The sequence below is a fragment of the Brevibacterium iodinum ATCC 49514 genome, from assembly GCF_900169265.1.
Taxonomy (GTDB): domain Bacteria; phylum Actinomycetota; class Actinomycetes; order Actinomycetales; family Brevibacteriaceae; genus Brevibacterium; species Brevibacterium iodinum.
The window spans coordinates 1-56,814 of record NZ_FXYX01000006.1 but is presented as its reverse complement, the minus strand read 5'-3'; the positions used below and the strand labels follow the sequence as shown (position 1 = coordinate 56,814).

Here is a 56,814-nt window from a genome sequence, read left to right as displayed (position 1 = left end):
GGCACGCTCGAGACCGCTGTTGCCCGGATCCTGAGGATCCTTCATCGGTCTCGCCGCCTTTCACGTCGATGTGAATGCCTTGACTCAATTTTACTCCCGAGGAGAATAAATGAATGTCACAATTCGATTACAAAGAGGATCTCCATAAGTTTTAATGCTGTTTGATGTATTTTGATGGCGCAATTTTGTTCCGGCCGAGGTGCAGACACTCAGCAGTTCAGTCATCTGCTCAATCGGCGGACCAGGCACCTACTCAGTCAGCAGGCCAGGCAGCTGATCCATCGCGCTGAAAGTCTCGGCCGCACCTGCAGCCAACAGCGTTTCCGCGCTCTGATGAACCGGAGAATCCGGACAGAACCCGAGCACATGGGATCCGGCCGCAGCACCGGCGATCACGCCGGTGGGGGAATCTTCGATCACGGCCGACTCGGCGGGGTCGACCTGTAAGGATTCGGCTGCTGCCAAATAGACGTCGGGTGCAGGCTTTGAGTTCGGCTGCTCCATGCCGGAGAAGATCCGACCCTCGAAAGCATCGAACAGGCCGATCTTGCGCAGCTGCAGCTCGATCTTCGGACGATCCGCTCCCGAAGCGCAGGCGATCCTGCCCGGGTAGATCTCGGCGATGCGGTCAACGGCATCGACGACCCCAGGAATCGCTTGGAGGGAGGCCTCGAGCTGAGCATTGCGCCGCCGTCGGAACTCCTGCATCCACTCCTCGTCGATGCGGAATCCGGTGTGATCCTCGATGACATCAGCCTCATCGCGGAGCATCTTGCCGACGAATCGCGCAATGGATTCCTCGGCGCTCAGCTGCCAGCCGAGCTCCTGCAGCATCTGGTGGAGCACGCCGTTCGTGATGCTTTCGGAGTCGACGAGGACTCCGTCACAGTCGAAGAGGACGGCGGAGAATTTCGGAAGTGGGGCCATACTCCGATTCTGCCACCAGGCACTGACGCGGAATCACGGCCAGCCGAGTCGCCGGCGCGTCCCACAGCTGGCACGGCCCGTCGGGTCGCTGGCACGGCCCTCAGCAAGCCCGCCCCGCCCGAAACCCGCCGCATTCACACCGCGCCGACCGACACCGCCGTATACAGCACCCGTGCGGTGGCGAGCGCGCAGCCGATGATGACCAGCGCAAACAGCGTCAGCCAGGCACCGGCGGGCAAGGCCGAGCCCTGCGCGAGGATATAGGCATCGGACTGCTGCACGTGGCGCCGGCGCGTATGGACGCGGATGACCTTGATGAGGTCCTTGAGCGACCCGATCGTCAGCGCCGTGCCGAGCGCGGCGACGAAGACCGAGATCCACTCCAGCGGCAGGAAGACGACGACGAGCTGCGCCGCGATCGCCGTGATCACGGCGATGACCGCGCCCGCGAAGTTCCGGATGAAGATGAGCGCGACCAACAGGATCAGCGCGCCCACTGACAGTGCCAAGGGGGCCCAACCGAAGACCGCCGAGGTGGCCAGGACGAGTCCGAGCACGCCCGGTGCCGGATATCCCCAGAAACCCGCCCATGTGGCTGAGAAGCCGACTCGGCCGAAGGAGTTCATCTGCCCCGAATGATCGAAGTTCAGCGAGATCCCTTTGACCACGCGCCCCGTCATCAGGGCGGCGAATGCGTGGCCGAGCTCGTGGATGAAGGTCACGAACAGTCCGAAGAACCTCCAGATCCCCGGAGCCAGGGTCACGACCAGGGGCACTCCGATGACGAGCACGAGCCCGAGGACGTCGAGCTCGAGCCCGTCCTGCCGCCCGAAGCCCGAGGTGATGGCATCCCACCACGTCGCCGTTGCCTGCTTGAAGTCCATAGCGGCCCAGTGTACGAACCGCTCCTGAGCGGGACCCTCAGGACCTCCTCAGCGATTCGGAAGGTCGGGGCTCCGACGACTCGGGAGGTCACGGTGCCCATGGTTCGGGCAGTCCGGGTGCCCATGGTGCCGGAGGTCACGGTGCCTAGACGGCAAGCGAATCGACATCGACCCAAGAACGTTCGTGTACCGACCGCAGCACGGCCTCCGTCACGAGCACGGCTCGCACCCCGTCTCGCAGAGTCGGCAGCCCCTCCGGTCGCTCGCCGCCGAAGTAGGCATAGGAATCGGCGACGAAGCCATTGAACGCATCCTGGTATCCCTGCGGATGGCCGGCCGGGACCATACACAGACGCGCGGCATCGGCGGACAGGGAGTCGGGATCGCGGACGAGGAGGCGGCTGTCGGCGCGCTTGCCGAACCACAGCTGCTCGGGCTGCTCCTGCTCGAAGCGCATGCTCGCCTCGGTGCCGGCGATCTCCACGGTCAGTCCGTTCTTGCGTCCGGGAGCCAGCTGGGACACCAGCAGCGAACCGATGGCGCCGCCGGAGAACTCGATCGTCACGGCCACGGTGTCCTCCGTGCTCACCGCGGTGCCGCCTCGGCGAGGATGAACCGTTCTTGTGGTCGCCACCAGGGACGATATCCGGTCGTCGACGATGAACTCGATGAGGTCGACGAGGTGGGAGCCGATATCGGCGAAGGCCCGCGAGGGGCCGCCGCGCTCGGTGTCGACCCGCCAGTTCTCGTCGCCGGAGCCGAGCAGCCAGTCCTGGAGGTATCCGGCGTCGACGGTCAGCAGAGTCCCGGCCTGGCCCTCGCGGAATCGGGCGCGGGCTTCACGCACCATCGGGTGGTAGCGGTAGACGAATGGAACGGTCCCAAGCAGACCAGCTTCGTCGGCGCGGGCCAACACGGCACGCGCGGCCGTCGAATCAGTGGCCAAGGGCTTCTCGCAGATGATGTTCGATCCCACGTCCAGCGCTTGCAGGGACTGCGCGGCGTGGACGTCATTGGGAGTGCAGATGTGGATTGCGTCGAAGGTGCTGCCGAGCAGTTCGTCGGGCGCAGTCGAATTCTCGAAGCCGAGATTCGCCGCCGCTTGTGCCGATCTCTCCGGCCGCGACGATGCGACCGAGTCGAGCACGGCTCCGGCCGACCGTGCGGCTCGACTGTGGACGCGGCCCATGAACCCGCCGCCGAGCATTCCGATGCGAGGACCTCGTCCCCGCGCAGTGTCACCTGAGTGCATGCCTCATTATGCAATCACCGGTCGCACCGAGTCGACCGCATCCATCCGCACCGAGTCGACCGAACCGCCGCCCTCCGCCACTGACACCCCCGCGCCACCGGGGGCCAATCCACCGACGCTCCGGCCTGGGCCTCTACACTGTGAGAAGCGCCCGCGCAATCCCCCGCTCGCAGCGTGGTCCGCAACTCGCGAAGGAGTGTCATTGTCACAGCACCGCCGATTCGCCCAGGTCGATGTCTTCTCTGCCGTGCCCTTCCACGGCAACCCCGTCGCGGTCATCGTCGACGCCGATGACCTCGATGAGGAGCAGATGGCCCGCATCGCGAACTGGACTAACCTGTCCGAAACCACCTTCATTCTCCCGCCCGACGACCCCGCAGCCGACTACCGTCTGCGCATCTTCACCCCGCATCGAGAACTGCCCTTCGCCGGCCACCCCACGCTCGGTTCGGCCGCGGCCTGGCTCGACGCCGGCGGCGCCCCGAAGCACGCGGACCGCATCGTCCAGGAGTGCGGTGCCGGTCTCGTCGACATCCGCAGATCCCCTCGCCGAGGCGGCCCGACCGACCCGACCGACGGATCCTCCGAAACCCTCGCCTTCGCCGCCCCCGATCGCCTGCGCTCGGGACCGCTCGACGACGCCTACCTCGACCAGATCGCGGCCGCCCTCGGCGTCGATCGTGCCGAGATCCTCGGGCACCAGTGGGCCGACAACGGCCCCGGCTGGGCGGCCGTGAGACTGTCCAGCGCCGACCAGGTGCTCGCACTCACCCCCGACTTCTCGGCGATCCCCGATGCCAAGCTCGGGGTCCTCGGCGCTCACCCGGACGGGGCAGACCACGAGTACGAGATCCGCGCCTTCGTGCCGGGAGTCGGAGTCGCCGAGGACCCGGTGACGGGCAGCCTCAACGCCTCCGTCGCCCAATGGCTCATCGGTGAGAACCTGGCCCCGACCAGCTATACTGCGACCCAGGGAACCGCGCTCGGCCGTTCCGGAGTCGTCTCCATCACGGCCGAGGACGACGAGATCTGGGTGGGCGGCGCCACGTCCGTCTGCATCCGCGGGACGGTGCACACATGAATCGACATCTCACCGAAGTGAACAAACCGAAGAAGCGACTGCGCATCTTCCACGGCCGCATGTACTTCGCCCTCCAGGCCCTCGCCGGAGCGGCATGGTGGCTGGGCACCGCGATGATTCCGGGGGTGGCGGACGCGACTCTCGGCAGCATCGACCCGCTGCTCATCGCGATCGTCGACATTCCGCTGTTCGTCATCGGTTCTGCCTTGGCCGCGCTGAACTTCCGCTGGGCGGTGTGGATCGCCACCGGGTGGACCGTGCTCGTGGCGCTGGGCATGGTCATCTACGCCACCGCCACCACCGAGGCGGGACTCGGCGCCGTCCTCATGATCCTCGCCGCACTCGGCAGCCTCCTTGCCGGTGTGCTCATGATCGTCGGCCGCATCCCGTCCGAGAAGCTCCTCATCGGGCCCTTCGCGTTCCACAGTTCGCATACCCGCATCCGGTCCCGCCTGCTGGTGCGGACCACCATCCAGATCGTCGTGTTCTGGGGCGTGTTCCTCATCATCATCCCGGTCATCATCAAAGCCTTCGAAGACCGCTGGAACCTCGCCTACAAATTCCCGATCCTCCTGGTCGTCGTCGGCTTCGCCCTGCTCGCCGTCTCCAGCGTCATCGGCGTGTGGTCGGCCCGAGCGATCGCGAACTTCGGCTCCGGCACCCCGCTGCCCTCGCAGACGGCCCACCACCTCGTCGTCCGCGGCCCCTACGCCTTCGTCCGCAATCCGATGGCCATCTCCGGCGTCGTCCAAGGCATGGCGATGGGTCTGCTCATCGGCTCGTGGCTCGTCATCGTGTACGCGCTCATCGGCTTCCTGCTGTGGAACTGGCTCATCCGCCCCCACGAGGAGACCGACCTGATCGAGCGCTTCGGCGACGAATACCGCGACTACGCCGAGCGGGTGCGCTGCTGGTGGCCGACCTTCTCGACCGCCGAATCGTCGCCCGACCTTGTCGACGAGGACTGATCGGCCTACGCTCGGTCTAGGCCAACCACTCACCGAGGAGGCCGCAAGGTCACGTTCACCACTGAACTCCTGGAACTCGGCAACAACGTCGGCATCGAGGTTCCCGAGGACATCGTGCTCGGCTTCGGCGTCGGCAAGCGGGTCCCGGTCATCGTGACGATCGAAGGCTATTCGTATCCCTCCACGACCGCGGTGATGGGTGGGAAGTACCTGCTCCCGCTCGCCAAGGAACACCGGGAGAAGATCGGCGTCGCCGGCGGTGAGACCCGCGACCGCCGGATCAGGAAGATCGTCGACTCGCTCGGCTGATCACCCTGCGTCGTGAGTACAACTGCCTCGAGCAGCTGCGCCGGAGGCCGGGCGCGTCGAATTCCGAGCTCGCGCGCGGCGCCTTCGTCACCCGGCAGACGATGAATACGCTGTTGCGCGGACTCCAGGAACGGGGGCTGATCACGAGGCCGGCCACGGCCGAATCCGGTCGCATCCTGCCCACACGCCTCACCTCGGCGGGCGTTGAAGTGCTCGACCAGGCCGTCTCCCGCGTCGAGGCGGTCTCCGCTCGCATGGTCTCACCGCTCGACGATGAGACTCGAACGATGGTCACCGAGGCGCTCGGCCGGTGCATCGCGGCCCTCGAAGAAGCCGAGGACGGCTGAGGGCCGGGAGATCGGGGCCCCGGACTGACCTGATCGGACCTACACCGGCGCGAGCTCCTTGTCCGATTCCCGCCTCGTCGACCCCTTCGGCCATGCCACCAGGCAGCACAAGCCGAGGAGCGCGCCGATGCCGGCGCCGAGAGTGTTCGTGACGAGGTCGCTGAGCGTGGCGAAGCGGGACTGAGTGAGCACGGTGCCCTGGAAGATCTCGATGGCGGCGCTGAATCCCGCACCGAAGAGGAATCCGAGCCACCAGCGACGCCGTCCGAAGTGCAGGGCCGCGAGGAAGCCGAAGGGAATGAACATCACCACATTGCCGAGCTTCTCGACCCGTTCATAGGTCAGCCAGGCGGTTTCCCGGTGAGCGGCGAGGAGGTCGAGTGCGTGCCCGATGAGAGTGTCCGGGCCGGTGCCCATCTGCTGCGGGGTCAGCGTGATGGCGGCGATGAAGAGTGTGTAGAGGACGAGAAGGGCCAGCGGCGCACCGACTGTGCGCTGATCACGATCGGTCATCACCGACCAACTTACGACCGATTCCTGGGCACATCCTCAGATGCGGATATGACCCGGCTCTCACCGGACCTCACGATCTGTCACCGGACCTCATGGTCGACGGGGACTCTGTCCATCCTCGGTGGCCAGATCTTCATGACGATGAGTCCGGCCACCGCTCCGATGCCGGCACCGAGGCTGTTCGTGACGAGATCGCTGATCGTGGCGAAGCGCGTGGGTGAGAGCAGGGTCGCCTGAGTGCCCTCGATGAGGCACGTGAACGCGATGCCTGCGACCCAGCCGACCCACCAGCGGCTGCGGCCGCACTGGAGGGCCACAAGCAGGCCGAAGGGAATGAACATTCCGACATTCGCGAGCTTCTCGAGGATGTCAAAGCTGATCCATGCGGTCACCCGGTGGGAGGCGAGGAACTCGAGCAGTCCTGCGATGAACGACCCGGGGCCCGTGTCCATCTGGTTGGGTGTGAGCGTGACGAGGCCGATGAAGACCGTGTAGAGGATGAGCAGCGCCAGGGGCACCGTCCGCAGCTGTCGCCTCGTGCCGGTCATCGTTCCCCTGTCCCTCGGCCTCCAGTCGCTCGGCCCGGTCTCATTGTGCCCGTCTGCGGCACGAGGGTCGAGGGATTCCCGCATCGATTGCGGGAATCACCCCGACCATTGCGGTCTCACGCCCGGGATTCAGACGAGGTGGATCCAGGCGAGCTGAATCAGGCGACTGCCTCGACGTCATCGAAGCTCGCGGTGTCGATGACGACGCGGAACTGCACGTCTCCGGCCACGACTCGGTCGTAGGCGGCGTCCGCCTCGGTGACGGGGATCGTCTCGATCTTCGCGGCGATGCCGTGTTCGGCGCAGAAGTCGAGCATCTCCTGGGTCTCGGCGATGCCGCCGATGTTCGAACCGGCGATCGCCTTGGCCCCGCCGATGACGGCACCGAAGGAGAACTCCTGCTTCTCCGGCGGCAGCCCGACGACGGCCATGACCCCGCGCGGCTTGAGCAGACGCAGGTAGCGGTTGACGGGGATGTCGGCGCTGATGGTGTTGAGGATGAGGTCGAACTCGCCGGCGTGGTCGGAGAAGAAGTTCTCGTCGGTGGTGGCGAGCATCCGCTGCGCACCGAGTTCCAGTGCCGCGGCTTCCTTCTTCAGCGTGCGCGAGAGCACGGTGACTTGCGCGCCCATGGCCGCGGCGATCTGGACACCCATGTGGCCGAGTCCGCCGAGTCCGAGCACGGCGACCTGCTTGGGAGCACCGTTCTTCAACTCAGCGGCACCCCAGCGGTTCAGCGGTGCATAGGTGGTGATGCCCGCGCACAGCAGCGGGGCGGCGACGTCGAAGTCGAGCGCATCGGGGATCCGGCAGACGAAGCGTTCGTTGACGACGACCTTCTGCGCGTATCCGCCCTGGGTGATCGTGCCGTCGACGTCTTCGACGTTGTACGTGCCGACGCTGCCGTTCAGGCAGTTCTGCTCCTGACCGGCCCGGCATTCCTCACATTCGCCGCACGAGTTGACCATGCAGCCCACGCCCACGCGGTCGCCGACCTTCCAATCAGTGACATCGGAACCGACTGCCTCGACGACGCCGGCGATCTCGTGGCCGACGGTGAGCGGGAAGTGCGCCTCGCCCCATTCGTTGCGGATGGTGTGGATGTCGCTGTGGCAGATGCCTGCGGCCTTGATGTCGATGACGATGTCATCGGGTCGGGGATCCCGGCGTTCGATCGTGGCCACGCGGAACGGCTGATCCGCTCTCGTCTTCTGCAGTGCCTTGACGCTGATGCTCATGTGATCTCCTTGGACTTGCGTATCCGTTGCTGGGCCACATCGTCCAGCGCTTGCGGCTCGCAGTCTATTCCATGCACATGGACTTATTCTTCGACAATCCGCTCAGTCCCTCATTCGGCCCCATCGAACGGCTCAGTCCTTGATCGCGCGCTCACCGATGCTCAGATCGAGGGGGAAATCGACGGGGGCAGCTCCGAACAGCAGTCGACCCGCCGAGGCGGCGGCCGCCCTGATCGCCTCCGCCGCCTCCTCGGCCTGCTCGGTCGGGGCATGGACGATGACCTCATCGTGAAGGAAGAACACCAGGTGAGCACGGCGAGAGAACACCGGCCCCGAGGCGGCCGCCTCTGATGTCTCCTCGACCTCCGGCAGCCGCGCCAGGCGCAGCCGCAGGTCGGCCAGCCAGGCCAGCGCCCATTCGGCCGCTGTGCCCTGAACGACGAAATTGCGGGTGAATCGTCCCTGGTCACCGGCGGCCCGCCGGGCCCGCTGCTCATCGGCACCGGTGGCATCGAAGCGGTTCGCGGCCCTCTGCAGTCTCTGCCACCCTTCGCCGGGCGGCGGAGAGGTCCGACCCAGCCAGGTGGACACGACTCCTCCCTGTCGTCCCGCCTCGGCGGCGGAATCGACGAGGTGCATGGCGGCGGGGAAATTCTGCCGCAGACGCGGCACCAGGGCTCCGGCCTCCCCGGTCGTCGATCCGTACATCGCCCCGAGCACCGCGATCTTCGCCTCCTGCCGGGTGGCCACGACACCGGCGTCGACGAGCCCGGAGTAGAGATCGCGGCCGAATCCGGCCGCGGCCATCGCCCGGTCTCCGGACATGGCGGCGAGCGCACGAGGTTCGAGCTGGGCGACATCGGCGGAGACGAGCCGCCATCCCTCGTCGGCACGCAGGGCCGGACGCAGCTGCCGCGGGATCTGCAGGGCCCCTCCCCCGCTGGCCGCCCACCGTCCGGTGACGACTCCGCCAGGCACATAGACCGGACGGTAGCGGCCGTCATCGACCCATTCATCGAGCCAATGCCACCCGTTGGCACTCAGCAGCCGCGCCATCTTCTTGTACTCGAGTAGGGGCGCGATCGCCGGATGTTCGCTCGTCTGCAGCTCCCATTTCGAGGTCGAGGCGACATTGATGCCGGCATTGCGCAGCGACGCGAGCAGCCGGTTCGGCGAATCGAGGTTGACCCGCGGATCCTCAAGGGCCGCGCGGACTTCCTCGGCCTTGGACAGCATCTTCTGAGGCTTCCCGTCCCGGATCGGCCGAGGACCGAGCAGTTCGGTCAGTATCCGATCGTGTTCGGCTTCGTCCCAGGGCACCCCTGCCGCACGCATCTCTGCGGCGACGAGTCCTCCCGCCGATTCCGCGGCCAGCAGCAGTCTCAGGCGTCCCGGATCGCTCGCGGTCTCGATCGCCGCGGTCTGCCGGGCATGTTCGGCCAGGGCCGGCTCGAGATCGTGCGGAACCTGTGGGATGAATCCGCGCCCGGCATCGACGTCGAAGAGAGCGGCCGCCTGTTCGGGTGCGGCGGCGTCGGCGGGCGCGGCGTCCCATTCGGAGGCTGCGCGCACCGCCTCCGGTGCGGTGACGAGTTCGGAGCGGGCGAGGATCGCATGAGCCAAGCGCAGATCGTGGCAGCGCTCAAGACTCGCCCGGGCGGCCAACAGCGGCGGGCACCATTTCGCGGTATCGCTGAGGACCCAGCGAGGGCGGGCCCCGCCCGGCTCGCTCGGATCTCCCCCGGCCCCGTCCTCACGGTCACGGACGAAATCGGGCAGGTCCGCCTCGGCGAGGTCGATCCGATCGATCTCCTGACCTGCGCTGTCGAGTTCGACGATCCCGATACGCTGCCCCTCGAACCCGGTTCCGGGCACGGTTCCGAGCACGCAGGCGGCGGGCCGCTGAGTGGGGGCGGAAGTCATGGATCCAGCCTACGCCGCGGGGGCCCGCGGACGGTCGTCCGATCGCTCATCCGCCCCGCGACAGCTCGCTTGTCCGCACCCTGACCCTGGCCGCCTGCAGCGAACGTGATCCTGGTAACGTCGTGAGCGAATTCCGGGTGCCGAACTCCGCTCGAAAGGTCAGACGCAACATGGACGTTGTCTCCTCCCTCACCTCCGCTCTGCCGGCCACGGCCGTCATCACCGATCCCGATTCGATGGACGCCTACCGGTGGGACCGTGCGCACGACCCCGACGCCGGGGTGCCTGCCGCCGTGGTCCGCGCCACCTCCACCGAGGAGGTCCAGACGGTGGTGCGCATCGCCGCCGAGGCGAAGGTGCCGATCGTGCCCCGCGGAGCCGGATCCGGGCTGTCGGGCGGCAGCTCCGCGGTCGCCGGCGGAATCGTGCTGTCCCTGGACAGGATGCGCGAGATCAGCATCGATCCCGTCACCCGCATGGCCACGGTCCAGCCGGGCGCCTTCAACGCCGAGGTCAAGGCCGCCGCGGCCGAACACGGCCTGTGGTATCCGCCGGACCCCTCGTCCTTCGAGTTCTGCTCCATCGGCGGCAACATCGCCACGAACGCCGGTGGCCTGTGCTGCGTCAAATACGGCGTGACCACCGATTATGTTCTCGGGATGACCGTCGTCCTCGCCGACGGTCGGGCCGTGAAACTCGGCGGGCCGCGGCTCAAGGACGTCGCCGGTCTGCCGCTGACGAAGCTGTTCGTCGGCTCGGAGGGGACCTTGGGCGTAATCACCGAGGTGACCCTGCGACTGATTCCCGCCCAGCTGCCCCCGACGACCGTCGTCGCGATGTTCCCGAAGCTCGCCGATGCCACGAACGCCGTGCTCGAGATCGCGAAGGCCATGCGCCCCTCGATGCTCGAGTTCATGGACAAGCCGTCGATCAACGCCGTCGAGGATGAGCTGAAGATGGGTCTCGACCGTGAGGCCGAGGGCATGCTCGTCATCCAGTCCGACGAGCCCGGCGAGCACTGCACTGTGCAGGCGACGATCATCGAGGAGATCTGCAACAGCAACGACGCCTCCGAGTGCTATCTCACTGCCGACCCCGACGAGGGCGAAGCCTTCGTCACGGCCCGCCGGATCGCGATCCCGGCCGTGGAGAAGAAGGGTGCTCTGCTGCTCGAGGACGTCGGCGTTCCGCTGCCGAAGCTCGGCGACCTGGTCCTCGGCATCGAGAAGATCGCGGCCGACCGCGATGTGACGATCGCCGTCATCGCGCACGCCGGCGACGGCAACACGCATCCGCTGCTCGTCCTCGATCCCAAGGATGAGGAACAGCAGAAGCGCGCGCAGATCGCCTACGGCGAGGTCATGGATCTGGCCACAGGGCTGGGCGGGACGATCACCGGTGAGCACGGCGTCGGCCGACTCAAGGCACCGTGGCTCGCGCCCTACCTCGGCGAGGACGTCATGGAGCTCAACCACCGGATCAAACAGGCCCTCGATCCGGACAACATCTTCAACCCGGGATCGGTCTACACCGGACTCGTCTGAGGCTCCGGCCGTCGGGACCGGCTCGGTTGGTTCGGGACCGCCTCGGCGGTCCGGACTGGGGCCACAGCCGCCTCGGCGGAGGGAATTCGTGGAAGAATTCTGCACAGCTGTCGAATCGGCGTCGATTCGATCGTCTTCTCCGTGAGCGACCGAAATCCGGCCGCCGCACACAGAACGGAGCGAACCATGCGCTATTCACTGATCTTCCACGCACCCGAGCCCGGAGCCGACGGCCCCGAGGCGGGACTGGCGGCACTTGACGCGCTCGATGCCGGCTCGCCTCGTCTCTCCGCCTTCCAACCTGCCTGGGTGCTGCGGGCTCATCTGCTCACCCGCCTCGGCCGCACAGACGAGGCGGCCACCGCCCGCCGGCGGGCCCTCGACCTGACCACCGACCCGGCCGAACGCGACTACCTCTCGGTAGGACTCACCTGAGACGGACGTCACTTCGTCTTCGGGATGGGCGGGGGTACGGCATATGATGGTGAAATCAATCCACAGACTCCGAAACCATCCTGCATGCACAATTCCTCTCAGACCGAACCCGCCCAGGGCACGACCCAGGGCTTCGCCCACGCAAAGGCGATCCTGTTCGGCGAACACGCGGTTGTCTACGGCTCTCCGGCCGTCGCAGTGCCATTGCACGGGCTCGGAGTCCAGACCGACATCCGCCGGTCCCCGCATCAGGAGACCCGGATCGAGAGCCAACTGTTCTCCGGAAATGCACAGACCGCTCCGGAGCCGATGGGCCCCGTCGTCGCCGGTCTCAACGCCGCGCTGAAGGCCGCCGGGAACCCCGACGCCGAGGTGGAGCTGCTCATCCGTTCGGCGATCCCCCACAGCCGGGGCTTGGGTTCGAGTGCAGCCGTGGCCACCTCCGTGGCCCGCGCGGTCGCGAACCTGCATGCGACGGTCTTCGACGAGAACACCCTTCACGAGATCGTGCAGGCGGCCGAAACCGTCGCCCATGGCCGACCCAGCGGCATCGACGCCTGGGCCGTGGCCAAACCCGCTCCCATCCGCTTCCAGACCGGGTGCGCCCAGACCATCGACGTCGGTCAGCGCCTCGTCTTCGTCCTCGCGGACTCCGGTCACCACGGGTCCACCGCCGAGGCGGTCGGCGGGGTCCGTGCCCGCCGTGACGCCGATCCTGTGCGCATCGGCGGGATGATCGACCGTCTCGCCGAAATCACCGATTCCGCCGTCGACAACATCCGCTCCGGTGATCGCGGGGCGATCGGCGCGCTGATGAATGAAGCCCATGGACTGCTCGGCAGCCTCGGTGTGTCGACTCCGACCCTCGATTCCCTCGTGGATGCCGCCACCGCGGCCGGAGCCTGGGGCGCCAAACTCACCGGCGGCGGACTCGGCGGCTGCGTGCTGGCCCTGGCCGATGACGATGATTCGGCCGAGGAGCTCGCCGAGGCCCTGCGCAAGGCGGGAGCACCCCGCACCTGGACGACGGAGGTCAGACCGACATGAGAACGACGACGGCGCGGGCCTACCCGAACATCGCCCTGGTGAAGTACTGGGGCAAGGCCGATGAGGAGCTCATCCTGCCCGCTGCGGGCAGTCTGTCGCTGACCCTCGACCATTTCGAGACCACGACCACCGTGGTGCCCGCCCCGGACGCCGAGAACGATGTCCTCGAACTCGACGGCGCACTCGCCGATGCCGGTCAGACGGACCGCATCTCCACTTTCCTCGACCATGTCCGCGCCCTGGCCGGACGCGATGATCGGGTCCTCGTCCGGTCCCGCAACTCCGTGCCCACGGGTGCCGGTCTGGCCTCCTCGGCGTCGGGCTTCGCAGCTCTGGCGACGGCCGCCTCCGCGGCGTTCGACCTCGACCTCGGCGCCGAAGATCTCAGCCGACTGGCCCGCCGCGGTTCGGGGTCGGCGTGCCGCTCGATTCCCGACGGCATCGCCGTCTGGCACGCCGGCGACGACGCCGCCTCCTTCGCCGAGACCGTTCCCGCTCCGGATATGCGGATGATCATCGTCACCGTCAATCGGGCGAGGAAGGCCGTGTCCTCCCGCGAGGCGATGCGCCTGACGGCCGCCACCTCCCCCTTCTACTCGGGTTGGGTGTCCTCGACCGAGGACTACCTCGAGCAGATGGTCGCCGCGTGCGCGGCCGGGAACTTCACCCGCATCGGCGAGATCACCGAATCCCACGCCCTGCGCATGCACGGACTCATCCAGTCCACCGTGCCGCCGATCCGGTTCCTCAATCCGACCAGCCACGCGATCTTCGACGCCGTGGCCGAAGCCCGCGAGTCGGGGATCGAAGCCTATTCGACCGCCGATGCCGGCCCGAACGTCGCCGTCATCGTCCGTCCCCATGACGCCGAGGCGCTGGCCGAGAAGCTCTCCGGCTTCGGCGACGTCCGCGTCGTCGGACCGGGACCGGGAGCCCACCTGCTCACCGACGCTGACGCAGTCCCGCCCGCAGACGCAGTGAACCAGGCTGCGGGTGAGGGCAGCCGGGCATGATCGAGACCCGGGCACCCGGCAAGCTGTTCATCGCCGGCGAGTACGCCGTCGTCGAGCCCGAACAGCCCGCCGTGCTCATCGCCGTCGACCGGTGCATCACCGTCCGGCTGACCGAGAGCGAAGGCGCCGGTCGCATCCATTCGAGCGAATACGGTCAGGCTCCCGTCGTGTGGCGGCGCGAAGACGATGGTGAGCACATCATCGTCGACGAGCGCCCCTTCGACTATGTGCTCTCGGCGATCTCCACCGTTGAAGAGCTGCGCTCCGGCCGGGGTGCCAGCCCCCGCTACTTCGATCTCGAGATCTCCAGCGAACTCAATGACTCAGATGGCCGGAAGTTCGGGCTCGGCTCCTCGGCGGCGGTGACGGTGGCGACGATCGCCGCTCTCGATGAGTTCTATCGCCTCGGGCTGACCCTGACCGAACGCTTCAAACTCGCTGTCCTGGCGACCATCGCGATCTCCACAAAGGCCTCCGGCGGCGATCTTGCAGCGAGCACCTTCGGCGGCTGGATCCGCTACTCCTCCCCCGACCGTGCAGCCCTGCACGCTCACCGCGAGGCCCACGGGGTCGTCTCCGCCATGAGCTGCTCGGAATGGTCGGGCTGCTCAGCCAGGCGGGTCACCCCACCGAGTTCGCTCGACCTCCTCGTCGGCTGGACCGGATCACCGGCGTCGACCGAACACCTCGTCACACGCGTCCGCACCCCGCGCGAGCAGGCATCCGAATCCTCTGCCGGACCGACCGCGGCAGCGCAGAAAGCGCGCCCGCTCGTGTCCTTCGCCGCAGAGTCCCACACCCTTGTCGACGATCTCGTGGCGGCCTTCGACGCCGACGATGCCGAGGCGAGCCTGACCACGATCCGCTCCGTGCGTGCCCTGCTGCGGCGACTGAGCGACTCCACGGGCAGCCTCATCGAAACCGAGGCCCTGCACGATCTGTGCGAGATCGCTGAAACCCACGGTGCCGCAGCGAAGCCCTCGGGAGCCGGCGGCGGTGACTGCGGAATCGCCCTCGCTCACTCCCACACCGAAGCACAGACCATTCTCAGCGGCTGGGAAGCCGCCGGAATCCGACCCCTGGACCTCGGTGCTCACCGAGAGGAAGGCGAGATCGATGAGTTCTGAGACCCCGGCATCAGTTGAGACACCGGAGACCAAGGCCTCACGGGCCTCCCGCAAGGACGACCACGTACGCCTCGCCTCGGCGCAGCAGACGGAAGGCCCCCGCCGCACCGACTTCGACGACCTCGAGTTCGTCCACCATGCACTTTCGGGCACGAACCCCGAGCTTGTCGACCTCAGCGTCGAACTAGGCGAGTGGACCTGGCCGACGCCTTTCTACGTCAACGGCATGACCGGCGGCACGGAGACCACGGCGAAGATCAACCGGGACCTGGCCATCGCCGCCGCCGAGACCGGTCTGCCCATGGCCTGCGGATCGATGAGCGTGGCCCTCGACGACGCCGAAGCGGCGAAGGGCTTCACCGTCATCCGCGAGGAGAACCCGGACGGCTTCGTCATGGGCAACCTCGGTGCCGGTCGCAGCGCCGATGATGCCCGGCGGGCCGTCGACCTGCTGAACGCCGATGCCCTCCAGCTGCACATCAATCCGGTGCAGGAGACCGCGATGCCCGAAGGCACCCGCGACTTCTCCACCTGGCTGTCCGGCCTCGAGGACATCGTCGCCGCCTGCCCCGTTCCCGTCGTCGTCAAGGAGGTCGGATTCGGACTCAGCCGCCGGACCCTGCGGCTGCTCGCCGATATCGGAGTCCAGTACGCCGACGTCTCCGGCGCCGGGGGCACGGACTTCCTGCGCATCGAGAACGATCGCTCACCGGTCGAGGACTTCTCCATGCTCACCGGCTTCGGTCAGTCGGCCCTGGCCTGCCTGCTCGACGCCCCATCCGAGTGGACCACCGAGACGACGATGGGCGACGGCGTCTCGAACCGCGTGCTGCTGGCCTCCGGCGGCGTGCGCAACCCCTATGATGTCGTGAAAGCACTGGCCTGCGGTGCTCGCGCCGTCGGCGTCGCCGGCACGTTCCTGCAGACCGTGCTCGACCACGGTCCGGGGGGACTGGTCGAACTCGTGCGCACCTGGCAGACTCAGACCTCGGCTCTGTTCGCCCTGCTCGGGGCGCAGCGGTCCACGGACCTCACGGCCACGGACCTGCTCACGCGGGGCCGCCTCGGCGAGTTCGCCCGCCTGCGCGGAATCGACGTCACCGCGCTCTCGCACCGATCCGACGTCCTTTCGAGGAGGAATCAGCTGTGAATCAGCAGACCACGATCACCGGGATCCCTACTACGTGGGTCGGTCCCCTGCGGGTCAGCGGCGAAGCGCTGGCGCCGAGTGGCACCCACACCGAGGTGGCCGTGCCCCTCGCAACGTACGAGACCCCGCTGTGGCCCTCCGTCGGCCGCGGGGCGTCGATCTCCCGTGAGATCGAGGGTGGGATCCGCACCGTCATCGTCGATGAGCGGATGACCCGGTCCGTGCTATTCGTGGCCGAATCCGCGATCGGCGCCGAGGCGGCCGCGCAGGCCATCCGTCACCGCACCCGCGAACTCGAATCCGTTGTCGAGGCCGGGTCCGGCCATTGCCGGCTCATCGAGATCCACCCCGAGATCGTCGGGAACCTGCTCTTCGTCCGGTTCGCCTTCCGCACGAACGACGCATCGGGCCACAATATGGTCACCCAGGCCTCGGACTCCCTCATGGACACCATCTTGTCCTGGCAGCTGGGCCTCGACTATGGCTCGGTGTCCGGCAACTACTGCTCGGACAAGAAGGCCACCGCGGTCAACGGGATCCTCGGACGCGGACGCAATGTCGTCGCCGAGATCGTCCTGCCCCACGAGGTCGTCGAACGTCGCCTGCGTACGAGCGCTGAGAAGATGGTCGAACTCGTCGTGCGCAAGAACCTCGTCGGATCGACGATCGCCGGCGCCCTGCGTTCGGCGAACGCCCACTATGCGAACATGCTGCTCGCCTTCTACCTGGCCACCGGTCAGGATGCGGCGAACATCGTCGAAGGCTCGCAGGGCATCACCTATGCGGAGAACCGCCCCGAGGGCCTGTACTTCTCGACGACGCTGCCGCACCTCATCGTCGGCACCGTCGGCAACGGCAAGGATCTGCCGCATGTCGACGAGGCGCTGGAGCGTCTCGGCTGCCGGGAGGATCGTGAGCCGGGAGCGAATTCGCGTCGTCTGGCCGCGCTCATGGCCGCGACCGTGCTCTGCGGTGAGCTCTCACTGCTCGCCGCTCAGACGAACCCCGGCGAGCTGATGGACACTCACCGCCAGATGGAACGCAAGGCTGATGAGCAGCGAGTTGCCGAGACTCAGCGAGAGGACGGCGAAGCCGCATGACATCACACACTGCTGCGGGCACTGTCACGATCGGCATCGACGACATCGAACTGGCCACGAGCCATCATGTCGTCAGGCTCGATGACTTCGCCGAGGCGAACGGCACCGATCCGAACAAGTTCCGCCTCGGCCTCGGCCAGGACGAGTTCAGCTTCCCGGCACCCGATGAGGATGTCGTGACCATGGCCGCCGCGGCCGCCGCGCCCATCATTCAGCGCAGCGGGACCGAGGGCATCCGCACCCTGCTGTTCGCCACCGAATCGGGAATCGACCAGTCGAAGGCCGCCGGTATGGCCGTGCACTCGCTGCTCGACCTGCCGTCGCAGATGCGCGTGGTCGAGTTCAAGGAAGCGTGCTATTCGGCGACTGCGGCTCTGCAGGCCGCCGTCGGCATCGTCACGCGCTCTCCCGGCCAGCGAGTGCTCGTCATCGCCTCGGATGTCGCCCGCTACGAGCTCGACACCCCGGGTGAGCCCACGCAGGGCGCCGGTGCGGTGGCGATGCTGGTGTCCGCGGATCCGAAGCTGCTAGAGATCGAACCGGTCTCGGGTCTGAACTCGGCCGATGTCGACGACTTCTGGCGCCCGAACGATTCGACGACCGCGATCGTCGACGGGGCCCTCTCGGTCACCGCCTACCTCGATGCGCTCACCGGCGCATGGTCCGATCTGGCCGCGCAGGGCGGACCGGCCATCGCCGAGATCGACCGCGTGCTCTACCACCAGCCGTTCACGAAGATGGCGAAGAAAGCACAGGTCCACCTCGCCGGACTCACGGGTGAGGATCTCGATACGGAGATCGTCGAGGGCGCCGGCGATGCCGGCGCTGCCGATGCTGGCACGGCTGCCGCCAACTCGGCCGCTGCCTCGGGCCCGGCCGCTGCCGCCGGTGCCGATAACTCTGTTGCCACTGGTCCGCGCGATACGGGACTGGCCACAAGCACTCTGTACAACCGGCGACTCGGCAATTCCTACACCGCTTCGCTCTATGCCGGACTGTGCTCACTGCTTGATCACGATGAAGATCTTGCCGGCAAGCGCATCGGACTGTTCAGCTACGGATCGGGCAGCGTCGGCGAGTTCTTCACCGCCCGCGTCGTCCCCGGCTACGCAGAGCATTCTCACCGACAGGCCGTCACCGAGGCCCTCGACGCCCGGGTCCCGCTGTCCATCGACGCGTATCGCGCGCTCCACGCCGCCGAGTTCTCCAGCGCCGACGACGTCTCGACTCCGAAGGTGACCGCGGGACCGTTCCGCTTCGCCGGGATCAAGGGCCGCGCCCGCCACTACGAGCGCGCCTAGGCGGCTCACCCGACACTTCACGCACTGCGTTCGGCCCAGTTTGGGGCGAACAGCCCATGTTTGAAACTGGGCTGCTCAACTCAAACTGGGCCTTTCGCGAGTTTTGGTACAGGTTTCTTCGAAGGGCTCACTTTGCTCCCTGAGCCATTCGAAGAAACCTGTACCATTTCGCGTTCGACGGCCGCCGAACCCCTCTTCAACCGACCGCAGGCACGACGAAGCCCCTCACCTTGACCCTCTCGGGACCCGGTGAGGGGCTTCTCGTTCGCTGTGCGCGAGGGGGGACTTGAACCCCCACGACCTTGCGGCCACTGGCACCTGAAGCCAGCGCGTCTACCAATTCCGCCACTCGCGCGAACAAGGTAAAACTCTAGCATCGGAGTTGGCGAAACTGAAAACCGAGGAAGCCGAATCGAGGCAAACGTGTCCACCTTCACATTTTCGCCCCGCGCGGCCGCGCGCCCTCGCCCCGCACAGCCGCACCCGCTCACCCCGCGCACGGGCCCACCTGCACCGCGCGTACTGCCTCGTTCTTCCCTGGACGCGCGCAGGGAATCCCGGCACAGCTTCGCCCCACGAACACGCGTGACGTGAGTTGAGAGCCTCACCGCGTTAGGATTGGGTGTTGATGTGCCCAGAGTGCACGTGATCAGGACCACCTGGTCAGAGCACTCAAAGACGCTAGGCGAAGAGTTCGTCCGGCGACGGCAACACCTGGTGAGGAGGTGCCATGGGGTTACTCGATCGCTTCGAGAAGGGGCTGGAGAACGTCGTCAACGGCGCCTTCGCCAAGGCTTTCAGATCCCAGGTCGAACCCGTCGAGCTCGCCGGAGCCCTGCGCCGTGAGGCCGACAACAAGGCCGCCGTGGTCTCCCGCGGTCGCACCCTGACGGCCAACCACTACGTCATCGAGCTCTCGCAGACCGACCACGACCGACTCTCCGGACTCGAGTCCGAACTGCGCTCCGATCTGCGCCAGGTCGTCGGTGACCACGCCGTCGAACAGGCCTACAGCTTCGTCGGTCCCGTCTCCGTCGAATTCGCTCTCGCCGACGACCTCGACACGGGAATGTACCGCGTCGTGTCCTCGACCCAGCGTCCCGACGGATCTCCCGCCGCTCAACCGGCCAACCGCGGCGGCTACGACCCGATCTCACGGGCGAATCCGATCGTCGGCGAGTCCCCGAACTCCGGTTCCCGACCCGCGACCCCGCGCCGCACCCCCGAACCCGCCCGTTCGGCTCCGCCCCCAGCCGCGACCTCGCGGCCGAACACTGCCTCCCGTCCAGCACCGGCGCCGGCACCCGCGCGCTCAATCGAAGCCAGCGTCACCATCGACGGTCGCACGCAGATGCTGCGCCAGGGCACGAACACCTTCGGCCGATCCTCGTCGAGCTCGGACTTCGTCATCGACGATCCCGGCGTCTCACGACGTCACTTCGAGATCGTCGTCGAAGGCGACCGTGCCGTGGCCAACGACCTCGGTTCGACGAACGGCACGCTTCTGCACGGACGCAAACTGACAACGGCGACCCTGTCCGACGGCGATGTCCTCCTCGCCGGAGAGGCCGAGGTCCACTACAACGAGCGGGATGCCCAGTGAGCGAATTCACCGTCACCGTCTTCCGGTTGGCATTCTTCGTCATCCTCTGGCTCTTCGTCCTCGGAGTCGCCGGAGTCCTCCGCCGCGACATCTTCGGCCCCCGGAAGGCCCGCGCCGGAAAGAAAGCTCGCCGAGGCGGCTCCAAGTCCGCCCCGCCGCCACCGTCGCGGCCGGCTCCCGCACCTCGTCCGGCGGCCGCCCCGGTTGCCCACGCCCATCCGGGCACCATCCGCATCACCGACGGCCCCTTGGCCGGGCAGACGCTGATGCTCTCGGGAGCGCCCGTGACCTTCGGCCGAGCTCCCGACAACACGATCATCATCAATGACGACTTCGCCTCCAGCCATCATGCGCGGATCTCGGCGAAGAACGGAGCCTGGATGCTCGAAGACCTCGGGTCGACGAACGGCACCATCGTCGACGGCTCGCGCATGACCGGGCCCATCCAGCTGGCCATCGGCACCCGGATCACCATCGGACATACGACCCTGGAGACCCAATCGTGACGACCGGCGGTACCATCACTCTCCGTTCGGCAGCCCGGTCTCATACCGGGCTGGTGCGTAAGAACAACCAGGACTCCGGCTATGCGGGACCCAATTTCCTGCTCATCGCCGACGGAATGGGCGGTCACGCCGGCGGAGATGTCGCCTCGGCGATCACCGTGTCCCGCCTGGCCGAACTCGACCGCGAACCCGGAGGCGAGGACGCCCTCGAACTCCTCCGCACCTCGATCCTCGAAGCCAATGACCGCATCTGCCGTGGTGTCGGCGAACAGCCCGAACTCGCCGGAATGGGCACCACCGTCACCGCTGTTCTGCGCGCGACCGGCAACCGCTTCGCTCTCGCCCATATCGGCGACTCGCGCGGCTATGTGCTGCGCGAGGACAAGCTCCAGCCGATCACCCACGACCACACGTTCGTGCAGATGCTCGTCGACGAGGGCCGGATCACCCCCGAGGAGGCCGAGACCCATCCCCAGCGCTCGGTGGTGATGAAGGTCCTCGGCGATGTCGGGGCCTCTCCCGACCTCGATCTGTCCCTGCGCGAGGCCCAGGTCGGCGACCGCTGGATGCTGTGCTCGGACGGTCTGACCGGATTCGCCGATATCGACGACATCGCCCGCGTGCTCAAAGAGGTCGCCGACCCGGACGAGGCCTGTCGTCAGCTCATCGACCTGGCATTGGCAGGAGGCGGTGCCGACAATGTCACCGTCGTCGTCGGCGATGTCCTCGAAGGCGAAGTCGAGACCACCGAAGGCGTGTCCGTCGGCTCCGTCCACCTCAATCCGCGCTACGCCGCGATCGGTGCGAATCCCGACACCGAGGTGGCCGTCGACACCGAAGCCCATGAGACCTTCCCCGACGGCGATGTCTCCGCCGACACCGCACCGATCCACACCGTCGACGGCGAGGACCGCGAAGCTCGGGACGGCACCACTAAGCCGCTGCGGACCAACACCGCTGCCGAGGCAGAAGAGGAGGCCGACCTCGATGATGAGGTCGAGAAAAGGTCCTACCTCGGATGGATCATCACCGCCATCGTGATCGTTGCGCTGGCCGTCGGCGGATTCTTCGCCTTCAACTACGTCAGCCACCAGTACTATGTCGCCGATGACGACGGCAAGGTCTCCCTCTATCGCGGTCTCGACACGACGCTCGGGCCCATCGAACTCAGCCACCTCGTCGACACCACGGACATCGCGGTCGGCAGCCTCAACAGCTACTCCCAGGACCGTCTGCGCGGATCGATTCCCGCCGGGTCACGCGATGAGGCCGATCGCATCATCGACAATCTGCGCAAGGAGTCCGATCGCTCCTCCGGCATGTCCGGCGATGTCGAGGACTCGACGAGTCCGAGCGACCCGGCTCCCTCACCTCCGGATTCGAAGTCTGCCGACCCCAGTGACGCCATCACCCGGGAGTCGCAGTGATGAACCAGGCTCCCTCGCAGACCGCGCGCCCCAGACCTTACCGCCTGGCCGAGCTCGGTCTCCTGATCCTGGCTATCGCCGTCGCCACCAGTGCCTATGCTCTGGTCGGCCTCGGCGTCGAAGACACCATCCCGGCCAATGTCTACGGCTATGCCGCATGGCTGGCGGCCCTCGGCGTCATCCTCCACATCATCGTGTGGATCAAGGCGAAATACGCCGATCCCGTGCTCGTGCCGATCGCTGTGCTGCTCAACGGACTCGGCCTGGCCATGATCTACCGCGTCGACCTCGGCCGCAAGGAATACCTCGGTTCAGGCATGACCCAGCTGGTGTGGATGACACTCGGCGTGGGTCTGGCCATCGCCGTGATCTTCGTCGTCCGCGACCACCGCTGGCTGCGCCGCTACACCTATGTCTCGGGCTTCGCCGCCCTGGTCTTCCTCCTGTTGCCGCTGATCCCCGGCCTCGGCAAGACCATCAACGGTGCGCGCATCTGGGTCGGCGTCGGCCCCCTGTCCTTCCAGCCCGGCGAGATCGCGAAAATCCTGCTGGCCATCTTCTTCGCCGGCTACCTCGTCACCTACAAGGACCAGCTCGTCGCCGCCGGGCCGAAGATCCTCGGCATCCGGTTCCCCCGACTCCGCGACTTCGGACCCATCGTCGTCGCCTGGGTCGCAAGCGTCGGCGTCCTCGTCTTCGAACGCGACCTCGGCACCTCCCTGCTCTTCTTCGGCCTCTTCGTCGCCATGCTCTACGTGGCCACGTCGAAGGTCTCGTGGATCATCCTGGGCCTTGGATTCTTCTCTGCCGGCGCGGTTGCGGCGACCTTCCTCTTCTCCCACGTGGGGCAGCGTGTGTCCGGTTGGCTAAATGCGCTGACCGCCGAGGAGTACAACAAGACTCCCGGTGGTTCCTACCAGCTCGTGCAGGGCCTGTTCGGCATGTCCAACGGCGGACTCATCGGCACCGGTTTCGGTGAGGGCCGACCGAACATGGTTCCCTACGCCGAATCCGATTTCATCTACGCCAGCTTCGGAGAGGAGATCGGGCTGGCCGGACTCTTCGTCATCCTGCTGTGCTACCTGTTCATCTTCCAGCGCGGAATCCGCACTGCTCAGCAGCTGCGTGACGGCTTCGGCACTCTGCTGGCCACGGGCCTGTCGTTCACGATCGCCCTGCAGGTCTTCGTCGTCGTCGGCGGCGTCACGCGCCTCATCCCGCTGACGGGTCTGACCACGCCGTTCCTCGCACAGGGCGGCTCCTCGCTCATCGCGAACTGGATGATCATCGCCCTGCTGCTGCGGATCTCGGACAACGCCCGGCGTCCCGTGGAGGAATTCCACACCGGAGTGCTCACCATCACCGAGGATCCCGAACCCGTTCCCGCGGGTACCCGCGCCAAGGACACGGCCGCCTCGGCGCTCACCGTCGACGAGGATGCCCCCACGACGAACCTGCCGCCGGCAGACTCCCGCGTGTTCGACGACGAAGCCCCGACCACGAATCTGCCGCCCGCGGGCGCACGGCCCCGCGGCCAGGCACCGAACGACACCGATGCCACCGACCAACGACCCACCGGAGGTGAACGATGAAGAAGCCATTGACGCATATCGCCGTCGTCGGATTCGTCATGTTCGCGCTCCTGTTCGGGTCGACGAGCTGGGTGCAGTACGTGACCGCGGATTCGCTGAACAACAATCCGCTGAACAACCGGCGGATCCTCGACCAGCTGGCCCGTGATCGCGGTCCGATTCTCGTCGACGGCACCCCGATCGCCTATTCGGAGCCCGTCGACGACAAGTACAAATACCAGCGCAAATACGGTTCGGACAACCTCGATCCGCGCGCCTACGCCTCGCTGACCGGCTACTATTCCGTCGTGTCCGGGGCCTCGGGGATGGAACGCGCCTCCGGCGACTACCTCTCCGGCGATTCCGACGCCCTGTTCTACGACAAGGTCGGCAGCTTCTTCACCGGTGAGCAGCCCCGCGGCGCCGCCGTCGAGCTGACGATCGACCCGAAGGTGCAGCAGGCGGCGTGGGACGGGCTGGGCAACCAGAACGGCGCCGCCGTGGCTCTCGACCCGAAGACCGGGAAGATCCTGGCCATGGCCTCGACCCCGGGCTGGGACCCCAATGCCCTGGCCAGCCACGACGCGACCGAAGCCAGCCAGGCCTACAAGAACCTCGAAGCCGCCGACGGCAAACCCGCCTACAACCGCGCTATCGGCGGCAACCTCTACCCGCCCGGCTCGACATTCAAGGTCCTCGTCGCAGCGGCCGCCCTGGAATCCGGGGACTACGAGCCCGATTCGCAGCTCAACGGACCCGCCACGCTCGATCTGCCGCAGACGACGGCGACGATCGGCAACTCGCATCCCGGTGCCTGCCGTAACGGGGGCAAGCCGACCCTGGCCGATTCGCTCGCCGAATCCTGCAACACCTCATTCGCCTCCCTGGGCATGGACCTCGGAGAAGACGCAATCGCGAAGCAGGCCGAGAAGTTCGGCTTCGGCGAGGATCTCGAGATCCCTCTCAATGTCACCCCGTCCTCCTTCCCGTCCGACCTCAATCCGCCGCAGCTGGCTCAGTCCTCGCTCGGTCAGTACGAGGTCAGGTCGACTCCGCTGCAGATGGCGATGATGACCGCGGGAATCGCCAACGGCGGCAAGATGATGAAGCCCCAGCTCGTCGACAGGGTGCTCAATGCGAACACCCTCGAGCCGATCTCCGAGACCCGACCGAGCCAGGTGTCCCGCCCCGTGTCCGGAGGTACGGCCGACAAGCTCACCGACATGATGACCGGTGTGGTCGAGAACGGCACCGCCTCGGTGGCGAAGATGGGCGATACGAAGGTCGCAGCGAAGACCGGCACCGCCCAGCACGCCACGGGCGCGGCACCCCATGCCTGGTTCATCTCCTTCGCCCCCGCCGACGACCCTCAGGTCGCGGTCGCGGTCGTAGTCGAGAACGGCGGAAACGCGGGCAATGAAGCTTATGGTGCGACGGTCGCAGGACCGATCGCGAAGAACATGATGGAAGCGGTGGTCGAGAAATGAGACCCGTCGAAGGCACCCTGTTGGGCAACCGTTACAAACTCACCTCCCGTATCGCCGTCGGCGGCATGGGAGAGGTCTGGAAGGGTGTGGACTCCGTGCTCGGCCGCGAGGTCGCGGCGAAGATCCTCAAGGACGAGTACCTCTCCGAATCGACCTTCCTCGCCCGGTTCCGGGCCGAAGCCCAGAACATGGGCCGAGTCTCCGACCCGGGAATCGCCGGCGTCTACGACTACGGTGACGAGCAGGGTTCGCCCTACCTCGTCATGGAATACGTCCCCGGTGAGGCTCTGTCGGCCATCATCGAGCGCAGTGCACCCCTGTCCGAGACCGATACGCTCTCCATCGTCACACAGGCCGCTCAGGCCCTCGGCGCCGCACACAAGGTGGGCGTCATCCACCGTGACATCAAGCCCGGCAACATCCTCATGACCCCGGACTTCCGGGTCAAGATCACGGACTTCGGCATCGCCCGAGTCACCGATCAGGCACCGCTGACGAAGACCGGGCAGGTCATGGGCACCGCCCAGTACCTCGCCCCCGAACAAGCCACCGGAAAGGGTTCGGGACCCGGTTCCGACCTCTATGCCCTGGGCATCATCGCCTATGAGGCCCTGGCCGGCCAGCGTCCTTTCACGGGAGACTCGCAGGTGGCCATCGCCATCGCCCAAGTGAATCAGCAACATCCGCCGCTGCCGGACACGGTCTCCGAACCGCTGCGCCGCTTCGTCGACTGCCTGCTGGAGAAGAAGCCCGAACGCCGTCCCTCGGATGCCTTCAAGGTCGCCAAGGCCGCCGAGGCGCTCTCGGCCGGGGACATCGCCGGCGCGGAGGAGCTCGTGCCGCAGATGCGACACGGAGCCGCGGCGTCCGAAGCCCTGACCCAGGTCTTCAACAACCCCGAACCGGCGGCCACGACGAAGACCCTGCCCGTCACCGCCTCGAACGATGCGACCCAGGTGTACCCGAACGGTGCCGCCGCCGGAATCGTCGGCGCTGGTGCCGCCGGTGCCGGAGCCGCCGCGGCGAATACGGGACAGATCGATCCCAACGATCCGCAGAATCAGGATCTGGAGAAGGACAAGCAGTCGAACAAGGGCCGCGTCCTCATCTGGATCCTTGCGATCATCGCTCTCATCGCGGTCGGTTCCCTGCTGTGGTTCTACCTCGGCGGAGGCAATGCCGAACCCGAACCGGAACCGTCGACCTCGGCGCCCACTTCAGAGGCGACGAAGACGATCGAGATCGATAAGAACGATTACATCGGACTCACGGAATCCTCGGCGACGCAGAACCTCGAGAACAAGGGACTCGAGGTCGAGACGACCGACATCAACTCGGACCGGGCGGCCGGAACCGTCGCCGACGTCGGCGAGGGCGACAACGGTTACACCTTCGAAGAGGGTGACACCGTGACCCTCTACATCTCCGCCGGTCCCGCCGAGCAGCCCGAAAAGCCGGCCTCGGACTCCGGATCCGATTCGGGCCTGGGCAACGACTCGGAGTCGACCTCGGATTCCGGTTCCTCATCCGATTCGCAGGATCAGGGTTCGAACTCCGGTGACAACGGCTCGACCTCCGATCAGGAGTCCTCGAGCTCGTCGAGTTCGTCGTCGGACTCCGAGACGTCGAGCGAATCGGACTCCTCATCGTCGATGGACACGTCAGGCGAGTCGGATACCTCGAGCTCCGGCGATTCGGCCGACACCTCCGGAGGCTCCAACCCGAACAGCGGCAATGACGGGGCGGGCAGCAATCAAGGCTCGTCGAGCGGTTCGAGCGCGGAGGCCGGCGGCAACCCGAACGGAAACAACGGCAATGAATAGACATTGAGCGATTCAGAGCAGCGATCAGCAGAAACGAAGAGTTTGAGATACTGAAACTCGACCCGGTTCAGGTGAGAATGAACCGAGAGACCGGGTGAGACAAGCGGAGGACATACATGAGTGAACCCAAGGTGCTGTCGGGGCGTTACGAAGTTCGTGCGCTCCTCGGCCGTGGGGGCATGGCAGAGGTGCATGAGGGCGTCGACAACCGTCTCGGGCGTCGCGTAGCCATCAAACTCCTGCGCTCCGATCTCGCCCGCGATCCGTCTTTCCACACGCGACTCAAGCGCGAGGCCCAGTCTGCGGCCGGTCTCAACCATCCCGGAATCGTCGCCGTCTACGATTCGGGTGAAGAGGAATTCGTCGAATCCGGCGGATCCTCCGTATCCGTGCCGTTCATCGTCATGGAATACGTCGAAGGCCAGACCCTGCGCGAGGTCCTCAATGAACACGGCACACTCACCGTCGACGAGGCGCTCAACGTCATCGCCGGGGTACTCGCTCCGCTCGAGTACTCCCATCGCAACGGCATCGTCCACCGCGACATCAAACCTGCGAACGTCATGCTCACCCCCGAGGGTGACATCAAGGTCATGGACTTCGGGATCGCGCGAGCGCTCAAGGACAATTCGGGACTGACGCAGACGCAGTCGGTGGTCGGCACCGCCCAGTACCTCTCCCCCGAGCAGGCCCGCGGCGAAGTCGTCGACGCTCGCTCCGACCTCTATTCGACCGCCTGCCTGCTCTATGAGCTCCTGGCCGGCCGTCCCCCGTTCGTCGGCGACTCCCAGCTGGCCGTGGCCTACCAGCACGTGGGAGAGACCCCGCAGCCGCCGAGTTTCTACAACCAGAACATTCCGCCGGCCGTCGACCGGCTCCTCCTTCACGCTCTGCTCAAGGACCGCGATACCCGCTATCAGGACGCCTACACCTTCCGTGAGGACGTGCTCGCCGCCCGCGACGGCCGTCCCATGAGCTTCGAGGACGATGTCGAGGCCACGCAGGCGTATCCGATGATGACCCCGCCCATGACCGCTCCGATGGCTCATGCCAACGAGGCCGAGCCCACTCCCGAAACCGGGCCCGTATCGGCGATCATGACCAATCAGGAGGAGCGTCCGCCGCAGAAGCGGTCGCGCGCCTGGGTCTGGATCGGCAGCATCTTCGTCCTCCTCGCCCTGGCCGCCGTGGCCCTGTGGGTGTACGAGATCAACAAGCCGCCTGAGGTCATCGAGGTCCAGGTCACGGATGTGGCGAACATGGACGCCGATGAGGCCGAATCCGCGCTCATCCAACAGGGCCTGCGAGTCGACCGCGACGAGAAATACAGCGCAGAAGTCGATGAGGGCAAGGCGATCGAAACCGATCCTCCCGGGGGCCAGACCGTGGAGAAGGACAGCGTCGTCAAGCTGATCATCTCCTCGGGCCCCGAGTCAGTGAAGGTCCCCGACGTCTCCGGCGAGACCGAGGAGCAGGCGCGGAAGATCATCAACGACGCGAAGCTGCAGGCCGGCACCCATATCTCCCAGAATTCCCCGGATGTGGAGAAGGGCGTCGTCATCGAGACCAAGCCCGGTGACGGTCAGGAAGTCGACGTCGATTCGAATGTCGATCTCGTCGTGTCCTCGGGCATGGTCGAGGTCCCCGATGTCGCGGGCAAGACCGCGGAGGAAGCCTGCAAGATCCTCGAGGGCGATGACTACCGGCTCGGCTGCAAGACCGAAGAGGTCGAAACCGCCGATCACGACGAGAAGAAGGTCTTCGAACAGTCAGCGACCGGTGGCAACGAGGTCAAGCAGGGCTCGGAGATCACCGTGAAGGTGGCCAAGAAGCCGCCGGAGCCGTCGCCGTCGATCCCGTCGGTCCCCGGTGGCATCCCGACCGCTCCCGGCGACGATGACGGCGGAGACGAAGACGACAAGGATGATAAGGACAAGAAGGACAAGGATTCGATGGGCGGAGGGCTCTTCGACGACTGGTCCGAAGGCATCATCGGCAACTGAGATCGCAGCGCACAGCGGCCGGGTCAGTCATCGACTGGCCCGGCCGCTGTTGTCTCCGAAGAGAGTCTGTGGGCGTCGGTGACGCCGGTCCTCACTCCAGGGTGAGGAACAGGTCGGTGCGCATATCGGCGGGATCCGCCTCGGGGCTGGGCTCGGTGACATAGAGTTCGATGAACGGCAGTCCCGGTCGATGCCCGGCCGCCATCGCGTCCTTGAGCAGCTGCGCCCAGGACTCCCCGAGCCCGTCGTATCCGCCGAGGTGGCTGCGCACGGCCATGGAGCCGCCGGGCAGCTCCGCGGGGATGACGATATGGCCGCCGGCGATCGGCTGCGCATTCGTCAGCCCCGTCGACGTGGGGGCCCCGACCTGCAGATCCACCGTTTCGCTCGGCTGTCGAGTGTAGAGGGCGAAGGCCGGTCCCGCGGGTTCGAGTCCCGCCTCGGAGAGCACCGGGAAGAGTCCGGAGAAAGTGGAATCGAAGAGTTCCGGCAGGTCTGACATGTGCACTTCGCGCGCCTCGACGACCGCCGCCGGAGTGGCCGGGACCTCGATGACGGTGAGTTCGGTGAACGGTTCGTCGCGCAGATAGGTCGGTTCTGACATCGTCGCTGGCTCCTGTTCGTCGGCAGTGCACGGCTCCCGAGGCCATGCACGGATCCCGGCGCGGGTTCGGATCATCTGAGCACAGGGATCACTGTGCTCACGATCATAACGATGGGCCGCCTCGGCGAGAACCCTGAGAACAGGGATCGGCGGGAATTCTCAGGCGATCGCGGTCGCCAGCGGCGACATGCCCGCCGCCGCCTGGGCAGCGCCTTCGAGACCGCACACCTCGAGCCAGTTGCCGAGCATGAGGTATCCGTGTTCTGTGAGCACGGACTCGGGGTGGAACTGGACACCGAACAGGGGCTTCTCCCGGTGTTCGATGGCCATGACGATGCCGTCGTCGGTGCGGGCGGTGACGGCGAACTTCTCGAGGTCGAGGGTCTCGTCGACGATCGCCAGCGAATGGTAGCGGGTGACGGTCAGCGGGCTCGGGCAGCCGAAGAAGATGCCTTCGCCGTCGTGGGTGATGACCGAGGTCTTGCCGTGCATGAGCACGGGAGAGTGGGTGACCTCGGCGCCGAACACCTCGCCGAGTGCCTGATGGCCCAGGCAGACGCCGAACACGGGCATGGCGGCCGTCTCCGCCCAGGACAACAGGGGCGGGCAGACCCCCGATTCTGCGGGCACGCCGGGGCCCGGGGACAGGAGCACGCCGTCGTAGGTGCTCACGGTCTCCGCGATCGCGGAGGCGGGGATGTCGTCATTGCGGACGACGTCGACGTCCGCTCCGAGCTCGCGCAGATAGGACACGAGCGTGTAGACGAAGCTGTCGTAGTTGTCGATGACGAGGATCTTTGTCATTGCTCTCCGTTGCGTCATTGTCCGCCTTCGGTCACTGTGGCGTTGTTGAAGGGCATGTACGGGGCGATCACGGGGAAGACGTACTGCATGAGCAGCAACACGACAGCCGCAATGAGGATGAGGGCGAGGATGAGTTTGACCACCCAGTTGCCCGGGAGGATCCGCCAGATGAATGCGTACATATCAGGCACCGCCGTTCTTGCTGACCTTGTCATAGGCCTTCGAGTCCTTGATATTGTCCGGCGCTCCGTCACTGGCCGGTGTCCAGTCCGTGAGTTCGGCGTAGGCGACGTAGCGTTCCCGGGCGGAGAACATCGGGTTGCAGGCCGTCATCGTCAGGATCCGGTCCTTGCCCTTGAAGTCGGGGGCGTCGGGCACGGGCGAGAGCACTTCGACGGCATCGGGGAGGATGATGTCGAAGTTGCGGAAGGTGTAGGTGTAGAAGCCGTCCTTCGTCTGGACGATGATCTCATCGCCCGGGCGCAGGTTCGCGATCTGGTTGAGCGGCTTGCCGTAGGTCACGCGGTGGCCGGCGATGGAGAAGTTCCCGACTTCGCCCGGCATCGCCGAGTTCGGATAGCGGCCCACGCCCATCCGGTTGAGCACGGGTTCGAGATCGACGCCCTCGGCGACGGTGCGGTAGTAGTCGTCGCCGAAGCGCGGGATGTAGAAGATGCCGAAGGCCTCGTTCTTGCCCACGGGATCGGAGACCACGGGTTCGTCCGGGTCGTCAGGCAGCTCGTTCGGATCCTGGTTCGCCCAGTCCTGGGTGAGTTCGTCGGCGAGCACTTCGTTGTCGCGGTTGGCCTGGATGTCCGTCCACCACAGCTGCCAGACGACGAAGAGGATGAGGATGAGACCGGCCGTGATGCACAGTTCGCCGAAGGTGCGCACGGTCCCGCGGATCGGGCCCAGCGGTTCCTTCTCCACGGGCTGACGTCGCCGCTGGCGGCGGGTCGGAGGCCGGCCCTGAGGTTGGGGTGCGGCCTGAGGTTGGCGTTGATCCTCGCCGAGGCGGCCGTGCGTCTGCGATCCACCGTGACCCTGGGGCACCGCGGGCATGGCCTGTGTGGCCTGCGCGTGGGTCGGATGGGGCTGGTCGTAGACGGGAGGGGCGTCGGAGTAGACGGCGGTCGGTTCGCCCTGGGCCGCGGCTGCTTCGGCTTCCCTGCGCCGCAGCTCGCGTCGGCTGGGCAGCGGCTGATCCCCGGAAGCACCGGAACCGTCCGCAGGCGGACCGTCGGAGTGACCGAGGTGCTGGTCGCCGTAGTCAGATGGAGCCTGCCGTCTCTGAGCAGGACGGATAGTGGGTCGCGAGGGCGGATTCACGCCCGGTTCGTTACCCGAGGAGGAACTATTCACCACTTCTGCTCCGTGACTGTCACTGCATTGTCGGGGGCCGTCGAAGAAGACAGGCGGGGACACCCCTATGCACTCTATCCTATGAGAATCGTCGTTCGGGGCGCGCTCGGGGCGCTTTCAGGGTAGTCGGAGTTTTTCACTGTGACCCCCGCCCCGAGTAGACTGGTCTGCGATCGTCCCCAACCATTCATTCGGCGACCCCAACGACGGTCGGCCGACAAAGGAGTACTTGTGGCCAAGTCCAAAGGACGCCCCCAGCGCACTTCTCGCACTTCGTCGGCGGCCAAGGCGAAGCAGGCCGAATCCGCAGAAGCGGTCGAAGCGACCGAGATCGAGGAACTCGAGACCGAATCGCTCAACACCGATGTCGCCGAGGCTGCTGACACCGAGTCGGACGCGACGGAGTCTGCTGCGGATGATCTAAAGGACGATTCCGCGGATGAGGACGCAGCGGACTCCGAGAAGGCTTCCGCGAAGGACTCAGCGACCGCGGCCGCCGGGAAGAAGACCAAGGCGTCGAGGGACGAGAAGTCGTCGAAGACCTCCGACTCGAAGGCCTCTGATTCCAAATCATCGGCCTCCAAGACAACCGGCTCGAAAGGTGCGGCCGCCAAGCGCACGTCCCGTTCGGGCAATCCCGCCAAGCGCCCGCAGGGTCGCAAGACCGCGAGCTACACCTCGACCTCGGGCCAGCAGACCATCAAGCCGAACCCGAGCTGGTTCCTGCCGGTCCTCATCGGCCTGCTGCTCATCGGCCTGATCTGGCTCGTCACCTTCTACATCACCCAGGGTGCTCTCCCCGTCGAAGCGTGGGGCAACTGGAACATCCTCATCGGCTTCGCCTTCTTCGTGGCGGGTCTGATCATGTCCACACGCTGGCGGTAGCCGACCCCGGCCGCAGACGCTGACGATTGTCTGGTCGTTCCGCGGTGGTTCCGAGCTCGGAATCACCGCGGAACGACCAGACAATCTGCATTCACCGGTCCACGTTCGCACCGGCAGCGGCGCTCCAATCGCTCCGACAGCTGCGCCACGGCATCAACAATCCACAAGCGCCGAGTTATACCCAAGCCGGGTGCGTCGCTTGTGGAAAACTTATTTAGGCCTCTGACCAGTCTAAACACACAGGTGTAAGTTATCCACGTTGTGGATAGAGCTTGTGGACAAAGAATTTTCCACCGCGTAGTGCACACAAAGCGGCTTTTGTCTGGTAATAGCCTGATAGCACCTGTGCGACTTCGCCCAGCAGACGAAAACGTCGCACTCTGCGACTGAGTCCATGGCCCCAGCAGAGTTCAGAGTCCGAGCTCCGAGCTCAGGGCAGAGCTGAGAGGCCGGCCAGCTTCCACGCTTCGCCGGCTGCCAGGAGCACCACCAGACCCACCGAGGTCGACGTGAACACGAGCGTCCGTGAGCGCTGCGGCCCGAGCAGCCCCGCACACCCGAGCACGAATCCGGTGAGCAGACCGCCGAGGTGGGACTCCCAGGACACGCCCGCGACGAGGAATCCGTAGCCGAAGTTGAGCGCGACGAACACGAGCACCCCGGCGATGTTCCGGTCGAGCCGACGGGTCGGGGCCAAGAGGACACCGACGATCGCGAACACTGCACCCGAAGCACCGATATGATGCGTCACCCAATCGACGCCGAGGGGATCGGCCAGCAGGAGCACCATGGCCGATCCACCCGCAGTGCCGATGATGTAGACAGCCAGGAACTTCCAATGCCCCAATGCCCGCTCGACGAAGGATCCGAAGAAGAACAGTCCGATCATGTTCGCCAGCAGATGGAACGGTGAGGGCTCCTCGTGGACGAGAGCGACCGTGAGCACCCGCCACGGCTGTTCGAGCGTGAGTGCGGGAACGAAGCTCAGTCGGCGCAGCAGGTCGAGGCCGGGAATGAGCTCCGCGAGGAACGCCACGATGGTGACGATGAGGAGCGTGCGGGTGATCAGCGGCGGGGATGCAGAGAGGGCCCGGCCGGTTTCCCGTGCCGAGCCCTCCTCAGGTGTGTCCATCACACCATGGTACTCAGTGGTCCTCTACGGACAGTGGCTCACTTCGCGGTGACCTCGACCTTCTCGATGACGACCGGCTCGACCGGCTTGTCCATCGCAGCGGTGCGCACACCCTCGATCTCGTCGACGACCCGCTGCGAGGCTTCGTCGGCAACCTCGCCGAAGATGGTGTGCTTGCCGCTGAGCCAAGGGGTCTCGGCGGTGGTGATGAAGAACTGCGAGCCGTTGGTGCCGCGTCCCATCCGCTTGCCGGCGTTGGCCATGGCCAACAGGTACTTGCGGTCGAACTGCAGTTCGGGGTGGATCTCATCATCGAAGGTGTAGCCGGGTCCGCCGGTGCCGGTGCCCAGCGGGCAGCCGCCCTGGATCATGAAGTTCGAGATGATGCGGTGGAAGCCGAGGCCGTCGTAGAAGGGGCGCTTGGTCGGCTCGCCGGTCGAGGGATCGGTGAACTCACGCTCACCCTGGGCGAGTTCGACGAAGTTGGCCACGGTCTTCGGAGCATGATTGCCGAAGAGGTTGATGGTGATGTCACCGTGGTTGGTGTGCAGGACTGCGGTATGTGTCGAAGCTGTAGTCATGGCCTCATTCTTCCACGCCGAGGCGGCGAATGCAGGTTCGCACCAGGTCCATTGCCCAACCTGTCAGGCGATCCGCAGACAATTCGATGACATCCGCTGTCCACAGGGTTGCCCCTAGGCCGTAGACTGGTCAATGATCACCTGACCACCGACATCTAAGGATTGGGAACTGTTTATGTCGAAGAAGCCCACTCGAGATCAGCTCACTTCGAAGCTCGATTCCGCGAAGCAGACGTCGCTCCGAGTCCTGGCAGATGCCAGCGAGAACGCGGCCCCGAAGCTGCGTGAGGCCGCAGACAAGGCTCGCCCCCAGGTCGAGGCGCTGGCCGGCAAGGCCGAAGAGTTCGCTGAGAAGGCGCGTCCGCAGGTCGAAGCTCTCGCCGACAAGGCCAATGATCGGGTCCACGACTGGGCCGACAAGCTCGAGTCCTACCGCCCCGAAGCCACCGAACGCGCCGGCAAGTTCGCATCGAACGCCGCGACTTCGCTGTCCGCTGCCGAGACCCCGAAGCTCATCGATGACCTGGCTGTCCGCCTCACCGGTGACAAGAAGGCCATGAAGAAGGCCCGCAAGGCTCTCGCCAACGCCGGCAAGCGCATCGAGAAGGACACCGCTCGCAAGTCCGGTGGCGGAAAGGCCGCACTTGTGTGGACCCTCGTCATCGGTTCGGCCGCCGGAATCGGCTACTACGTGTGGAAGAAGGCCCAGCCGGTCGAGGATCCCTGGTCGACCCCGCTGCCGAACAACCGTCCCGCCGATGCCCGTCCGGTCGGTTCCACCCCGGCTTCGCGCCAGGCCGCGGCCACCGAGGTCTCTCAGACCGCTGTGCCCTCGACCAAGGCTGAGGCCGCAGACGAGGTCCCCGCACCGAAGCCGGCTTCGGAGTCGGCTGAAGGCTCCGACGCCAAGCACTGAGTCACTGACGACTGATCAGTGACGCTGTTCAGTCACCAGGCGAATCCACGGATTCGCATGACCCTCACCGAGGCGGCCCACCGTTATGGTGGGCCGCCTCGGTGTTTCTGTGCGCGTTGACTCCCTTCTTGCTACCTGACGGCGGCCCAGCAACCTCGCGCGAGGTTGCTGGGCCGCCGTCAGGTAGCAAGAAGGGAGGGAGAGCTTATTCGGCGTCGAGGACCTCGCGCCCGCCGCGCGGGAAGCCTCCAGCTCGGCGGGCGGCCACGAGACCGGTGATCGTGAATGCGAGGGTGGCGGTGAGGATGAGCAGCAGCGGTGCCGTCCACCCGCCGGTCGCGGTGTTGAGCCAACCGGCGAACGGCGGGGCCAGAGTCGCTGCGAGATAGCCGCCGAACTGCACGCGCGCCGATGCTGACGCGGTCTGGGCGTCTGTGCCGGCGGTGCGTGCGATGATCGAGAAGATCGCGGTGAATCCGCCGCCCTGGGCGATGCCGCCGGTGGTCGCCCACAGCCAGTACGAACCGGGTGCAGCCAGCAGACCCACGGGCAGGGACAGCCAGAGGACTGCGACGATCGCCACAGGCACCCACGGCTTCGTCTTCACTGCCAGCAGCGGCACTCCGAAGGCGCCGAGGATCGCCGCGATCTGGAACAGGGATGCCGTGCCTCCGGCGGCGGTCGGGACGAGCCCGATGGTGTCGCCGAGGTAGCTCGGCAGCCAGGTCGTCGTCACGTAGTAAGCAGTCGACTGCCCTGAGAACGTGATGATGAGCAGGGCGATGATCACTCGGAAGGAGGCGGGAGCCTCGGCCCACGACTGCTTCGCGGCGGGGGCGGCCGCCTCGGCGAGTGAAGGGTCAGTCGAATCTACGACCTCCGCGGCAGCGCGGGCAGCCTCCCCCTCGCGGCGCACGCGCACGCGGATGAGCACCATCCAGAAACCGAGCCCAGCGAGGGCGAGAACACCCCATGCGGCCAGCGCCCAGCGCCAACCGAAGGCTTCGGCCAGGGGGCCGGTGCCGATGAGGGTGGCCATCGACCCGACGTTCATCATCGCCGAATACAGGCCGGTGACCAGCGATACCTGTTCCCACGGCACCTCGCGGCGGATGATGACGGGGACGACGATATTGCCCAAGGTGATCGCCAGGCCGATGATGCCGGTGCCCGCGAGCACGAGCCAGGACGGGCCGACCGAACGCAGAACGGTGCCCAGCAGGACACCCGACAGGCACGCGAGAACCGTGGCTTCGGCGCCGAGGCGGGTGATGAACTTCCCCGCCAGCGGCGTGGCCAAGGCGAACAGCAGAACCGGCAGACCGGTGAGGAGACCGAGTCCGGCCGCGCTGAACCCCGTGCCCTCCTGGATGTCGGGCAGGATCGCGGTCGGCGCGATGATCGGGGTGCGCAGGTTGAGGGCGAGGATGACGATGCCCAGAACGATCCAGGGCAGCATCCTCTTTGCGGTCGGCCGCTGAGGCGAACTCACATCCGCTCGGGCACGCGGATGCCGAGCACCCCGAGACCGGCCTGGAGGACCTCGAGCACGATCGCCGAGAGCCGCAGGCGGGAGTCGCGCAGCTCGGGGGTCTCGGCGATGAGCACCGGGCACTGCTCGTAGAACGAGGTGAATGCCTGGGCGAGATCGAACAGGTAGGTGCACAGTCGGTGGGGCGTCGACCCGGCGGCCACCTCGGTGACCACATCGGAGAAGCCGAGGATCGACAGCGCGAGCTCACGTTCGGCAGCCTCGCCGAGGCTGATCGCGGCGTTCGCGACCTGGGAGGCGTCGACGCCTTCGGCCTCAGCTTTGCGGCCGATGGAGCGGATGCGGGCGCCGGCGTACTGGAGGTACGGGGCGGTGTTGCCGATGGGGGCGAGCATCCGGTCGAGGTCGAAGGTGTAGGAGGTGTCGTGCGCGACGGACAGATCGGCGTACTTCACCGCACCGATGCCGACGATGCGGGCGACCTCGTCGGCTTCCGCAGGCTCGAAGTCCACGCTCGACTCCGCCAGTGTCGTCTTCGCCCGGGTCACGGCCTCTTCGAGGAGCTCGGCCAGGCGCAGCGGGGCGCCGGAGCGGGTGCGCAGGATCTTGCCGTCGGAACCGAGCACATTGCCGATCTTCACGTGTTCGGGACTGAAGGTCTCCGGCAGCCAGCCGGCTGCGCGGGCGACGGTGAAGACCATGTCGAAGTGCATGGCCTGCGGGGTGCCGACGACGTAGAGGGCACGGTTCACACCGAGGTTGATCGCGCGGTTGCGCACGGCGGCGAGGTCCGTCGTGGCGTAGCCGTAGCCGCCGTCGGACTTGCGGATGATGAGCGGCAGGGGTTCGCCCTCACGGCCGGTGAAGCCTTCGGGGAACACGCACAGCGCACCATCGGAGATCGTCGCCAGGCCTTTGGCTTCGAGCTCGTCGCAGACCTCGGCCAGCACGTCGTTGTAAGTGGACTCGCCGGCGAGGTCGTCGTCGGTGAGGGTGACGTCGAGGAGCGAGTAGATGCGGTTGAAGTATTCGCGGGAGTAGCCGACGAGCGTCGTCCACAGACCCAGGGTCTCTTCGTCGCCGCCCTGGAGCTTGACGACGCGGGCCCGCGAACGCGTGGCGAAGGCCTCGTCGGAGTCGAACTTCGCCCGGGCAGCCTGGTAGAAGGCGTTCGGGTTCTCGGACACCTCGGAGGCCTCGGCCGAGTCGACGCCGACGTCGAGGAGGTGCTCGATGAGCATGCCGAACGGTGTGCCCCAGTCGCCGATGTGGTTCTGGCGGATGACCGTGTTGCCGAGGAATTCGTGGGTGCGGGCCAGAGCGTCACCGACGACGGTGGTGCGCAGGTGGCCGACGTGCATCTCCTTGGCCACATTCGGGGCCGAATAGTCGATGGCGATGGTCTGCGGATCGGTGTTCTCCGGGGCGGCGGCGACTCCGCCTGCGGTCAGGGTGGAGGCGAGGAATTCGGGGGTGAACGTGAGGTTGATGAACCCGGGCCCCGAGATCTCCGGGGTCTCGCAGACGCCCTCGAGATCGAGGTTCTGAACGATCTGTGCGGCGATATCGCGCGGCTTCGACTTCAGTTCCTTGGCCAGGGGCAGCGCCACATTGGCCTGGAAGTCTGCAAACTGGCTGCTGCGGATGACGGGATCGCGCCTGGCGAAGTCCTCACCGAAGGCCTGGATGAGGGCGGCGGCGAAACGGTCCGTGAGCACAGAAGTCAGAGATGGCATATGGCCATTCTATTGCCGGGTGCAAGTTGCCTGGACATCGGTTCCGGCCCTCGGTCGCCGCACAGTCGAGCTTGTAATGTGGGTCACGTGACTTATCTTCGCTATCCCCATATCCAGTCCGATCTCATCACCTTCACCGCCGACGACGATGTCTGGCTCGTGCCCTCCGCCGGCGGCCGCGCCTGGCGGCTGACCTCCGATCATGCGCCGGTCCGATCACCGAGGATCTCGCCCGACGGAGCGCATGTCTCGTTCGTGTCCTTCCGCACCGGCCAGCCGGAGCTCATGGTCGCCGAGGTGGCCACCGGGGCCCTGCGCCGGCTCACCTGGATGGGTTCGACGGCGATGACGATGCTCGGGTGGTCTGACGCCACCCATATCCTCGTCGGTGCGAACGCCGGGGAGTTCGAGGTCCGCAACCATGTCGTGAAGTCAGTGAGCCTGAACGGTGAGATCGATCGGCTGTCGTTCGGTCGCGCTTCGGGTCTGGCCCGGCACCATACTGGAGTGACGGCGCTGTCGACCCCGTTCTCCCGTCCGCCCGCGCACTGGAAGCGCTACCGGGGAGGCACCGCGCCGAGGCTGTGGCTCGATCGGGTCGGCAACGCGAATTCTGCCGGCATCGGCGATGGGTCCGGGGCCCGGTGGCAGCGCCTGCTGGGCGAGGACGAGGCGTCGCTGACGGATCCGCTGTGGGTCGGCGATTCGCTCGTCTTCACCTCGGACCGGGCCGCGACCTTCCCTCACCATGCCGATGAACAGGCGAACCTGTGGATCATCGACGGTCTGGCCACCTCGGCGAATGCGAGTGGGGCCGCCTCGACGTACCCGGGCGCCGCGGTCGAACCGCGCCAGCTCACTCACCAGACCGAGGCCGACGGCTATGTCCGTGACGCCACGACCGATGGCACCCGCATCGTCTGGCACTCCCGTGGGCAGATCAAGATCCTCGACAGCCTCGATGCGGCCGTCCGCACTCTTGCAGTGACTCTGCCGGGCACTCAGGTGCAGCCGCTGAGCCTCGATCCGAAGACCGGGCTCAACAGCATCAGCCCTGACCAGGCAGGCAATGCCTCGGTCGTGGAATGGCGCGGCAAGACCTTCTGGCTCGCCCACCGCGAAGGTCCGGCCCGGGCACTGTGCGCGGATTCGTCGATCCGCACCCGCGAACCCCTCGTCCTCGGGGACACGGGTTACGCCGCATACATCACGGATGTCGAAGGGGAAGACGCGATCGAGGTCGCGTCCGTGACCGGGGACAAGCCGCCTCGGCGAATCGGGGCCGGAGCCCTGGGACGGGTCCTTCACCTGCAGGCGGATCCGGCGGGGAAGATGCTCGCCACGATCTCCCACGACGGATCGATTCGGACCGTCGAGGTGGGCAACGGGCGGACGCGGCTGGTCGGGCATTCGAGTCATGGCGAGGCGCGGGATCCGCGGTTCTCACCCGATGGGAAGTACCTTATTTGGTCGCAGCCGACGCAGGGTGAGGAGCTGCTCGCGCAGCTGATGATCGCCGAGGTGAAGTCGGATCGTCAGGCCCAGCCGCTGACGACGGGCAAGTTCAACGACTTCTCACCGGCCTTCACCCGCGATGGAAAGTTCGTCGCGTTCCTCTCCGATCGCACCTTCGATCCCTCGTACAACCAGCATTCCTTCGACCTGTCGTTCAACGGCGTCACCCGACCGTGGCTGCTGCCCTTGGCCGCCGATGAGCCCGCACCGTTCGGACCGAGCGCCGGCGGGTGGGCGATCAGCGAGGTCACCGAGGAGGCCAAATCCGAGCGTGGACGCGGGGACAAGACCGTCGCCACCGTCGAGGTCGAACTCGAGGGCGCGGAGGAACGCATCGTGCCGTTCCCCGTCGCCTCGGGGGTCTTCCGTGATCTCGACTCCGCCGAGGGCGGCCTCGTCTGGCTGCGCACCGGCGACGTCGAGGCCGGTGAGCTCGGCACACAGCGGGCCGGGGATACCGGTGACAAACCCGCCGAGGTGGTCCAGTACTTCGACTTCGCCAAGCGGAAGGTCACCACCGTCGTCGACAAGGCCGACGAGTACGAGATCTCAGGAGACGGCAAGCTGCTCGTCGTGCGCAGCGACGATGCGATCAGCGTGGTGCCTGCGAACCGGAAGGTCGAGGCCGACGATGATGAGTTCGTCTCCGTCGACCTGTCGCGTCTGCGGTTCGAACTCGACCGTCGGGCCGAGTGGCTGCAGATGTTCGAGGAGAACTCGCGGATCATGCGCGACCACTATTGGCGCGAAGACATGAACGGGGTCGATTGGGAGTCGGTCACGCTGCGCTGGCGTGCCGTGGCCGCGAAGGCCCTGACTCACGACGATCTCGTGGACGTGCTGTGGGAGACCGTGGGTGAGCTCAACACCTCGCATGCTTATGTCACGCCGCCGTCGGGGCTCGGCGATGGGTCGAAGAAGCTCGGCTTCCTCGGTGCGGATCTCGCCAAGACGGCGGATGGATGGACGATTGAGCGCATCCTTCCCGGTGAGAGCAGTGAACCGGATGCCAGGTCGCCGCTTCGGCAGGCTGGCGTCGGGGCCCAGCCCGGCGATGTCATCGTCGCCGTGAATGGTCAGCCCGTCGACGAGGCGGCCGGTCCCGCCGCTCATCTGCAGGGCGCCGCGGACACGATCGTCGAGCTCACTCTGCGCCGCGGTCGCAAGGACCGCACGGTCGCGGTCATTCCGCTGGCCAGTGAGGAGAAGCTGCGCTACCAGGATTGGGTGCGTTCGCGCCGGGAGTATGTGGCCGAGAAGTCCGCCGGCCGCATCGGCTACGTCCATGTCCCGGACATGACCTCCTACGGTTGGGCGCAGCTGCACCGGGATCTGCGACAGGCCATGGGCTGCGAGGGTGTCATCGCCGATGTGCGTTTCAACCGCGGCGGGCACACGAGCGCGCTCGTGGCCGAACGCTTCGCCGACCAAGTGGTTGCCTGGGGTGCGGCTCGCAGCTACGACCAGATGGACCGGGACCCCGAGGATGCTCCGCGCGGCCCCGTGGTCTTCGTGGCCAATGAGTTCTCCGGATCCGACGGCGACATCATCAACGCGCGGGTGCAGGCGAAGGGCATCGGCCCGGTCGTCGGTGTGCGCACGTGGGGCGGCGTCGTCGGCATCGACGGTCGCTACGACCTCGTCGACGGCACCGGTGTGACCCAGCCGCGCTACTCCTTCTGGATCGAGGGCAAGGGCTGGGACGTGGAGAACTACGGCGTCGAACCCGATATCGAGGTCGAGCACGATCCCGGTCAGCTCTTCGCCGCCGACGATCCGCAGCTCGATCGCGCCATCGCCGAGGTGTTCGCCGGCCTGGCCTCGGCACCGGCCGCACAGCCGCCGGAGTTCCCACCCCCGCGCGTGCAGGCGCTGAAGAAGGACGGATCCGGCGTCCCCGAGGCTCCTGCCGAGGACTGATCTCCCGCCACCGAGTGGCCGCCAGCGCACGCGAAGCGACGTGAGGGGCCGCCCGGTCCGGCCATGTCGTGGGGAGTCATCGGGTTCTGATCCAGTCATCGAGTTTTCTCCCGATGACTGGATCAGAACCCGATGACGAACCGAACGAAACTCGATGCGTTCCGGGCTCTACCGTTCGGCCGGGATAAGGGCCCACATGGCGAAGGCGAGCAGCACGAAGCCCGAGATGACGCCGCTGATGACGGGGATGAACGCCGGAGCCGCCGCGAAGAAGGCGATGAACCCGCCGATTCCGCAGAGGGTGACGACGGTGGCGAGGACATGGAATCGGTTCAGCTTGAACACATATCCCAACGCATAGAAGTGGGTGCCGACGACGAAGGCCACCCAGGCCACGCCGAGTTCGGGGTGGCCGAGGCTCGAGAGCACCCGGGCCCCGGCGAAGAGTGCGATCGCCTCGATGAGGACGATGATCCAATACGCTCGGCCGAACGGCGGCTCGCGGCGGCGCCCGGGTTCACGATCCTCCGCTGACATCGCCTGCCTGCGTTCGGCCCGGAGACGCACGAGGGACCGAACCGCGACGACCGCAATGGTTCCGAAGGCGATGATTCCCGTGGCCATGACCAGCGTCCGGCCCAGCGAGGAGAACGATGAGCTGTTGATGATGAGGAACAGCAGCCCGAATGCCCCTCCGATCAGGGCACCGATCTCGGCTCCTTCGGCGGTGCGGGGTCGGGTGGCGGGGGATTCGGGCATCGTCGTCCTGTCATGGTGAGCGCGTCGACCCTGTTGACCGACACAAGTGTGGCGCTCGTGCACGCTCCATTCTTACACCGCTTCGACCCCCTGGACGGGGAATTGCCGCGATTGATTGCCATCAGCCTCTGCATCCGGGTCCCAGTGCATCCGCTCACGCCGCCGGCCAGACGGTCCGTCGATCCGAGAGCCAGACGGACCGAGGCCACGCAACGGCGCACTCAGATGCCGTAGAACTCGGCGAGGTCGTCGGTGGTGACATTGGCACCGCTCGCCGCGGGAATGATGTCGGCGGCAAGGACACGTGTCGCGGCATCGCCGCTCGGATGCCCTTCGACCCGGACGAACGCCGTGTCCGTTCCGGGCTGGTCCACATAGGTTCGGATGATCGTCTCCAGGACCGCATGCAGGGAGTCAGCCACCTCGTAGGAGCTGCTGCCGGCGAGCGTGAGCACCCCGCCGATCGTGGTCCCGGCGGAGAAGCTGTCCTGGAACTGCACCTCGCCGTCCAGATGCTCCGGCATGGCTGTGACCGCGGAACGGAGGGCATCGGCGACCGCGGCCGGGTCGGTCTGGGCCTGCCGAAAGCATCCGGAGAGGGCGATGCCCGCGACTCCGAGTGAGGCGGCAAAGAATCCGCGGCGTCCGAATCGTCCCATGCGGTCATTGTGGCATGGGCGAGCGCCCGGCCGCGGTCACACGACCGTCTCCGGGTCACTTACGCACCTTTTGCCATTGGGCAAGACCTGCCCGCCCCACCTCAGACGCTCATCAGCCGCTCATCAGAGGCTCAAAGGCACACTGGATTCGTCGGTCAGCGCGAGGAATCCGAAGGTCTCCTGCAGATAGAGTTCGACGGTCTCGCTGTCGTGGCTGTAGTAACCGATCGACAGGTCCTGGCCGAGGTGGAGCTCGTAGTCACCCCCGCGCGTGGAGACGAGCAGCGCCCCTTCGAGCGCGGGCACCCAGATGATCTCTCCGGCGCCGAGCTGCCGGGGGAGGTGCTCGCGGATCGGGTAGCCGTGGGCGGTGGACTCGGAGACCTTGGTGTACTCCGCGGAGGAGAGCAACAGGCTGTAGGGCCCGTCGACTCCCACCGTGCGCAGCACACTCAGCGCCTGGGCGACGGCGTCCGCGAAGTCCTCGACGGCGTCGGGGATGGCCACTGCGGCATTCGAGCTGCCGGGAACGATTCCGCCGATCCCGGCCGCATCGAGCCCGTGGAGAATGGCCCGATCTTCAGCCATCGCGATCGTCGTGGCCGCATCCTTGACGGGCTGCCAGTCCGAGTCACCGGACCCGCGGGCCACGTCATCGATGGCCTGCCGAGTCACGGTGAATGGGGTCCGCAGCTCGATGTATTCCTGCACGATGCGCTGCTTGACCTGCAGTCCGCTCGTCTCCGACTGGACGTCTCGGATGTGGCCGGTGGTCACCGCGGAGGTCTCGAAGCCCGTGGGCCCTTCGACATCGACGATCCGGCGGCCGGCGATATTGCGTTTGAATGTCCGCCGAGCCTCCTCCTCGATCTCCGCCCAGGCCGGGCCGGGGATGGGGGCAAGCTCGCGATAGAGGTTATTCACTGGTCTCTCCTTCTCAGGCTGCCGATGCCGAGGCTGTCGTCGGCCGGTGCGGGGTCGTCGGCTGATGCGGGATTGGGTGGGTCTGTTTCCTCGACCCTCGCCGAGGCGGAGGCCGGGTCGTCGTTCTGCGCATCGGATGGCTCGGCGGCGGCGAGCTCTCCGTCGGGATCGTCGAGGAAATCCTGGGAAGGGACGAAGAAGAGGCCGCCGGTCTGCGCGGTCGAGAAGTCGAGGATCCGATCGTAGGTGCCGCGGGGGTTGCCGATGAACATGTTCTCGAGCATCTGTTCGGTCACGCTGACGTCGGCGGCGCAGCCGATGAAGTAGGTCCCGAACTCGCCGGACTCGACCGATCCGAAGACCATATTGTCACGCACAATCTTGTGCTCGATCCCGTCTTCGTCCTCGATCGTGTTGAGGATGAGATGGGAGTTCGGCGCCTTGTCCTCGTCGGGGAACTCCATATCGGAGAGTTTGTACCAACCGAAGGCCGCCTCCTGGTCCTCGACGCTCAGCGCCTCCCATGCGGCCATGTCGTGGGTGTACTTCTGCACGATCACATAGGTGCTGCTCGCCGGGTCATCTCCACCGGTCGGCGTGAACACCGAGTCCACGGCCTCCTGATCCTCGGGGTTCTCGGCGCCGTCGACGAAGCCCATGATGTCGCGTTCGTCGAAGTAGCGGAAACCGTGCACCTCGTCGACGACGGACACGGCGTCACCGAGTTCGCCGACGAGCTGGCGGGCGAGTTCGAAGCAGAGGTCCATCCGCCGGGCCCGGATGTGGAAGAGCAGATCACCGGGGGTCGACGGCGCGGTGTGGACGTCTCCGCGCTGTTCGATGAAGGGGTGCAGCCCGGCCGGGCGCGGGGCGTCGAACATCCGGTCCCAGAGCTCGGCGCCGATGCCGGTCACGCAGCTGAGGTGATCCTCGCGAGCGCGGAAGCCCACGGACCTGACCACCCCCGCAATGTCGCCGAGGAAGTCCTTGGCCTCCGCCTCGGCGCCGGATCTCACGGTGAGGACGAGGAACACGGCGGCCGGAGCCGGCGGACCCAGCACATGCTGCGGCGTCTTTCCGTTCGGAAAGGCCTCGGTCATGACCGTGACTGCATCATCTCCTCGCGAAGTGAGTTCGCCGTCGACGTGCCCTGCATCATCACAACGGCGCTTGGCTCGCCAGTATACGTTTCGAGCGCGAACATGGAATGACCGTCGAACTTGCTTCTTCTCACCGGTGCTGACCTGCGCTTCTGTCCGCTCCTTGCATCGCCGGAGACGCGTCATAGACTGAAGACGATCACAGAACGGAGGTCACTGATGGCCGCACAGAAGAACGCCCGGGTCCGCCGCATCTACGATGACCCGGAGAACTCCGACGGCACCCGCGTCCTCGTCGACCGGGTCTGGCCGCGCGGAGTCAGCAAGGAAAAAGCCGAGCTCGACGACTGGGCGAAGGCCGTCGCCCCATCGACCGAACTGCGCAAGTGGTACTCCCACGACCCGGAGAAGTTCGAGGAATTCTCACGTCGATACCGAGAGGAGCTCAAAGCCGAGGAACCCGCCGAGGCGCTCGAGAGCCTGCGGGGATACGCGAAGAAGGGCAGGCTGACCCTGCTCACGGCCGCGAAGCGCGATGACATCAGCCAGGCCACGGTGCTCGCGACGATCATCAACGGTGGATGACACCGCGCCGAGGTGGGAGCCACCTCGGCGCCGGTGGGAATCCGAGCTTCAGGGAAGGACACGACCATGGACGAGATCACCCCGGATACGCGTGACTGGGCCGAGGTCATCGACGGCGGGTGCGCCGAATGCGGCTTCACCGGAGTCGAGGACGTCAGCACCGCCCCGGATGAGATCCTCTCCGCCGCCCAGTCATGGGAGGCGGTGCTCAGTCGCGCCGATGCCGGCCAGCGCGCGGATCCGCATCGGTGGTCGGCGCTCGAATACGGGGCACATATGCGCGACGTCCTCGACCTCTTCCGCGAGCGCACCCGGCTGATGATCGCCGAGGAGGGGCCCACCCTGCCGAACTTCGACGGGGATTCGGTCGCCCTCGAATCCGACTACGCCCATGCCGACCCCGCTGAGGTGTTCGCCGGCCTCCGCTCGGCCGCCCAGGGATATTCGGCGCAGCTCGCCGACGTCGCCAACGACGAATGGAATCGCAAGGGATACCGGGCCGATGGTCGCGAGTTCACGATCACCTCGCTGACCAGGTACGGTCTCCACGAGGTCAAGCACCACCTCCAGGATGTGGGTGCCTGAGCCTCGGGGCTGCGCTCAGGAGAAGATGCCCCACACCACGGCCCCCACGACAGCCGCGACGAAGAGCAGCGACCACGGACTGCCGAAGTTGACCGTCCATCCAGTTCAATCCGTCCACGGACGGGCTCACCCGATGGTCACCCCTGTTCTTCCGGCTCCCACAGCTCGATCCGATTCCCTTCGGGATCGGTCACCCAACCGAACCGGCCGATCCCGTCCATCTGCTGGGTCTCCGCAGCCACCTCGGCGCCGGCGTCGCGCAGCTGCCCGAGCATCGCGTCCAGGTCGGCGACGCGGAAATTGAGCATCGTCTGCTGCCGATCCTGGCCTTCCGGCCGCGTCCCGAAGTAGTCGGTGTCGGCTTCGAAGAACCCGATCACGGTCGGTCCCGCCGGCTGCTGCCACAGTCCGTGATCGCCGAAGTCGACCCCGAGTACGTCTCGGTACCACATCGTTATCGCCTCGGGGTCGGAGGCCCGCAGGAAGTATCCGCCGATTCCAGTCACTCTCTCCATGCCCGAATCCTATTCCCGATTCCCAATCCCAGGGATGGACTCAAGTGTCGCGGAATGTCGGGAGACTGTAGTTTGTTACAGGGCACAGATCGTCAACCCGTGAAAGGACGTTCCATGAGCAAGTTCGCTGTCACCAATGCCAACACCGGCGAAGTCGAGGAGGAGTTCGCCTCCGTACCCGTCGATGAGATTCCCGCCTACATCGATCGTGCCCATGAGGCGCACCTGGCATGGAAGGAGACGCCGCTGCATGAGCGCGCGGCAATCCTGCGGAAATTCGCCGATCTCGTCGATGAGAACGCCGATGAGATGACCGACATCATCGGACGCGAGATGGGCAAGATCAAGAAGCAGGGACTCGGCGAGGTCGACAAGGTCGCCCGCACCGCCCGCTGGATGGCCGACAACGCCGCCACTCATCTGTCCACCACTCACCTGGCCGCCGCCGGCGCCGCCAGCAGCTATGTCGAGCACCAGCCGCTGGGCGTGCTGCTGGGCATCATGCCGTGGAACTTCCCGTACAACCAGATCGCCCGCTTCGTGCTGCCCAACCTCATGGTCGGCAATGCCATCATGATGAAGCAGGCGTCGATCTGCCCGAAGTCCTCGCAGTACTTCGAAGACCTCCTCACCGAGGCGGGACTGCCGAAGGGCGTGTACCAGAACATCTACCTCGACTCCTCCCACGCCGAGGAGGTCCTCAAGGACTTCCGCGTCAAGGGCTTCTCGCTCACCGGTTCCGAGGGTGCCGGTGCCTCGGTGGCCGCGATCGCCGCGAAGTACTACAAGCGCGCCGTCCTCGAACTCGGCGGCAACGACCCCGCTGTCGTCCTCGACTCGAAGGACGTGCCCTCGGTGGCACAGAAGCTCGTCGGACTGCGTCTGGCGAACGCCGGCCAGGTCTGCACCTCGCCGAAGCGCATGATCGTCGTCGATGAGCTCTACGACGAATTCGTCTCCGAAGCCGTCAAGGCCGTCGAAGCCATCAAGGTCTCCGACTTCGACGATCCCGAGGTCGGCATGGGACCGGTGTCGTCCGAAGGTGCTCGCGACGAGATCATCGGCATGATCGAGAAAGCCGTCGCCGATGGTGCGACCCTGCTCACCGGCGGCAAGAAGCTCGACCGACCGGGCTGGTTCATGTCCCCGGCCGTGCTCACTGACATCGACCCGCGTTCGGACCTCGGCTGCAACGAGCTCTTCGGCCCGGCCGTGATGATCTACCGTGCCAAGGACGAAGAGGATGCTCTGCGTCTGGCCAATGACACCGAATACGGCCTCATGTCCTCGGTGTGGACCGATGATCTGGAGAAGGGTCAGGAGTTCGGCAAAAAGATCAACGCCGGAATGACGCTGATCAACAGCCACATGGAGTCCGGACCGGAATACCCCTTCGGTGGCATCAACCGCTCCGGCTACGGCCGCGAGAACGCTCAGTGGGCGTTCCAGGCGTTCACCAACGAACACCTCATCCGCGTCCACGCCTGATCTGTTCGTTGCCGGGCCTGAGCCCCGCGCAATAGTCGACGCCCGGTCTGCTGCAAGACATTCGCAGCCGACCGGGCGTTGTCGTATCTGTCGCAGTTGTCGTATCTGTCGTAAGCGGACGAGGCGGGGAGACTCTCGCCCCGATGTCCGCACTGATGCCGATCTGCAGGCGTCTGACAGGCGGTCGTCCAGCCCTCAGCTGGGTCGGGGTCCGACGCGGATCGCGTCGGCGGCGTCGAGGGCGAGCTCGATGCTCTCGTCGCCGATGCTGACCGCGATCGCCGAGGCGGCCGAGCTGATCGATCTCACCTGCAGCTTCGTACCGATGACGATTCCGCGTTCGGTGAGGTACCGCAGCAGCTCGGGCGAACGGTCGGAGACGCGCACGACTTCGACCTCGACGCCCGGGACGGTCTCCTGCAGCCGCCTGCTCGCGAATTCAGCCGTATGCCCGTCGACATCGGGGATCGGGTCACCGTGCGGGTCTCGCTCCGGATTCCCCAGCGCCGCGTTCATCCGCTCGAGCACCAGGTCGGAAACCGCATGTTCGAGCCGGTCCGCCTCATCGTGGACCTGGTCCCAGGTCAGGCCCAGAGCCTCGACGAGGTAGGACTCGACGATGCGGTGGCGCCTGACGATCTCGACGGCGATCTGCCGTCCCACATCCGTGAGCACGATCTGTCCGTAGGGTTCGTAGTCGATGTAGCCGTCGCGGGCGAGCTTCTTGAGATTCGCCGAAACGGTCGAGGCGGTGACTCCCAGCTGCTCGGCCATCTCGGTGGTGGCGGGGCGACCGCCCGGCCATTCGTAGGCTTTCCAGATGAGAGTGACGTAGTCCTCGACCATGCGAGTGACAGCGGGGCGCGGCATGATCGTCATTCTACGCGCGGGCACCGGGCGAATTCGGGTCGGAGGACGCCGTGGCGATCGATTCGCGGTTGGGTTCGGCCGCCTCGGTGATGTCCGACCCACCGAAATCGGCCTGAGGCCTGCGGAACGGGGCCGCGAGGGTGGGGAGGATGTCAGCCCGGTGGAGGATGAGGAAGACGATCGCCAGCACCGCCTGGATCGCGGAGAGGATGCATCGTCCAGACGTGTCCGTGACGAAGAACTGCAGTCCGAAGAGCGCGGCCAGTCCCAGCGCAGGTGCCCAGTGGAAGCGCAGGGCCAGGATGATGGCAACGCCGAGGATGGTCTGCGTGGCCGTGAGTGTGAACTCCTCGATCTGGCGGCCGTCCAGGGGCAGCCCGAGGCCGCCGCCACCGGCGAAGTGGGCGATCGGCAGGGAGCCGACAAGCAGGCTCCATTGGTTGACCTTCGAGGCGATGAGCGTGCCGATGGCCGCTCCGCCCATGCCGCGCAGGGCGAACATCGCGGCGATGATGAACTCGGGCGCCTCCGAGGCCAACGGGGCGAGCCACTGGACGAGGAAGTAGCTGTCGAGGCCGAGGCTCTCACCCGAGGCCACGAGCGCCTCGGCGAACGGTTCGGCTGAGGTGAGGATGATCGCAGCGGAGACGACGAACATCAAGATCACGGTGATCCGACGGGCCTTCTGTGGCATGGCGACGATGAGGGCTGCGGCGCCGACGAACTCCTCTTCTTCGTCTCCGGCGGACTGTCCGGCCCGCCAGAGGTAGGCGGCGAAGATGAGGATGAGTGCCGAGCCGAACCAGATGGGGATACTGCCGAGCAGCGGTATGGCAAAGGCGATCACGCCGAGGATGACGAGGAAGCCGATGTCCATCCGGCTGCCCGAGTCGAGGCACAGGGAGTGCTGGACGGGGGACTTCGTTCGCTTGGCCATGCGACGGGCGACGAGGAGGGCGATGATGACGACGAGCGGCCAGCCGAAGCCGAGCAGCAGTCGGTTGGATCCGGTCATGTTCGCCGCCGCGAAGTGCAGATAGTCGGGATCGGATCCGGATCGGAAAGCGTAGTAGAGGTCCACAGCGTACTCGGGGAGGACAGCGATGAGGGCCAGCAGGGCGATCGCGAGCGCGCCCGAGATGTCCTTCTGCGCCGCCTCGGCTGCCCAGGCCAGCAGGAAGGCGGCAGCGACGATTGCGGCGCCGTAGGTGAGGAGCTCGAGGACCGGAGCGAGTTCGACGCCGGTGACGCGAAGCACCACTGCGGGTGCGGCGATGAGCAGGCAGATCGCGATGCGGCGAAGAATTGCTGTGGGCATGTATCAAGACTTCCCACCGCAGATCGGGTGTGTCTACGGACAACTGAGACTTAGACGTCTCCAACAATTCCGGCAGGTCCCGGGATCGGCATGTTTCTGCGGATCTCGCAGCCTGCCGAGATCAGGGCGTGTGCCTCAGATCACCCGTGTTCGGACAGTGCTGCGGTGAGGTATTTCGCCGAAGGACCCGCACCTGCCGCGGCAACGTCAGCGGGTGCGCCTGCAGCGACGAGCCGTCCGCCGGCGTCACCGGCACCTGGGCCGAGTTCGATGACGTGATCGGCGACGGCCACGACGCGCATATCGAGTTCGACCATGACGACGGTGTTGCCGGCATCGACGAGTGACTGCAGGTGGGCGACGAGGCGGTCGGCATCGGCGCAGTGCAGTCCTGACGTGGGTTCATCGAGCACGTAGAGGGTGTCGCCGCGCCCGGAGCGCTGCAGTTCGCTCGCGAGCTTGACCCGCTGTGCTTCGCCGCCGGAGAGTTCGGTGGCGGGCTGGCCGAGACGCAGATAGCCGAGGCCGACGTCGATGAGCGCAGTCAGCGAACGGATGATGTCGAACTCGCCGGTGAAGAAGTCGTGGGCCTCTTCGACGCTCATCCCTAAGATCTCGGCGATGTTGCGTCCGCGCCACAGGATCTCGAGCGTGCTCGACTGGAAGCGGGTGCCGTGGCAGTCCGGGCACTCGGTATAGACCGACGGAAGGAAGAGCAGCTCGACCATGACGGAGCCTTCTCCTTCGCAGGTCGGGCACCGTCCGCCGGAGACGTTGAAGGAGAACCGTCCGGGTTTGTATCCGCGTTCTTTCGCCTCGGGAGTCTCGGCGAAGCGGCGGCGGACATGGTCGAACAGACCGGTGTAGGTCGCCACATTGGACCGGGGCGTCCGGCCGATGGGGTTCTGGTCGATGCTCACGACCCGACGGAATCCCGTGAGGTCTCCGGTGACGGTTCCGCGCAGCTCTTCGGTATCGTCGACGAGCAGCAGATCATCGCCCTCGGGAGCGGGGTCGTCAGTGGAGGTGGACGTTCCCAACCGGTCGCCGACGATTGCCGGCAGCGCCTGGCTGACGAGGCTGGACTTGCCCGACCCCGATACTCCGGTCACAGCGGTCAGCGCGCCGAGAGGCAGGTCGAGGCTGACATCGTGGAGGTTGTTGCGGCGGATGTTCTCCAGCCGCATCCACCCGTGGGGCTGACGTGGTTCGTGGGGTTCGAGTCCGCGGTTGCCGAATACATAGCCGCGGGTCACCGATTCGTCGACCTCGGCAAGACCGGCAGCGGGGCCGCTGTAGAGGACGTGCCCGCCGCGTTCGCCGGCTCCGGGTCCGATGTCGACGAGCCAGTCGGCATGGCGCATGATGTCGACCGAATGTTCGACGACGAAGAGACTGTTGCCCCGCGCCTTCAGTCCGTCGAGGATGCCCATGAGTGCATCGACATCTTGCGGGTGGAGACCGGCCGAGGGTTCGTCGAGCACATAGACGACCCCGAAGAGGTCGGAGGTCAGCTGTGTGGCCAGCCGCAGTCGCTGCAGCTCTCCACCGGAGAGCGTCGGCGTGGTCCGATCGAGCGAGAGGTACCCGAGCCCGAGATCGCTGATGGGCTTCAATCGGTCGATGAGGCCCTCGCCGAGGCGGACGAACGCGGCGAGCTTCTCCGCCGAGGGGTGATCGTCGACGGAGGAGTGATCCTCGGCGGCCGACTGGCGCCCGGGTGACGACGGCGCGTGATCGCCCGCGTCCATGGATGTTCTCGACTCCACGACGGCATCGCTGAGGATCTGCATAAGTTCATGCAGCGGCAGGGCTGAGAATTCGGCGATATCGAGACCGGCGATCGTCACCGACAGTGCTTCCGGTCTGAGCTTCTTTCCCCGGCAGATCGGGCAGGGCGCAACGGTGAGGAACTCGGAGACCCGCCGCTTCATCGCGGCACTCTTCGTGTTCGCAAACGTATCGAGCACGTACTTCCGAGCTCCGACGAAGGTCCCTGAATAGGTCGGTTCAGCACCAGCAGCGATCGCTTCGCGCGCCTCGGCCAATGTCAGCCGGGAGTGGACGGGAAGGTGCGGGGTCTCCTCGGTGTAGAGGATCCAGTCGCGATGTTCTCGCGGCAGGTCCTGCCACGCAACGTCGACGTCATAGCCGAGGGCGACGAGCACGTCCCGCAGCTGGTGGCCGTGCCAGGCCTTCGGCCAGGAGGCGATTGCGCGCTCCCGGATCGTCAGCGTCGGATCCGGGACCATCTTCTCCTCGGGCACCTCGTAGACGCGGCCGATTCCATGGCATTCGGGGCAGGCTCCTTCGACTGTATTCGTCGAGAACTCCTCGGCCAGCAGCATCGGCTGATCATCGGGGTAGTGGCCGGCACGGGAGAAGAGCATGCGCACGAGGCTGGACACCGTCGTGATGCTGCCGACGCTCGAGCGGGCGCTGCGCCCGCCGCGCTGCTGCTGCAGGGCCACGGCCGGCGGCATCCCCGTGATCGAATCGACGTCGGGGACTCCGGCCTGGTCGATGAGCCTGCGGGCGTAGGGGGCGACGGATTCGAGGTAGCGGCGTTGGGATTCGGCGTAGAGAGTGCCGAATGCCAAGGAGGACTTGCCCGACCCGGACACTCCGGTGAATACGACGAGTGCATCCCGAGGCATGGTGAGATCGACATTGCGCAGGTTGTGTTCCCTGGCCCCTCGGACTCGCACATCCGGTTGGATCTCGGTCGAGGGCATCGGGCCCGAGGACGCAGAGGAGATCATGAGGTCATGGTACCAAGGACGGACCTCGGAGCACCGGCACGGCCGAACGCAGAACCCCTCGTTCCACGAATCGGAACGAGGGGTTCTGTGCGCATCATTGTGCCGCTGTTATGGAGCGGTCATCATTCGGCGGGGCTGGCCTCGGTCGGTTCGACCACCTCGGCGGGGTAGTCCTCCTGGTCCTCGGGCTTGCGGATGAAGAATGCGAGGACGATGGGGACGATCGCGATGACCGTCGCCAGCAGGAACGCGGCATGGCCACCGGGAGCGCCCGCCTCGGGGATCGACTTGCCCTCCGCCTGGCCGGTGTGCAGGGCCGCGGAGTAGATCGAGATGAGCAGTGCGGTTCCGGCTGCACCTGCTACCTGCTGCAGGGTGTTCAGCGCGGCCGAACCATGCGAGTACAGGTGGCGCTCCAGCGATCCCAGAGAGGCGGAGAACAGCGGAGTGAACGATGCGGCCAGGCCCAGCGACATGACGATCTGGACGATGATGAGCAGCCAGATCGGCGTTCCCACGCCGGCCGTCGAATACGCGAACATCGAGGACGCGATCATGATCGTGCCCGGTACGAGCAGCGTCTTGGGGCCTCGGGCGTCGTAGATTCGACCCATCACCGGTCCGAGCAGGCCCATGATCACCGAACCCGGCAGGAGGACGAGGCCGGACTGGGTGGCGCCGAGTCCGACGACGCTCTGCAGGTACAGCGGCAGCAGGGAGAACGTGCCGAACATCGACAGGGCGACGACCGCCATGATGATGACCGAGAAGACGTAGTTGCGCGAATTGAACACACGGAGGTCGAGCAGGGCGCGATCGTCCTTCTGCAGGACGAGCTGGCGCCACACGAAGAGGGCGAGGAAGACCAGTCCGCCGCCGATCGTCGCCCATGCCAGTGCGGTTGTGGACCCGCCGCCGGACTCACCGCCGTGACCGCCGCCGAACTGGCTGAGGCCGTAGACGATGCCGCCGAAGGCGAACACGGACAGGATGATGGAGATGACGTCGATCGGGGCGTGCGTCGACTCACCGAGGTTGGTCATCCACTTCGCACCGAGTGACAGAGCGATGAGCGCGATCGGCAGGATGATGCCGAAGAGCCAGCGCCAGCCCAGCGAATCGAGCACGATGCCCGACATCGTCGGTCCGATGGCCGGGGCCAGCGAGATGACGAGGCCGACTCGACCCATCATCCGACCGCGCGAGTGCGCAGGGACCACATTCATCATCGTCGTCATCAGCAGAGGCATCATGATTCCGGTGCCAGCGGCTTGGACGATCCGTCCGATGAGGAGCAGGATGAATCCCTGCGAGACGAGGCAGATGAGCGTGCCCGCAGAGAACAGCATCATCGCGGCCAGGAAGATCTGGCGCGTGGTGAATCGCTGCAGGAGGAAGCCGGTCGTCGGAATGACGACGGCCATGGTGAGCATGAAGGCGCTGGTCAGCCACTGGCCCTGCTCCGGAGGGATGCCGAGGGACTTGTTGAGTTCGGGGATGGCGATGGCCATCGTCGTCTCATTGAGAATCGCCACGAAGGCAGCCACCAGCAGCAGCCAGATGACCTTCATGCCTGCGGGCTCGATGGTCTCGGGCTGATGAGTCTGAGCGTGTGCGGGTGAGCTGTCGCTGGACAAGACGGTGCTCCGTTCGGGTGTGTCTGTGGTGCCCGGGATGTGGGCGGAGGTCGCACGCAGATGCCGAATCGACGCGCAGACGATTGTCTTAACAGCAACTCAGATTAACGTATTCCCGATTCCCGCCGACAGTGGGGAGAACCCGAAACCGCAGCGACCTTCGTCACTGCAGGCGCGGTCGGCCGGTGGCGACGGCGGCCCGGAGTTCACTCTCTCTTCGATTCGACGTATCGAGCGTTCATTCGGGCGCTGTTAGCGTCGGCAGAGGAGACGGTTCGTCCCAGGGGCGATTCGTCTCTTGGAAAGTCAGTAGAAGTCACACAGTCAAGCGGAACGAACGGATGAGAATGACTCTGAAGAACGTCACCACGAAGACCATGACAGCTGCGATGATCGCCGGTGCCGCCGTGCTCGGCTCTGGTTCGATCGCCTCGGCCGCCGAGCCGGCGGCACCTCCCGCCGCCTCAACAGGCACCGAGACCTCGGCTTCGGCCGCGGACTCCGGCACTGCCTCGGCGAGCCCGGAGGCGGAGAAGAAGTTCTCGAGCATCGGAGACTTCCTCAAGAATTACAAGGGCCAGTCTCTGGCGAACTCCCAGGGCGGCTACGAGGGGGAGTGCGTCAGCCTCATCTCACGAGCCCTCGAAGAAGTCCACGGCGTCGACCACGGAGCTTGGGGCAATGCCGTCGACTATCGGTCAGGCGGCTCCGGTGGAGACAAGATGAAGGCGAACGGCTTCACCTGGCACACCGATCAGAAGTTCGAGAACGGCGACATCCTCGTCTGGGGCGACGGTGCGCACACGACCGCCTACGGCCATATCGGCATCTACTACGAGGGACAGGTCTGGCAGCAGAACTTCAACGGCGACCGCAGCCTGCACACCTATGACGGGCTCATCGACGGCTACCTAGGCTACTGGCGCGCCTGATAGGTGTTCGCAACGACGAAGGCCCCGAACCACATTGGTTCGGGGCCTTCGTTTTACGAGTGCTGTCTCAAAACTACTCGAGTGGAGGTAAGGGGACTCGAACCCCTAACCCTCTGCTTGCAAAGCAGATGCGCTACCAATTGCGCCATACCCCCGAAACGGGTTCACACCCTCACACCGAGTCGGTGTGTTCGGACCATTCGGCTTGGGCACTCTGGTTCTGGTGCCGCCACCCGAAGAACACTCCCAGTCCCACTAACGTGAGACCGCTGAGAATCCATCTTCTCATGATCCTCCTCGAAAGGAAATCCTGTTGTGACAGGACGTGGGCCTACCTGGACTTGAACCAGGGACCTCTTCGTTATCAGCGAAGCGCTCTAACCGCCTGAGCTATAGGCCCTCATCGGGTGAACCCGAAGTAAAATAATACCCACCGACCTCAGCTAAACACAAATCGACGCCCAGTGACCCCTCTCACACCCTCCCAGAACTACTGTGAGTATTGATGGTGGCTGGTCTGGGACTGGCTGGCAGAGTAGGAACTGACCGTCCCATCGATCATCATGACCCTCAGAACTACTGACTCGAACGATGTCCTCGTCGGGA

General features: G+C 66.1%; 50 protein-coding genes, 3 tRNA genes and 1 pseudogene (1 of these 54 only partly in view). 26 read left to right on the top strand and 28 right to left on the bottom strand.

Features of this window, described 5'->3' with window-relative positions; translation table 11 throughout:
• The 4 genes from BI49514_RS06495 to BI49514_RS06480 all read right to left on the bottom strand — a co-directional run.
• Positions 1 to 45, bottom strand: partial view of an HNH endonuclease signature motif containing protein gene (locus BI49514_RS06495; RefSeq protein ID WP_101545330.1) — the 5' end (the start) only. 2,154 nt of this gene lie to the left of the window's left edge; only the first 45 of its 2,199 coding nucleotides appear in the window; the start codon lies at positions 43 to 45; the stop codon falls past the left edge of the window.
• 204 nt (positions 46 to 249) lie between these two features.
• Entirely contained in the window at positions 250 to 927 is a 678-nt protein-coding gene (locus BI49514_RS06490) for an HAD family hydrolase (protein ID WP_101545328.1), read from the bottom strand.
• Positions 928 to 1,061: 134 nt separating this feature from the next.
• The gene (locus BI49514_RS06485) at positions 1,062 to 1,811 is read right to left on the bottom strand and encodes a M50 family metallopeptidase (RefSeq protein ID WP_101545326.1); all 750 of its coding nucleotides are present in this window, start codon (positions 1,809 to 1,811) and stop codon (positions 1,062 to 1,064) included.
• Between the two features lie 145 nt (positions 1,812 to 1,956).
• Complete coding sequence (locus BI49514_RS06480; RefSeq protein WP_244195289.1) at positions 1,957 to 3,063, bottom strand: Gfo/Idh/MocA family protein; 1,107 nt, start codon at positions 3,061 to 3,063, stop codon at positions 1,957 to 1,959.
• A gap of 202 nt (positions 3,064 to 3,265) precedes the next feature.
• Here BI49514_RS06480 and BI49514_RS06475 point away from each other — a divergent pair, with 202 nt between their 5' ends.
• From BI49514_RS06475 to BI49514_RS06465, 4 genes and pseudogenes are all read left to right on the top strand, one after another.
• Positions 3,266 to 4,144 (top strand): PhzF family phenazine biosynthesis protein, encoded by an 879-nt coding sequence (locus BI49514_RS06475; protein WP_101545324.1) that lies wholly within the window; start codon positions 3,266 to 3,268, stop codon positions 4,142 to 4,144.
• Entirely contained in the window at positions 4,141 to 5,112 is a 972-nt protein-coding gene (locus BI49514_RS06470) for a methyltransferase family protein (RefSeq protein ID WP_101545321.1), read from the top strand. The genes BI49514_RS06475 and BI49514_RS06470 overlap by 4 nt, the downstream gene beginning before the upstream one ends.
• Positions 5,113 to 5,178: 66 nt before the next feature.
• Positions 5,179 to 5,421 (top strand): annotated as a pseudogene (locus tag BI49514_RS16515) (DUF1905 domain-containing protein); the annotation flags it as partial.
• Positions 5,418 to 5,768, top strand: coding sequence for a MarR family transcriptional regulator (locus BI49514_RS06465; RefSeq protein WP_180954362.1), 351 nt, complete (start codon positions 5,418 to 5,420; stop codon positions 5,766 to 5,768). The pseudogene BI49514_RS16515 and the gene BI49514_RS06465, both read left to right, overlap by 4 nt.
• Before the next feature lie 39 nt (positions 5,769 to 5,807).
• Here the strand turns inward: BI49514_RS06465 and BI49514_RS06460 are convergent, their stop codons facing one another.
• From BI49514_RS06460 to BI49514_RS06445, 4 genes are all read right to left on the bottom strand, one after another.
• Entirely contained in the window at positions 5,808 to 6,281 is a 474-nt protein-coding gene (locus BI49514_RS06460; RefSeq protein WP_101545319.1) for a VanZ family protein, read from the bottom strand.
• Between the two features lie 80 nt (positions 6,282 to 6,361).
• A complete protein-coding gene (locus tag BI49514_RS06455; protein ID WP_244195287.1) occupies positions 6,362 to 6,829 on the bottom strand; it encodes a VanZ family protein in 468 nt (155 codons plus the stop codon).
• 158 nt (positions 6,830 to 6,987) lie between these two features.
• The gene (locus tag BI49514_RS06450) at positions 6,988 to 8,067 is read right to left on the bottom strand and encodes an NAD(P)-dependent alcohol dehydrogenase (RefSeq protein ID WP_101545317.1); all 1,080 of its coding nucleotides are present in this window, start codon (positions 8,065 to 8,067) and stop codon (positions 6,988 to 6,990) included.
• Between the two features lie 132 nt (positions 8,068 to 8,199).
• Positions 8,200 to 9,990, bottom strand: a complete 1,791-nt coding sequence (locus BI49514_RS06445; RefSeq protein ID WP_101545314.1) for a bifunctional 3'-5' exonuclease/DNA polymerase — start codon at positions 9,988 to 9,990, stop codon at positions 8,200 to 8,202.
• Between the two features lie 170 nt (positions 9,991 to 10,160).
• On the opposite strand from BI49514_RS06445, the gene BI49514_RS06440 reads away from it, so the two are divergent.
• From BI49514_RS06440 to BI49514_RS06405, 8 genes are all read left to right on the top strand, one after another.
• The gene (locus tag BI49514_RS06440) at positions 10,161 to 11,534 is read left to right on the top strand and encodes an FAD-binding oxidoreductase (protein ID WP_101545312.1); all 1,374 of its coding nucleotides are present in this window, start codon (positions 10,161 to 10,163) and stop codon (positions 11,532 to 11,534) included.
• 186 nt (positions 11,535 to 11,720) lie between these two features.
• Complete coding sequence (locus tag BI49514_RS06435) at positions 11,721 to 11,969, top strand: hypothetical protein (protein ID WP_101545309.1); 249 nt, start codon at positions 11,721 to 11,723, stop codon at positions 11,967 to 11,969.
• A gap of 84 nt (positions 11,970 to 12,053) precedes the next feature.
• Complete coding sequence (gene mvk, locus BI49514_RS06430; protein WP_167443995.1) at positions 12,054 to 13,016, top strand: mevalonate kinase; 963 nt, start codon at positions 12,054 to 12,056, stop codon at positions 13,014 to 13,016.
• Complete coding sequence (gene mvaD, locus BI49514_RS06425) at positions 13,013 to 14,029, top strand: diphosphomevalonate decarboxylase (RefSeq protein WP_101545306.1); 1,017 nt, start codon at positions 13,013 to 13,015, stop codon at positions 14,027 to 14,029. Before mvk ends, mvaD begins: the two co-directional genes overlap by 4 nt.
• The gene (locus BI49514_RS06420; protein WP_101545304.1) at positions 14,026 to 15,156 is read left to right on the top strand and encodes a phosphomevalonate kinase; all 1,131 of its coding nucleotides are present in this window, start codon (positions 14,026 to 14,028) and stop codon (positions 15,154 to 15,156) included. Before mvaD ends, BI49514_RS06420 begins: the two co-directional genes overlap by 4 nt.
• Positions 15,146 to 16,306 (top strand): type 2 isopentenyl-diphosphate Delta-isomerase, encoded by a 1,161-nt coding sequence (gene fni / locus BI49514_RS06415; protein WP_101545302.1) that lies wholly within the window; start codon positions 15,146 to 15,148, stop codon positions 16,304 to 16,306. The genes BI49514_RS06420 and fni overlap by 11 nt, the downstream gene beginning before the upstream one ends.
• Positions 16,303 to 17,406, top strand: coding sequence for a hydroxymethylglutaryl-CoA reductase (locus tag BI49514_RS06410; protein ID WP_101545301.1), 1,104 nt, complete (start codon positions 16,303 to 16,305; stop codon positions 17,404 to 17,406). The genes fni and BI49514_RS06410 overlap by 4 nt, the downstream gene beginning before the upstream one ends.
• On the top strand, positions 17,403 to 18,707 hold the full coding sequence (locus BI49514_RS06405; RefSeq protein WP_101545299.1) for a hydroxymethylglutaryl-CoA synthase family protein: 1,305 nt from the start codon (positions 17,403 to 17,405) through the stop codon (positions 18,705 to 18,707). The genes BI49514_RS06410 and BI49514_RS06405 overlap by 4 nt, the downstream gene beginning before the upstream one ends.
• Positions 18,708 to 18,978: 271 nt before the next feature.
• Here the strand turns inward: BI49514_RS06405 and BI49514_RS06400 are convergent.
• Positions 18,979 to 19,062: transfer RNA gene (locus tag BI49514_RS06400), tRNA-Leu, on the bottom strand.
• A 375-nt stretch (positions 19,063 to 19,437) separates the two neighbouring features.
• On the opposite strand from BI49514_RS06400, the gene BI49514_RS06395 reads away from it, so the two are divergent.
• From BI49514_RS06395 to pknB, 7 genes are all read left to right on the top strand, one after another.
• The gene (locus BI49514_RS06395) at positions 19,438 to 20,310 is read left to right on the top strand and encodes a DUF3662 and FHA domain-containing protein (protein ID WP_101545297.1); all 873 of its coding nucleotides are present in this window, start codon (positions 19,438 to 19,440) and stop codon (positions 20,308 to 20,310) included.
• Positions 20,307 to 20,816: an FHA domain-containing protein FhaB/FipA gene (locus tag BI49514_RS06390; protein ID WP_101545295.1), complete on the top strand. Its 510-nt coding sequence runs from the start codon at positions 20,307 to 20,309 to the stop codon at positions 20,814 to 20,816. Before BI49514_RS06395 ends, BI49514_RS06390 begins: the two co-directional genes overlap by 4 nt.
• A gap of 53 nt (positions 20,817 to 20,869) precedes the next feature.
• Positions 20,870 to 22,243: a PP2C family protein-serine/threonine phosphatase gene (locus tag BI49514_RS06385; RefSeq protein WP_244195286.1), complete on the top strand. Its 1,374-nt coding sequence runs from the start codon at positions 20,870 to 20,872 to the stop codon at positions 22,241 to 22,243.
• Positions 22,243 to 23,835 carry an FtsW/RodA/SpoVE family cell cycle protein gene (locus BI49514_RS06380; RefSeq protein ID WP_101545291.1) on the top strand — a complete coding sequence of 531 codons (1,593 nt, stop codon included), beginning with the start codon at positions 22,243 to 22,245 and terminating at the stop codon, positions 23,833 to 23,835. The genes BI49514_RS06385 and BI49514_RS06380 overlap by 1 nt, the downstream gene beginning before the upstream one ends.
• On the top strand, positions 23,832 to 25,301 hold the full coding sequence (locus BI49514_RS06375) for a peptidoglycan D,D-transpeptidase FtsI family protein (RefSeq protein ID WP_101545289.1): 1,470 nt from the start codon (positions 23,832 to 23,834) through the stop codon (positions 25,299 to 25,301). The genes BI49514_RS06380 and BI49514_RS06375 overlap by 4 nt, the downstream gene beginning before the upstream one ends.
• Positions 25,298 to 27,124: a protein kinase domain-containing protein gene (locus tag BI49514_RS06370; protein ID WP_101545286.1), complete on the top strand. Its 1,827-nt coding sequence runs from the start codon at positions 25,298 to 25,300 to the stop codon at positions 27,122 to 27,124. The genes BI49514_RS06375 and BI49514_RS06370 overlap by 4 nt, the downstream gene beginning before the upstream one ends.
• 116 nt (positions 27,125 to 27,240) lie before the next feature.
• On the top strand, positions 27,241 to 29,127 hold the full coding sequence (gene pknB / locus BI49514_RS06365; protein WP_101545284.1) for a Stk1 family PASTA domain-containing Ser/Thr kinase: 1,887 nt from the start codon (positions 27,241 to 27,243) through the stop codon (positions 29,125 to 29,127).
• Between the two features lie 91 nt (positions 29,128 to 29,218).
• Here the strand turns inward: pknB and BI49514_RS06360 are convergent, their stop codons facing one another.
• The 4 genes from BI49514_RS06360 to BI49514_RS06350 all read right to left on the bottom strand — a co-directional run bounded on the left by BI49514_RS06360 (position 29,219) and on the right by BI49514_RS06350 (position 31,864).
• Positions 29,219 to 29,731 (bottom strand): GyrI-like domain-containing protein, encoded by a 513-nt coding sequence (locus tag BI49514_RS06360; RefSeq protein WP_101545282.1) that lies wholly within the window; start codon positions 29,729 to 29,731, stop codon positions 29,219 to 29,221.
• Between the two features lie 159 nt (positions 29,732 to 29,890).
• Positions 29,891 to 30,535 (bottom strand): anthranilate synthase component II, encoded by a 645-nt coding sequence (locus BI49514_RS06355; RefSeq protein WP_101545280.1) that lies wholly within the window; start codon positions 30,533 to 30,535, stop codon positions 29,891 to 29,893.
• A 14-nt stretch (positions 30,536 to 30,549) separates the two neighbouring features.
• Complete coding sequence (locus tag BI49514_RS16510) at positions 30,550 to 30,717, bottom strand: hypothetical protein (protein WP_167443994.1); 168 nt, start codon at positions 30,715 to 30,717, stop codon at positions 30,550 to 30,552.
• Position 30,718: 1 nt separating this feature from the next.
• A complete protein-coding gene (locus BI49514_RS06350; protein ID WP_244195285.1) occupies positions 30,719 to 31,864 on the bottom strand; it encodes a class E sortase in 1,146 nt (381 codons plus the stop codon).
• A gap of 264 nt (positions 31,865 to 32,128) precedes the next feature.
• Here BI49514_RS06350 and BI49514_RS06345 point away from each other — a divergent pair, with 264 nt between their 5' ends.
• Positions 32,129 to 32,782: a cell division protein CrgA gene (locus tag BI49514_RS06345; RefSeq protein WP_101545278.1), complete on the top strand. Its 654-nt coding sequence runs from the start codon at positions 32,129 to 32,131 to the stop codon at positions 32,780 to 32,782.
• Positions 32,783 to 33,212: 430 nt separating this feature from the next.
• Here BI49514_RS06345 and BI49514_RS06340 read toward each other — a convergent pair whose 3' ends face one another.
• Both BI49514_RS06340 and BI49514_RS06335 read right to left on the bottom strand, forming a co-directional pair.
• Positions 33,213 to 33,914, bottom strand: coding sequence for a rhomboid family intramembrane serine protease (locus BI49514_RS06340; protein ID WP_101545276.1), 702 nt, complete (start codon positions 33,912 to 33,914; stop codon positions 33,213 to 33,215).
• A gap of 38 nt (positions 33,915 to 33,952) precedes the next feature.
• Positions 33,953 to 34,495 (bottom strand): peptidylprolyl isomerase, encoded by a 543-nt coding sequence (locus tag BI49514_RS06335; protein ID WP_101545274.1) that lies wholly within the window; start codon positions 34,493 to 34,495, stop codon positions 33,953 to 33,955.
• A 175-nt stretch (positions 34,496 to 34,670) separates the two neighbouring features.
• Between BI49514_RS06335 and BI49514_RS06330 the strand changes: the two genes are divergently transcribed.
• Positions 34,671 to 35,411, top strand: a complete 741-nt coding sequence (locus tag BI49514_RS06330; protein WP_244195284.1) for a hypothetical protein — start codon at positions 34,671 to 34,673, stop codon at positions 35,409 to 35,411.
• Between the two features lie 205 nt (positions 35,412 to 35,616).
• On the opposite strand, the gene BI49514_RS06325 is transcribed toward BI49514_RS06330, so the two are convergent.
• Both BI49514_RS06325 and argS read right to left on the bottom strand, forming a co-directional pair.
• Positions 35,617 to 36,870, bottom strand: coding sequence for an MFS transporter (locus tag BI49514_RS06325; RefSeq protein WP_101545270.1), 1,254 nt, complete (start codon positions 36,868 to 36,870; stop codon positions 35,617 to 35,619).
• A 29-nt stretch (positions 36,871 to 36,899) separates the two neighbouring features.
• Positions 36,900 to 38,639, bottom strand: coding sequence for an arginine--tRNA ligase (argS, locus tag BI49514_RS06320; RefSeq protein WP_101545268.1), 1,740 nt, complete (start codon positions 38,637 to 38,639; stop codon positions 36,900 to 36,902).
• A gap of 87 nt (positions 38,640 to 38,726) precedes the next feature.
• Between argS and BI49514_RS06315 the strand changes: the two genes are divergently transcribed.
• Positions 38,727 to 42,074 carry a S41 family peptidase gene (locus tag BI49514_RS06315; protein ID WP_244195283.1) on the top strand — a complete coding sequence of 1,116 codons (3,348 nt, stop codon included), beginning with the start codon at positions 38,727 to 38,729 and terminating at the stop codon, positions 42,072 to 42,074.
• Positions 42,075 to 42,242: 168 nt separating this feature from the next.
• On the opposite strand, the gene BI49514_RS06310 is transcribed toward BI49514_RS06315, so the two are convergent.
• From BI49514_RS06310 to BI49514_RS06295, 4 genes are all read right to left on the bottom strand, one after another.
• A complete protein-coding gene (locus BI49514_RS06310) occupies positions 42,243 to 42,833 on the bottom strand; it encodes a hypothetical protein (RefSeq protein WP_101545264.1) in 591 nt (196 codons plus the stop codon).
• Between the two features lie 221 nt (positions 42,834 to 43,054).
• Positions 43,055 to 43,492 (bottom strand): hypothetical protein, encoded by a 438-nt coding sequence (locus tag BI49514_RS06305; RefSeq protein ID WP_244195282.1) that lies wholly within the window; start codon positions 43,490 to 43,492, stop codon positions 43,055 to 43,057.
• Between the two features lie 123 nt (positions 43,493 to 43,615).
• Positions 43,616 to 44,416 (bottom strand): family 1 encapsulin nanocompartment shell protein, encoded by an 801-nt coding sequence (locus tag BI49514_RS06300; RefSeq protein ID WP_101545262.1) that lies wholly within the window; start codon positions 44,414 to 44,416, stop codon positions 43,616 to 43,618.
• A complete protein-coding gene (locus BI49514_RS06295; RefSeq protein ID WP_101545260.1) occupies positions 44,413 to 45,516 on the bottom strand; it encodes a Dyp-type peroxidase in 1,104 nt (367 codons plus the stop codon). Before BI49514_RS06295 ends, BI49514_RS06300 begins: the two co-directional genes overlap by 4 nt.
• A gap of 219 nt (positions 45,517 to 45,735) precedes the next feature.
• Here BI49514_RS06295 and BI49514_RS06290 point away from each other — a divergent pair, with 219 nt between their 5' ends.
• Together BI49514_RS06290 and BI49514_RS06285 are read left to right on the top strand one after the other, a co-directional pair.
• Positions 45,736 to 46,101, top strand: a complete 366-nt coding sequence (locus BI49514_RS06290) for a DUF488 domain-containing protein (RefSeq protein ID WP_101545258.1) — start codon at positions 45,736 to 45,738, stop codon at positions 46,099 to 46,101.
• Positions 46,102 to 46,167: 66 nt separating this feature from the next.
• Positions 46,168 to 46,686: a DinB family protein gene (locus BI49514_RS06285; RefSeq protein WP_101545256.1), complete on the top strand. Its 519-nt coding sequence runs from the start codon at positions 46,168 to 46,170 to the stop codon at positions 46,684 to 46,686.
• A gap of 137 nt (positions 46,687 to 46,823) precedes the next feature.
• On the opposite strand, the gene BI49514_RS06280 is transcribed toward BI49514_RS06285, so the two are convergent.
• A complete protein-coding gene (locus BI49514_RS06280; protein ID WP_101545254.1) occupies positions 46,824 to 47,201 on the bottom strand; it encodes a VOC family protein in 378 nt (125 codons plus the stop codon).
• A 114-nt stretch (positions 47,202 to 47,315) separates the two neighbouring features.
• Here BI49514_RS06280 and BI49514_RS06275 point away from each other — a divergent pair, with 114 nt between their 5' ends.
• Entirely contained in the window at positions 47,316 to 48,689 is a 1,374-nt protein-coding gene (locus BI49514_RS06275) for an NAD-dependent succinate-semialdehyde dehydrogenase (RefSeq protein ID WP_101545252.1), read from the top strand.
• Positions 48,690 to 48,884: 195 nt separating this feature from the next.
• On the opposite strand, the gene BI49514_RS06270 is transcribed toward BI49514_RS06275, so the two are convergent.
• From BI49514_RS06270 to BI49514_RS06255, 4 genes are all read right to left on the bottom strand, one after another.
• Entirely contained in the window at positions 48,885 to 49,559 is a 675-nt protein-coding gene (locus tag BI49514_RS06270; protein WP_101545440.1) for a metal-dependent transcriptional regulator, read from the bottom strand.
• Positions 49,560 to 49,569: 10 nt separating this feature from the next.
• On the bottom strand, positions 49,570 to 50,877 hold the full coding sequence (locus tag BI49514_RS06265) for a sodium:proton exchanger (protein WP_101545250.1): 1,308 nt from the start codon (positions 50,875 to 50,877) through the stop codon (positions 49,570 to 49,572).
• Between the two features lie 140 nt (positions 50,878 to 51,017).
• The gene (locus BI49514_RS06260) at positions 51,018 to 53,639 is read right to left on the bottom strand and encodes an excinuclease ABC subunit UvrA (protein ID WP_101545248.1); all 2,622 of its coding nucleotides are present in this window, start codon (positions 53,637 to 53,639) and stop codon (positions 51,018 to 51,020) included.
• A gap of 122 nt (positions 53,640 to 53,761) precedes the next feature.
• Entirely contained in the window at positions 53,762 to 55,210 is a 1,449-nt protein-coding gene (locus BI49514_RS06255) for an MDR family MFS transporter (protein ID WP_101545438.1), read from the bottom strand.
• 413 nt (positions 55,211 to 55,623) lie between these two features.
• Between BI49514_RS06255 and BI49514_RS06250 the strand changes: the two genes are divergently transcribed.
• A complete protein-coding gene (locus BI49514_RS06250) occupies positions 55,624 to 56,208 on the top strand; it encodes a CHAP domain-containing protein (protein ID WP_101545246.1) in 585 nt (194 codons plus the stop codon).
• An 82-nt stretch (positions 56,209 to 56,290) separates the two neighbouring features.
• On the opposite strand, the gene BI49514_RS06245 is transcribed toward BI49514_RS06250, so the two are convergent.
• Positions 56,291 to 56,363 (bottom strand) — tRNA-Ala (locus tag BI49514_RS06245).
• Between the two features lie 171 nt (positions 56,364 to 56,534).
• Positions 56,535 to 56,608, bottom strand: a tRNA-Ile gene (locus tag BI49514_RS06240).
• Positions 56,609 to 56,814: the final 206 nt, after the last annotated feature.

What these genes read in the sequence shown, in the direction of transcription:
- BI49514_RS06490 (WP_101545328.1), bottom strand. Translation starts at nt 927, where the DNA reads ATGGCCCCACTTCCGAAATTCTCCGCCGTCCTCTTCGACTGTGACGGA.
- BI49514_RS06260 (WP_101545248.1), bottom strand. Translation starts at nt 53,639, where the DNA reads ATGATCTCCTCTGCGTCCTCGGGCCCGATGCCCTCGACCGAGATCCAA.
- BI49514_RS06375 (WP_101545289.1), top strand. Translation starts at nt 23,832, where the DNA reads ATGAAGAAGCCATTGACGCATATCGCCGTCGTCGGATTCGTCATGTTC.
- BI49514_RS06380 (WP_101545291.1), top strand. Translation starts at nt 22,243, where the DNA reads ATGAACCAGGCTCCCTCGCAGACCGCGCGCCCCAGACCTTACCGCCTG.
- BI49514_RS06370 (WP_101545286.1), top strand. Translation starts at nt 25,298, where the DNA reads ATGAGACCCGTCGAAGGCACCCTGTTGGGCAACCGTTACAAACTCACC.
- BI49514_RS06450 (WP_101545317.1), bottom strand. Translation starts at nt 8,067, where the DNA reads ATGAGCATCAGCGTCAAGGCACTGCAGAAGACGAGAGCGGATCAGCCG.
- BI49514_RS06335 (WP_101545274.1), bottom strand. Translation starts at nt 34,495, where the DNA reads ATGACTACAGCTTCGACACATACCGCAGTCCTGCACACCAACCACGGT.
- BI49514_RS06250 (WP_101545246.1), top strand. Translation starts at nt 55,624, where the DNA reads ATGACTCTGAAGAACGTCACCACGAAGACCATGACAGCTGCGATGATC.
- BI49514_RS06470 (WP_101545321.1), top strand. Translation starts at nt 4,141, where the DNA reads ATGAATCGACATCTCACCGAAGTGAACAAACCGAAGAAGCGACTGCGC.
- BI49514_RS06295 (WP_101545260.1), bottom strand. Translation starts at nt 45,516, where the DNA reads ATGACCGAGGCCTTTCCGAACGGAAAGACGCCGCAGCATGTGCTGGGT.
- pknB (WP_101545284.1), top strand. Translation starts at nt 27,241, where the DNA reads ATGAGTGAACCCAAGGTGCTGTCGGGGCGTTACGAAGTTCGTGCGCTC.
- BI49514_RS06305 (WP_244195282.1), bottom strand. Translation starts at nt 43,492, where the DNA reads ATGGGACGATTCGGACGCCGCGGATTCTTTGCCGCCTCACTCGGAGTC.
- BI49514_RS06360 (WP_101545282.1), bottom strand. Translation starts at nt 29,731, where the DNA reads ATGTCAGAACCGACCTATCTGCGCGACGAACCGTTCACCGAACTCACC.
- BI49514_RS06330 (WP_244195284.1), top strand. Translation starts at nt 34,671, where the DNA reads ATGTCGAAGAAGCCCACTCGAGATCAGCTCACTTCGAAGCTCGATTCC.
- BI49514_RS06340 (WP_101545276.1), bottom strand. Translation starts at nt 33,914, where the DNA reads ATGGACACACCTGAGGAGGGCTCGGCACGGGAAACCGGCCGGGCCCTC.
- BI49514_RS06440 (WP_101545312.1), top strand. Translation starts at nt 10,161, where the DNA reads ATGGACGTTGTCTCCTCCCTCACCTCCGCTCTGCCGGCCACGGCCGTC.
- BI49514_RS06325 (WP_101545270.1), bottom strand. Translation starts at nt 36,870, where the DNA reads ATGCTGCCCTGGATCGTTCTGGGCATCGTCATCCTCGCCCTCAACCTG.
- BI49514_RS06270 (WP_101545440.1), bottom strand. Translation starts at nt 49,559, where the DNA reads ATGCCGCGCCCCGCTGTCACTCGCATGGTCGAGGACTACGTCACTCTC.
- BI49514_RS06265 (WP_101545250.1), bottom strand. Translation starts at nt 50,877, where the DNA reads ATGCCCACAGCAATTCTTCGCCGCATCGCGATCTGCCTGCTCATCGCC.
- BI49514_RS06275 (WP_101545252.1), top strand. Translation starts at nt 47,316, where the DNA reads ATGAGCAAGTTCGCTGTCACCAATGCCAACACCGGCGAAGTCGAGGAG.
- BI49514_RS06460 (WP_101545319.1), bottom strand. Translation starts at nt 6,281, where the DNA reads ATGACCGATCGTGATCAGCGCACAGTCGGTGCGCCGCTGGCCCTTCTC.
- BI49514_RS06420 (WP_101545304.1), top strand. Translation starts at nt 14,026, where the DNA reads ATGATCGAGACCCGGGCACCCGGCAAGCTGTTCATCGCCGGCGAGTAC.
- BI49514_RS16510 (WP_167443994.1), bottom strand. Translation starts at nt 30,717, where the DNA reads ATGTACGCATTCATCTGGCGGATCCTCCCGGGCAACTGGGTGGTCAAA.
- mvk (WP_167443995.1), top strand. Translation starts at nt 12,054, where the DNA reads ATGCACAATTCCTCTCAGACCGAACCCGCCCAGGGCACGACCCAGGGC.
- mvaD (WP_101545306.1), top strand. Translation starts at nt 13,013, where the DNA reads ATGAGAACGACGACGGCGCGGGCCTACCCGAACATCGCCCTGGTGAAG.
- BI49514_RS06395 (WP_101545297.1), top strand. Translation starts at nt 19,438, where the DNA reads ATGGGGTTACTCGATCGCTTCGAGAAGGGGCTGGAGAACGTCGTCAAC.
- BI49514_RS06435 (WP_101545309.1), top strand. Translation starts at nt 11,721, where the DNA reads ATGCGCTATTCACTGATCTTCCACGCACCCGAGCCCGGAGCCGACGGC.
- BI49514_RS06290 (WP_101545258.1), top strand. Translation starts at nt 45,736, where the DNA reads ATGGCCGCACAGAAGAACGCCCGGGTCCGCCGCATCTACGATGACCCG.
- argS (WP_101545268.1), bottom strand. Translation starts at nt 38,639, where the DNA reads ATGCCATCTCTGACTTCTGTGCTCACGGACCGTTTCGCCGCCGCCCTC.
- BI49514_RS06445 (WP_101545314.1), bottom strand. Translation starts at nt 9,990, where the DNA reads ATGACTTCCGCCCCCACTCAGCGGCCCGCCGCCTGCGTGCTCGGAACC.
- fni (WP_101545302.1), top strand. Translation starts at nt 15,146, where the DNA reads ATGAGTTCTGAGACCCCGGCATCAGTTGAGACACCGGAGACCAAGGCC.
- BI49514_RS06480 (WP_244195289.1), bottom strand. Translation starts at nt 3,063, where the DNA reads ATGCACTCAGGTGACACTGCGCGGGGACGAGGTCCTCGCATCGGAATG.
- BI49514_RS06285 (WP_101545256.1), top strand. Translation starts at nt 46,168, where the DNA reads ATGGACGAGATCACCCCGGATACGCGTGACTGGGCCGAGGTCATCGAC.
- BI49514_RS06405 (WP_101545299.1), top strand. Translation starts at nt 17,403, where the DNA reads ATGACATCACACACTGCTGCGGGCACTGTCACGATCGGCATCGACGAC.
- BI49514_RS06310 (WP_101545264.1), bottom strand. Translation starts at nt 42,833, where the DNA reads ATGCCCGAATCCCCCGCCACCCGACCCCGCACCGCCGAAGGAGCCGAG.
- BI49514_RS06280 (WP_101545254.1), bottom strand. Translation starts at nt 47,201, where the DNA reads ATGGAGAGAGTGACTGGAATCGGCGGATACTTCCTGCGGGCCTCCGAC.
- BI49514_RS06355 (WP_101545280.1), bottom strand. Translation starts at nt 30,535, where the DNA reads ATGACAAAGATCCTCGTCATCGACAACTACGACAGCTTCGTCTACACG.
- BI49514_RS06485 (WP_101545326.1), bottom strand. Translation starts at nt 1,811, where the DNA reads ATGGACTTCAAGCAGGCAACGGCGACGTGGTGGGATGCCATCACCTCG.
- BI49514_RS06455 (WP_244195287.1), bottom strand. Translation starts at nt 6,829, where the DNA reads ATGACCGGCACGAGGCGACAGCTGCGGACGGTGCCCCTGGCGCTGCTC.
- BI49514_RS06255 (WP_101545438.1), bottom strand. Translation starts at nt 55,210, where the DNA reads ATGAAGGTCATCTGGCTGCTGCTGGTGGCTGCCTTCGTGGCGATTCTC.